The following is a 56,680-nucleotide window of genomic DNA, read 5'->3' as shown; positions in this document are numbered from 1 at the left end:
TTGCATAAGGTTTTCTGAACGTCCCAAGTGCCGGCCATCCTATCATGATTCGCCGGCAGGCCGGTGCCGCGGCGGCCGATCCTGGGGGGCTGTCCCCGGCCAGATGCCTTCCCCAATTGACCGGCTGAGGCCGGGGCAATATAGTACTTCGGGCCGGTGAGCGACGCGCCAACGGATCGGCTAAACTGACGAGAAAGAGAATCCACGAATGCCAGGCTCAGCCACCTCCCCGTTAGCTCGGCCCAGCCTCTCCACTCTGGAGGCGAAACTCGATCGCCTTGTGCAGCTCTGCGAGCAGCTGAACCGCGAGAATCGTCGCCTGCGCGAGCAGCAATCGGGGTGGTTGCGCGAGAAAACCCGCCTGATCGAAAAAAACGAGCTGGCGCGCACCCGGGTGGAAGCAATGATCAGCCGTCTGAAAAGCCTTGAAGCCGAAAGCTGAGCCGCACCCGGCGCGGGCTGAGGCCGGCGCCACAAAGGATCACTATGAGTGACAACCAGACCGTCACGGTCAATCTCCTCGACAAGGACTACCAGATCGCCTGTCCGCCGGAAGAACGGGACGCGCTGCTGCGCGCCGCCCGCTCTCTGGATGCCCGGCTGCGCGCTATTCGCGACGGCGGTCACGTGGTGGGGTTGGAACGGATCGCGATCATGGCGGCACTCAACCTGAGCTATGAGCTGCAGGCCGCCAACGACCGCTCGGCCAGTGCCGGGTTGGACGAGGATCTGTTGCAAAACCTTTCGGAAAAAGTCGACCGCGCTCTGGAACAACTCCAGGACTGATCGCCAGGCGTCCGGTTCACCCTCGACTCGGATTGCCACCCGCTCAAAGCACCGCTCATTTTGGCGCGCTGTATCTCGGAAAAAGCCCGGTGCGCCCTTCAATCAAAAAATGCCAGGCGTTATACTGGACGCATCCCTGAGGTGTTCGCCAGTCGAAAAGTCCTTGAGCCGATAATACCTAAACGGGGATCCCGGCAAATGTTGTGAGCATGTCCGCGCGACGGAAAGCCTAATGCATTTCAGGGGTCACCACCTTGAACCATTACGGTTCAAGGCCAACTTGACAGCGGCACCCTTCGGGGGACTTATTCTCTACTTCGCTCTCCGTTTGCTCTTCCCGGCGAACCCGACCTCGAAGATCGCACCCGTCCACCCCGCCACCTATAATGTCCGCTCTGGCTCCAGAGGCGATTCGGACGATGGCAGATTTTTCCAGCGGCTTGGCCCCCGATCAGCGACAGGCAATCCGCCGCGAGATGAGGCGACGGCGAAGTGCCCTGAGCCCACGGGCGCAGGAAGGCGCCGCGGCTGCAGTGGCTAAACTGTTCAGCCGCCAACCGCTGTTTCAGCGCAGTCGCCGCATTGCGTTCTACCTGAGCAATGACGGCGAGATCGACCCGAAACTGTTGCTCAAACGGGCACTGCTGCGTGGCAAACGCTGCTACCTCCCCGTGCTCCACCCCATGCGGCCCGGTCAGCTCTGGTTCGCCCGCTATACTCAAGCCACCATTCTGAACCTCAACCGCTACGGGATTCCGGAACCAGCAGCCGGTACCCGGGGCCGCCTCCTGCCAGCCACGGCTCTGGATCTGGTGCTCCTGCCACTGGTGGCATTCGACCGGAACGGAGGGCGGCTGGGCATGGGTGCCGGATTCTATGACCGTACCTTTGCCTTCAAGCGAGCGACTCGACCCACCGGCGTGCCGCGCCACACCCCGGCTCTTGTTGGCCTCGCCCACGCGTGTCAGGAAGCGGACGAATTGCCGCTTCAGAGCTGGGATGTACCACTGGAGGCTATCGCCACTGACCAGGGCATCGTTCCGGCGGATGGACGGGCGGCGGCCCGGCATTTTCTGTCGCGAGATCTGATCGGGAAGGTGTAAAGGGGCCCGAACGGGAACGGGCCTGGCGGGGGCGGAAACAAAAAACGGCGCCTCTGCGCCGTTTTTCGCCATCCGAAGATGCTGAATGTGGGGGATATTCCTGATCCCGGGGCCCGCTCCAGTCTATGCGGACAGTAGGCCTTTATCGAAGGGTGACCCCCTGATGCAAGGCAGTGGGTACTTCCTGCTCGTCGGCAGAGAACACGTCGCTCAGACCGACACTGCTGGCGAGAACGCCCACGACAAAGACAATGATAGCGATTGTCAGGATGTCGTTTTTCATTTCACTTACCTTCTATCGTTCTTAGCTTTTTTTAAGGAAGGGTCTGACGTTATACCCCAATCCTCAGTAGAAACCAAACAAAAGTATGACCAATGGCTGGTCCGCCGGATGAGTATAGACAGCAATTGCCGCGCCATACGGGGAAAAAGATGGAATTGTGGTATCAGTCACAAGGAAGATTCGGGCTGAACCACTTTGCGCGCCAGAATGAGGATTCCGAGGCCCCGAAGCGGCATTTACAGCCCGAAAAAATGATTTTCAACAACCAGTTAGCGGCTCTTTTTACCGCGAAAGCACCGGATCTGCTCAGAGGCTTTCAGCTCAGGAAGAGGCGGTAGGCGGGATTATCGCTCTCCTCCCAGTAGTTGTAGCCCAGCTCATCCATGTACTGGGAGATCTTTCGGCGATCGCCGGGGGGGACCTGAAGCCCGACCAGCACCCGGCCGTATGCCGCACCGTGATTGCGGTAATGGAACATGGAGATATTCCAGCCCGAAGCCAGGCGCGTCAGGAACTTCAGGAGCGCTCCCGGGCGCTCGGGGAATTCGAAGCGGTATACCACCTCGTTTTCCAGATCCGGGGCTCGGCCGCCCACCATGTAGCGAATGTGCAGCTTGGCCATCTCGTTGTCCGTGAGGTCCTCGACGGAGTAGCCCTTCTTCTGCAGGCTGCCAACCAGCTCCTCCCGGTCCAGATGATTGTGCGTGACCTGCACCCCCACGAACACCAGGGCGGCGCGCTTGTCCGCATAGCGATAGTTGAATTCAGTGATGTTGCGCTTGCCAAGGTCCCGGCAGAACTTCTTGTAGGCCCCCGGTCGTTCCGGCAGGGTCACAGCAAGAATGGCTTCGCGCTTTTCCCCCACTTCGGTGCGCTCGGAGATGTAGCGCAGGCGATCGAAGTTAGTGTTGGCCCCGCTCACGACGGCAACCAGGGTCTCGCCCGTACAGCCGCTCTCCTCCACGTATTTCTTCATGCCGGCGAGCGCCAGTGCACCGGCCGGCTCGGCAATGGAGCGGGTATCCTCGAAGATGTCCTTGATGGCCGCACACATTTCATCGGAATTGGCCGTAATCACCTGGTCCACGGTCTCCCGCAACACGGTGAAGGTCTCCTTGCCGATCTGGGCAACGGCCACACCGTCCGCAAACAGCCCCACCTCGGGCAGTACCGCGCGACGCTTCTTCTCCATGGCAAGCTTCAGACAGGCGGAGTCATCCGCCTCCACGGCGATCACCTTTGTCTCCGGGCGAATGTGTTTGATGTAAGCCGCCATTCCGGCGCACAAACCCCCACCACCAACGGGGATGAACACCGCGTGGATCGGCCCGGTGCACTGCTTCAGCACTTCCACGGCGACGGTTCCCTGCCCTGCGATTACATCCGGGTCGTCAAACGGGTGGATGTAAGTCAGGCCCTTCTGGGTTACCAGCTTCTGGGAGTGGGCGAAGGCTTCGTCGTAGGTGTCCCCCACCTGCACGACCTTTCCGCCGTGCCGGCGCACACCGTCCACCTTGATCTGGGGAGTGGTTCGCGGCATTACGATCACCGCCGCCACCCCGAGGTGCCGGGCCGCAAGCGCGAGCCCCTGCGCGTGATTGCCGGCGGAAGCAGCCACAACCCCTGCCCGACGCTCTTCTTCACTGAGCTGAAGCAGCTTGTTATAGGCGCCCCGAATCTTGAACGAGAACACCGGCTGCAGATCCTCTCGCTTGAGCAGCACGTCGTTGCTCAGACGATGAGATAACAGGGGGGCGGCATCGAGCGGCGTCTCAACCGCGAGATCGTAGATGCGCGCGTCGAGGATGCGCGTGAAGTAAGACTGGGGCGAATGGGACATAAAAGCGGCAGGCGTGGAGAATGGAAAGAACCGGCATGGTAAAGCATGGGACGGGCGCTTGTCAGCCGTTGCCACCGGGCAGATGACGCAGACGGGGCAATCGAAGGCCTCCAATTGTATAATCCCGCTGCCGATCGTTAATCGAGACCACCACCAACCAGGTATCCCTCATGAATCAGGACCAGCTCAAACAGGCCGTCGCCCAAGCCGCGGTCGAGTACATTCGCCCACGCCTGGAGCGCGACACCATCGTAGGCGTCGGTACCGGATCCACCGCCAACCTGTTTATCGATGAGCTGGCGCGTATCAAGCAAACGTTCGATGGAGCTGTGGCCAGTTCGGAAGCGAGCGCGGAGCGACTGAAGAAGCACGGCATACCCGTGTACGAGCTGAACGCGGTGGATCGGGTGGCCGTCTACGTGGACGGGGCGGACGAAAGCAATGGGCGTTTACAATTGATCAAGGGCGGCGGCGCAGCCCTGACCCGCGAGAAAATTGTCGCGGCCGTGGCCGAGGAGTTCGTCTGCATAGCGGATGAAAGCAAGTGGGTGGATGTGCTGGGCGCATTCCCGTTGCCCGTGGAAGTGATCCCGATGGCGCGCTCCCATGTGGGACGGGAGCTGCTGGCACTGGGCGCCGATCCGGTTTACCGACAGGGGGTAGTGACGGACAACGGCAACATCATCATCGACTGCCACAACATGAAGATACAGGACCCGTTGCAATTGGAAAGCGACATTAACCAGATTGTGGGCACGGTGACCAACGGGCTGTTTGCCCGCCGGCCCGCCGACATTCTGCTGCTGGGCACGGCCAGTGGTGTGCAGACCAAAACCCCGGCAAGCTCCTGATCCAATTTCGCGGCCCGCAGCGGCCGCTCAACGACATCGATACACGGCAAACTGCTGCCGCCCGGCAGTGGGCTCCGAGAGCGGCACGATAGAGTCTCCGCCCATGCTCGCCGCCTCATTGCGCGCCAGTGTTACCAGTTCTTCCGCCTTCTTTCTCTCACTGCGATCCAGAAAGCCAACCTTGTCCATGACCTGGGACGTGGTTTGTCCGATGCGCTGGCAGCCGGCCACCTGGTCCTGAGTCCTCAGATAGACCTGTTCCGCGCCCGGCGTGAGCTTGACCCAGCTACAGGCGTTCAGCGTCAGCAGGACGACGCTCGCTGTCAGCAGTTTCCACGATCGCATGACGTTTACCTTCCCCTTTTTCCAGATAGGATTTGACGGCCGCAAAGACCTGCGCCCGGTAAGGTGCACTTTCGGCCACCAGATGGTGCCGCCCCTGGGGCACGATCTTGATTCGGCTGTTGGGCAGCTTGGCTTTGATCTGCACCAAGTTGTACTGCCAGTCCACAGTCTCATCCCGGTCTCCCTGGACCACCAGCAATGGATGAGGCTGCGGCGCAAAATCATTGAAGCTGTCGATCCATTCTTTCATGGCGCCCACCCATTGCACAGGCAGGTGTCGGGACTGCAGGGGGTCGGACTTTCTGAGGAACTCCAGGAAAGCCTCGTCATGGCTGTTTTCCGAAAAGACCCGCGGCAGCTTGCGCAGGAAGGGTTTACCCAGGACGTAGAGCCAGCGGTCCCGGGTCCAGCCCTTGCTGCGCACCAGGGGAGCCAGAAGAACGACCTTCTGAAACGGGGCGAGGCCGCTGCTCAACACATGGCGCAGCAATGCAGTCGAACCAGCGCTCTGTCCCACGGCGTGCCAGCGCCCGGGCAGCAAGGTGCGAAAGGATTCGCAACAGCGGATCATCACCTGGTAGTAATGATCGAAGGTCTCGATGGTCGCGCGCTCGCCACTGCTGAGCCCCATGCCCGGCAGGTCATAGGCGACCACCGAATAGTCGTTCTGAAGTGAAAAACGGATCAGGTGATGATAGAGGCCCACGTGATCGAAGTAGCCATGGAATATGAAGATTGTGCCGCGCGGCATCTGCGGCTGCCAATAGTGCGCCGCCACTGAAAACTCACCGGCGTCGAAGGTTCCGAAACCGTGTCTGACTCCCTCGAGAGTTCGTGCGAAGTTGATCTTGTAGTGATCCAGATATTTTTGAAAAGCTGGAGCCCTGGTGTGCTGTTGGTCTTGTTCAGGGTCGAATGCGAGTGGTCGCAAGGCCGAGCGGATCTGCTCAATGTCAGCGGATTTCAACATATTGGTAGTGTGGGGCTCCTGGCAGTAAGGGTTGACTTGCGACAGTAGACTGCCGTCCATGGGAGGGGTTCGACTAGTGGCTGCGTCTATCCCTGACTGGCCTGCCACTTTTCCAGTTGACGTTGATAACGCACCTGGGGATCGCTATCCGTGGCGATCGCTGCGGCCCGCTTGACGTCGTTGATGGCCGAATCCCTGTCACCCAACTGCCAGCGGGAAAGCCCCCGCAAGTAGAAAAAGCGAGGTTCGCTGCGCCTTCTCTCCACTGCCTCGTCCAACTGATGCAGAGCTTCCGCGTAGTTGCCGCGATTGAACGCATGCTGGGCCAGGGCGTAACGGTAGTACGGGTTGCGCAGCTTGATTTCATCACCCACAGCCCGCAACTCGGTCGCTTTATCGTGCTCGCCGCGCTGCGCCAGCACATTGGCCAGATTGCCGAGGGCCGACCAGTCCCTGGGGTCAAGCGCCAGAGCCTGCCGATAGCTCGCCTCCGCAAGCTCCGGATTGCCCAACCGGCGTTGGATGGTGCCCATGTTGTTCCAGATGAAGGGCTGGCCATCGTCCGCCTGCAGAGCGCGCCGGGCGGCTGTGTACGCACCGTCGAGGCGCCCCGCGATCAGGCGCTCCATGCCGATGTTGCTGTAGTAATGGGCAAGAGCTCCCTCATCACTGAGCTGTCGCTGCGGATAGGTTTCACTGTAGCGATCCATCCTGAAGTCCACCACCACCGTGTCCCCGGGGCGCAGACGCACCTTCACGTTCACATGGCGGTACTGGACCAGGGTGTCGCCCGATGGGTTGTCCCAGGCGGGGGGAAGGTCTACCTCCTGGAATCGGGCGTCCAGCCCTGCGTGCCGCGCCATGGCAATGAACATGGCCGAGAACGCCAGGCAGTTGGCGCGCCGCTGGCGGAACGCCTCGGCGGCCGAAAACGTTGCATTATCATCGTATTCAATGAAATAAGCTGCGTTGTAGCGCAAAGTCTGGAACAGAGCGTCCAGTTTCGCTTCAGCTCCGGCGCCTGGGGGAATCGCTGTGGCCACGAAAGCTTCCATCTCCGGCGACAAGGCAAGAAAGGCCACCTCCGGCTCGGCCGCGACCAGGGAATCGAAGCCGGCAGGGGGCGTGAGCACCCGCCTCAGCAAGTCGCTGTCAGGCGCTTCGACACGATAAATGGGAGTGCACGCGGAGCCCAGAAGGACCGTCGAAAGGAGGACGAGCAGGATGCCCGTCTGGCGAGTGGCTGGTGATCTCATAGTGACCCGCACGCGCAGCATGTGCGCAGCCCGAACCGATCACTGGATTATAGCCGCGCGCGCAAACATAAGACACGCCCGGGGCGCGGGGGTTCGCTCCAACCGACGAGCGACGCCCCCTGGGGATTCAGCTTGAGCCGGGGTTTCGGCTCCACGCCATCCTTAGTTGATGTTGGGCTTCAACTCTCCGGTGGCATAGCGCTGATACATGGCCTCCAGGCTCAGCGGTCGGATTTTCTCCGCGTGGCCGGCGGTGCCAAATGCCTCATAGCGGGCCACGCAGATGTCCTTCATGGCCTGCACGCTTTCCTTCAGGTATTTGCGCGGATCGAACTCCGCTGTGTTCTGCGCGAGGAAGCGCCGGATCGAGCCGGTGGAGGCCAGACGCAGGTCCGTGTCGATGTTCACCTTGCGCACGCCGTGTTTGATGCCCTCGCAGATCTGCTCTACGGGCACGCCGTAGGTCTCCGGAATTTCGCCGCCATGCTGATTGATGATTTCAAGCCACTCCTGGGGCACGCTGGACGATCCGTGCATTACCAGGTGGGTATTGGGAATGCGCTGATGGATCTCCTTGATGCGGTCAATGGCCAGGATATCGCCAGTGGGCGGGCGGCTGAATTTGTAAGCCCCATGGGACGTGCCACAGGCGATGGCAAGGGCATCCACTTCGGTGGCCTGAACAAAGGCAGCGGCCTCTTCCGGGTCAGTGAGCATTTGCTCGTGACTGAGTGAACCCTCCGCCCCGATGCCGTCTTCCTCCCCCGCCTGGCCGGTTTCGAGGGAGCCGAGGCAGCCCAGCTCACCTTCCACCGAGACGCCGCAGGCATGTGCCATCTCGACCGCGCGGCGGGTTACGTCCACGTTGTAATCGTAGCTGGTGGGCGTCTTGCCATCCTCCCCCAGCGAGCCATCCATCATGACCGAACTGAAGCCCAGCTGGATCGAGCGCTGGCAGACGGCCGGAGAGGTGCCGTGGTCCTGGTGCATGCAGACAGGAATGTGGGGAAACTCCTCGATGGCGGCCAGAATCAGATGGCGCAGAAACGGCGCACCTGCATATTTTCGCGCGCCTGCGGAGGCCTGGACGATTACCGGACTTTTGGTCTGGTCGGCCGCTTCCATGATGGCCCGCATCTGCTCCAGATTGTTGACGTTGAAAGCGGGCACGCCGTAGCCGTATTCGGCGGCGTGATCGAGAAGCTGGCGAAGACTGATCAGAGCCATTGAGGGTTCCTCTGGTGCGCAGGTGGTGTGTAAAGAGGGCTTCCCCGGAAATCGGCGCGGAAGCTGCGGATTTTTCGAGGTTCGTAAAGGGTGGGGAATGGTAAGTCGCCCACCCTCACATCGCAAGTCAAGCTGAGCAAGGGACTCGGGGTTCGCTGAAAAGTTCGCTCAGAACCAGTCCGACAGAATCAGCCCAAACCCGATCCGGCGCACACGGTTGTCGTAATCCACCAGCGTTTCGCCGTATCCGTTGTAATACTGGACGAACCCGCTCAGTTTTTCGTTCAGCGGCCAACTGATGCTGAGGTCCGCGGTGGTGTGATTCTCGCTGCGCTGGAAGTTGTTGCGCACCATCGCGGTAAACCGGTAATGGCCCCACTTGTAGCCCAGGCGCAACTCGCCAAAGCCAAGATAATCGTCAATATCCCGGTTATCGTCTTCGTCCCGCGATTCAGGTATCCGGTGCCACAGGCGCAGATTAAACGCCCACTCCGGGTCTGCCCAGGTGGCGTCGAAGGTCAAACGGTTCCAGCTTCGGGACAGGCTGCCGCCACGGCCGTTGCTCTGATGGTTGATCCCCAGCCGCACGTCTGCCAGGCGGCCGCCGAAAAAGGGGCGCCGCAAGGGGAGGCTCCACAGCAGCTCCGGCTCGTAGACCGTTTCCCGAAAGGGGGAAGACAGGTCTCCGTTGAAGGCCTGCCAGAGCGACACCTGGGTAAAACCGAAGTAAAGCCGATCGTCGCTGAACAGAAAGTCGTCCCCCACGGGTACTTTGAAGCTGTACTGGAACTTCACTTCCGCATGCTGCAGCGACTCGCCCTCAGGGTCTCCGGGAAGAGTGCTCCGACCCGGGTCCGGCGTATAGGTCAGAGGAAGCAGATAGGAGCGGCGGTGGGGGAGAATACCGTAACGGTTGCCGAACAGGGCCTGCTCGCTCCGAACGCGCTCGTCGAGCACTGTGGCCACCTCCGGGGCGGCGCCGATAACGGCCGCCGCGTCATAGCAGGCCAGACGATCATCATCGTCCTCGATGGAGTCGCAACTCGCCTGCGCCACAGCCAGTGGTGGCAGGAGCAGCAGAGCAAGTGTTAAGCAGACCTGGCGGAGCAAACCCACCGTCAGTCTTCGTGGGCGATGGGCCCGTCGCTGAACAGATATTCCCGAAGCTCCTTGTCGAACACAGGGTCCCGGCGTCGAATCCACTCCAGCGTCATGGCCGCGTGTTCTTTCTCTTCGTCCCGATTGTGGACAAGGATGGCTTTCAGTTCCGGGTCCTTGCAGGCTTCCACCCGCTGGTTGTACCAGTCCGCGGCTTCCAGCTCCTCTTGCAGGGAAACCAGCGCCCGGTGCATGTCCCGCGTCTGGTCGGACAATTCGTTGATTGGCTCGTGATACCCTTCGCTCGCCATCTGGATACTCCTGTTGGTTGCACATCATGATGAAGGTTTACGGCCGACATAGAGGATCAAGGGCCAGTGCACGGCGCGCACCTGCGCGTCGCCCCAGGCCCGCTGCAGCTCAGCGCTGACCTGCTGAAGCGGATCGACACCCTGGATCTCCCGGTAGCGTTTAACCGCCGACCAGGTGCTTAGGTAGCCTGTAAGCTGCCGGAAGTTCCATTTTTGGCGCATGTAAAAATCGGGCGCCCGGAGGCGTGGATAGGGGAAGTCGATTGCCGTATAGCCCTCGTCCAGCAGTTCCCGGCCTGAAGGCCAGTACGGTCCCAGAACGTCGCGGTGAAACCGGGCGATACACTGATCCAGCCCGGTATCAGTATACAGAAGCTGGTAACCCCAGGCAGCCAGTATCCCGCCCGGCCTGAGAACCCGGTTCACCTCGGGGAAAAAACGCGAATGATCGAACCAGTGAATCGCCTGGGCCACCGTAACCAGATCCAGGGTAGCGTCCGGCGCATCGATGGGTTCAGCTGGGCTTACCGAGTAGTGCACATTGCTGCACGGCTCCGCCTGGGCAATCTGCGCAGCGCTGACATCGCTGGCGCTGACCTGCGCGAATCGCCTGGACAGAGCGATCGTCGCCTGTCCGTTTCCGCAGGCGCAGTCCCAGGCCCGATCACGACCGGGGCAGATGTCTGCGAGGTAGTCGAACAGTTCCCGCGGATAGCGCGGGCGGAATTGTCGATAATGGTCCGGGGCGGAGGAAAAATAGTTGCTCTGTTCGGTCATGGAGGTGCGAGGTCCTTCAAGAGCCCCCTCCGCAAAACGCCCGCAGGGGGGTGGTGCATTCGTTGAGGCTCTGCGCTATGGTATCGCGTCCAGAACCAGACAGAGGCCGGGCACTTGGTCCAGATAGTCCAGGCGGATTACAGCAATCCGCGGCACGCAACCGACATGGCTTACCTGCTCAATGAGTACGCGCGCGATCCAATGGGTGGCGGTGGCGCGCTCCCGGGCGAAGTGACGGGGACACTGGCCCAGGAACTTGGCAAACGCCCCCACGCCTTCACCGTTCTCTGCTATGTGAACGACAGGCCGGCAGGAATGGTGAACTTTTTCGAGCTTTTTTCAACCTTTGCCGGCAAGCCACTCATCAACATTCATGACGTGGTGGTCGTTAAAGAATTCCGCGGGCGAAATCTCGCCCGGCTCATGCTGAACGAGGTGGAGGCGATTGCGCGGAAGCGCGGTTGCTGCAAACTGACGCTGGAGGTGCTGGAGGGCAATGCGCCGGCAAAAGCGGTATACGAGCGCATGGGTTTCGCCGGCTACGAACTGGACCCGGCCATTGGCAAGGCTGTGTTCTGGCAAAAGCCGCTTGCCGAAAACTGAATTCATGGGAACGAAAAGGAGTCGGGTGATGAAGCGCATGACCGGACGCTGTTTGTGCGAAGCTGTTCACTATGAAGTCACCGGGGACCTTGGCCCGGTTTTCAACTGTCATTGCTCCAAATGCCGTCGCTGGCACGGTGCGGCGTTTCGCACCCGCGCCAGCGTCAACCGCAGCCAGTTCAGATGGCTGCAGGGAGAGGACAAACTGTCTGTATACATGTCCTCGGAGACGGTCACCAAGACTTTCTGCTCCAACTGCGGCTCCAACCTGGCGAGCTTTTACCAGGACCGGCCCGATATTGTAGGCCTTCCCTTGGGCGGGCTGGACCAGGATCCGCAGGCGCGCCCGGAAGGTCACATCTTCGTCGACTCCAAAGCTCTCTGGTACGACATCCAGGACGACCTCCCCCAGTTTGCCCAGTGGCCGGTGTCGGAAGACCGCGTCAGGGAAACCGCTCCGGACGCGGCGGAATAAGACTCGTCGGCGAGAGGGAAGCGTCGCAGGAAGGGGTCTCTTAGAGATAGAGGCGCAATCCGATGCTGAAGCTGTCCAGCTCCGCCTTGCTGCTGAAAACATCCGAGTCCAGATTGAAAGCCCCATATTCCAGCTTCACGCCGTAGTTCAGAGTGAACCGGTAGGAGATTCCGACCGCATACTGAAAACTCGAGCCGCTTTGGGACAGTTCGGCGTTCACGCCACGGGTACGCAGCACGTCGCCCGTCTCCGCCATGGTGCCATTGAAATCCGACTCGACCTGCCACGCCGCCAGGCCCAGCTTACCGTACACATCCAGCCGGCGGGCGAGGGGCCAACTGCCGATCACGTTGGCGTTGAATGTCTGCACTTCATACTCACCCTTGCTCGTCTCCAGGACCACATCCGAACGCAGTGGATTCTCCGGATCAGCGGGGTTGTGGTAGAACATCGTATCGGTGAGTCGGGCGGGACCGGAAAAGGTGCCGTAGTTGGTGAGCGCCACTTCAACGGCGAAGTTGTCGTTAAAGCGTGTGCCCACCGCCAAGCTGATTTGCTTGGAATCATCCTTCACTCGGGAGGCCACCGCGCCGGCGGATGGTGCGGGCAGATAGTCCACCTCTGATTGGCTCTGTCCCGAAGAAAGTTCAACGAAATAACCGCTGAACTGTGCAAAGGCGGATGACGAGGCTGCCAGCAGAAACAAAGACGTGAGTGGCAGACTGATGCGACGATGAATCACGGCGAATGGCTCCTCGCTCTCGTTATTGTTCGGGTTCACTGCCGGACGGCCGGGCTTTCGACCCGGCCCCAGGGGTAGCTCAGCGATCGAGAATCGCGACCGCCGGCAGCGTCTTCCCCTCGACGTATTCCAGAAAGGCGCCGCCACCGGTGGAAATGTAGGAGACCTTGTCGGTGATGCCAAACTGATCCACCGCCGCCAATGTATCACCGCCCCCGGCAATGGAAAAGCCGTCACTGTCGGCGATGGCCCGGGACAGGGCTTCGGTGCCTTTGCTGAAAGCGGCAAATTCGAAAACGCCCACGGGGCCGTTCCAGATGATGGTTCTGGCTTCCTTGATCGTTCTGGCCAGCGCGCTGGAGGAATCGGGCCCGATGTCGAAGATCATATCGTCGTCCGCCACGTCGTCCACGGATTTCAGTGTCGCCGGCGTGCTGTTGGAGAATTCCTTGCCCACCACCACGTCCGTCGGCAAAGGAATGTTCACCTTGTCCAGCAAGGCCTTCGCCTTGGGGATCAGATCGACTTCGCACAGGGACTTGCCCACCGGCTTGCCGGCGGCGGCCAGGAAAGTGTTGGCGATGCCGCCACCCACGATCAGGTGGTCCACCTTTTCCGACAGGGTTTCCAGCACCTCGAGCTTGGTGGACACCTTGGCGCCACCGACAATGGCCACCATGGGCCGCTCCGGCTTGGCCAGAGCCTTCTCCAGGGCATCCAGTTCTGCCGAAAGCAGCGGCCCGGCACAGGCCACCGGGGCAAATCTGGCCACACCGTGGGTGGAAGCCTGGGCTCGGTGCGCGGTGCCGAAGGCATCCATGACAAAAATGTCGCAAAGCGCCGCGTAGGCCTTTGCCAGCTCCTCATCATCCTTCTTTTCGCCCGGATTGAAGCGTACGTTTTCCAGAAGGGCAATTTTGCCGTCTTCCAATTCAACCCCGCTTCGCCAGTCCCGGATCAGGGGGACGTCACACTCGAGCAGGGTGCCCATATAGTCGGCCACCGGCTGCAGGGAGAACTCGTCCGCAAACTCTCCTTCGGTGGGGCGACCCAGGTGGGACATGACGATCACTTTCGCGCCCGCCTTCATGGCTTGCCGCAAGGTGGGCAGCGCCGCGCGCAGGCGCGCGTCGGAGGTCACCTTGCCATCCTTTACCGGAACATTAAGATCTTCGCGGATCAGCACACGCTTGCCACCCAGATCCAGTTCCTGCATGCGTTCGATGGTCATTAACTGCTCCTTTTCAGAATCCGATTGTTGCTGAAAGTCATCACGTACATCGGGCTGCGCTCCCGGGCATGGACGAAGCCATCGCCCGCTACGGGGTTGGGCCAAGGTGTTGTGCCAGCGTGGCGGTCACATCCACCATCCGGTTGGAGAAGCCCCATTCGTTGTCGAACCAGGTGAGAACCTTGACCAGGTGCCCGCCCGCCACACGGGTCTGACCCGCATCCACGATGCCCGAGCGAGTATCGTGATTGAAATCGCAGGAGGCCAGCAGCTCCTCGCTGAAGCCGAGTACATTTTCAAACTGATTCGCGGCCGCAGCGCTCAGTGCGCGATTGACTTCGGTGGCGGTCACCGGTTCGCGAACCACTACCGACAGATCAATGGCGGAAACGTTTACGGTAGGCACCCGCATGGCCTGGGCTTCGAAGCGGCCCCGCAGTTCCGGCATCAGGCGGTCAATGCCCTGCCCCAGTCCCGTGTCCACGGGGATGATGGACTGCAAGGCAGAGCGCGTCTTACGCAAGTCGGTGTGGTGATAGGCATCAATGACCGGCTGATCGTTCATGGCCGAATGAATCGTGGTCAGCACGCCACTGTCCACTCCAAAGGCTTCATGAAGGGTCTTGATGACGGGAATGATGCAATTGGTGGAGCAGGATGCGTTGGAAACCAGCCTTTCGTCGCCCGTGAGCAACTGGTGGTTGAACCCATAAACGATGGTCGCATCCACATCCTCCGCGCTGTCGGTAGGCTGGGAGAAGAGGACCTTTCGGGCGCCCGCCCGCAGATGCTTTTCGCCACTGGCCCGGTCCCGGAATTCGCCAGTGCATTCCAGCACGATGTCGATATTCAACTCGCGCCAGGGCAATGCGTCGGGGTTCGATTCGTGAAGCAGTCGAATTGACTGGTGATCAATCGTGAGCAAATCATTCGCCACCTCCACCCGGCCCGGGAAGCGGCCGTGGGTGGAGTCGTATTTCAGAAGGTGGGCGATTGTGCGACAGTCCGCCAGCTCGTTAATGGCAACGACCTGCAGTTCCTGGTGGCGCGGCGACTCGTAGAGGCTGCGCAATACGCAGCGCCCGATGCGGCCGAAACCATTGATCGCTATTCGTGTGGCCATACCTGTCGCAGAGTCCGGTGGGAGACAGAATCGCAGTCTCCCGTCGTTCGTTTTAAAGCAGGGCTTTGACCCGCTCGACCACGTTATCAACTGTGAACCCGAACTTCTCGAACAGCACGTTGCCGGGTGCCGAAGCACCGAAGCTGTTCATGCCGATCACGTCACCATCCAGGCCCACATACTTGCGCCAGTAGTCCACGTGGCCGGCTTCGATGGCGACGCGGGTGCGAACGCTGGCCGGCAGTACGGATTCACGGTAGCTGCGATCCTGCTGCTCGAAGATTTCCGCGCAGGGCATGGACACAACACGTACGCGGCGGTCCAGAGCCGCTGCCGCCTGCATGGCCAGATCCACTTCCGAGCCGGTGGCGATCAGGATCACCTCAGGTTCGCCCTCGCAGTCTTTCAGCACGTAACCGCCGCGCGCGATCTGGCTCACTTGCTCCTGAGTCCGGGGCTGGGTGGCCAGGCCCTGACGGGAGAAGATCAAGGCACTCGGAGCCGTTCGCGTTTCGATGGCGCTGCGCCAGCACACGGCCGTTTCCACTGCATCACAGGGGCGCCAGGTGTGGAGGTTGGGCGTGGTACGCAGGCTGGTGAGTTGCTCAATGGGCTGATGGGTGGGGCCGTCCTCGCCCAGGCCAATGGAGTCGTGGGTGTACACAAAGATATGCGGCTGTTTCATCAGCGCCGCCATGCGCACGGCGTTGCGCGCGTACTCCATGAACACCAGGAAGGTGGCGCTGTAGTGCAGGAAGCCCCCATGCAACACAATGCCGTTGCCGATCGCACTCATGCCGAATTCGCGCACACCGTAGTAGATGTAGTTGCCGGAGGCATCCTTGGGACTTACGCCCTTGGAGCCCGGCCACAGGGTCAGATTGGACGCCGCAAGGTCGGCGGAACCACCGATCATTTCCGGGAGCACCGGACCATATGCGCCCAGGGTGTTCTGGGAGGCCTTGCGCGTGGCCACGGAGCCACCCTCCGCCTGGCACTGCTCGATATAAGTCTGGGCGGTCTCGGCAAACTCTGCCGGCAGCTCGCCGCGTACAACCCGCCGCTCGAACTCCGCCGCCAGCTCCGGGTGGGCCTTGCGGTAGGCCTCGAATCGTTCCTGCCAGGCCGATTCCGCCTGTGCACCAGCGGCTTCTGCGTTCCAGTCTTCGTAAATGTCGGCGGGAATCTCAAAAGGTGTGTGTTCCCATGCCAATGTGGTTCGGCACAGGGCCACCTCGTCAGCGCCCAGTGCGGCGCCATGGCAGGACTCCTTGCCCTGCTTGTTTGGAGAGCCGAAGCCGATCACGGTCTTGCAGCAGATGAGAGTGGGTTTGTCGCTCTCGGCGCGGGCCGCTTCGATGGCCTGCTTGATGGCGTTGCTGTCGTGGCCATCCACGTTGCGCAGCACGTGCCAGCCGTAACTCTCGAAACGCGCCGGGGTATCGTCGGTGAACCAGCCCTGCACCTCACCGTCGATAGAAATGCCGTTGTCGTCGTAGAACGCGATGAGCTTGCCCAAAGCCTGAGTACCGGCCAGCGAGGCAACCTCGTGGGAGATGCCTTCCATCATGCAGCCATCACCCATGAAGACATAGGTGTAATGGTCCACCACCCGGTGATCGTCGCGGTTGAACTGGGCTGCCAGTACTTTTTCGGCCAGCGCCATCCCCACGGCGTTGGCAAAACCCTGGCCCAGGGGACCGGTGGTGGTCTCCACTCCGGGGGTATCGCCGTATTCCGGGTGGCCCGGGGTCTTGGAGTGCCACTGGCGGAAGTTCTTCAGGTCTTCGACGGAAACGTCGTACCCGGTCAAATGCAACAGCGAATAGATGAGCATGGACCCATGGCCGTTGGAGAGTACGAAGCGATCGCGATCCGGCCAGGCGGGGTTTTTGGGGTTGTGTTGCAGGTAGTCGTTCCAGAGGACTTCGGCGATGTCGGCCATCCCCATGGGCGCACCGGGGTGGCCGCTGTTGGCTTGCTGAACAGCATCCATACTGAGTACACGGATGGCATTAGCGAGTTCATTGCGTGCGGGCATGAGGGAAAGGCTCCTGGACTTGCATCTCTACTGAACGACGGGGAGAAAGGTGGTCGGCGCCCCGGGAATGTAAGGAGCGCCCTGTAAAAAGGGTGCGTATTGTCCCCTACCGCCGGGTCAGGGTAAAGCGCTGCTGTCTGATTATTGCCCGCATACTGACCACCATCATGTCTCCAGACAAACAGTTGGCGCGAACATCCGCACCCTATATCAAAATATTTTGATATAGGCCCGGGCCACTGCTAGACTGTGGGTCATTTTTGATCAGTTGGATGACTCCGTGGACGCTTCTGCAGGTCAGCAAACGCTCGAGCTCACGGCGGCCTGTCTGAAGGCCGCCGCTGATCCTCTGCGCCTGGCCATTCTCCGGGTACTGGCCCGGGGGTCGTACGGGGTTCTTGAGCTCAGCCGAATTTTTGAGACCCGACAATCGGGCATGAGCCACCACCTGAAGGTGCTGGCCAATGGCGGCCTGGTGGCAACCCGACGGGAAGGCAATTCCATTTACTATCGCCGGGCCCACCGTCCGGCGGACGACCCCCTTCAGGGTACCCAGAGCGCGCTTTACGCCACTCTCGATGCGGTGCCCCTGGACGCCGGAGTGCAGCGGCGACTCTCGGATATCCAGCGGGAACGTGCACAGGCTTCGCAGCAGTTTTTCGCGGACAACGCCGACAAGTTTCGCGAGCAGCAGGACCTGATCGCCAGCTACCCGATCTACGGCGAGCACGTGGCGGACATGCTGGCGAGAATCCCCCGCCGTCGCTTCGAGGCAGTGCTGGAAATAGGGCCTGGCGAAGGCGAGTTTCTCCGGGTCCTGAGCGAAAGCTACCGGCAGGTGTTTGCAGTGGACAACTCCCCGCGCATGCTAGAGCGGGCGCGACGGTTTGCCGCCGGTGAGGGTCTCGCCAACGTGGAGTTCCTGCTGGGCGATTCCCGGCTGGCGGTGGACCAGGGCCTGAATGTGGATTGCGTGGTGATCAACATGGTGCTGCACCACACGCCCTCCCCCGGAGACATCTTTTGCGACGCCAGCCAGGTCCTGCAACCCGGCGGCTCGCTGGTGGTGACCGACCTGTGCCGCCATGACCAGCATTGGGCCAGCGATTCCTGCGGTGATTTATGGCTGGGTTTCGAGCCCCAGGATTTTTCCGAGTGGGCCGCCGACGCCGGCCTCGAGGAAGGGCAAAGCAGTTACTTTGCCCTGCGCAACGGCTTCCAGATTCAGATTCGTCATTTTTATAAACAGGAGCATAACAACCATGGCTAATTATTCTGTGTTTACTTCCGAATCCGTTTCGGAAGGCCATCCGGACAAGATGGCCGATCAGGTGTCGGACGCCATCGTCGATGCGATTCTCAAGGACGACCCCAATGCCCGCGTTGCGGTTGAAACAATGGTGAAGACCGGGATGGCCATTGTCGCCGGAGAGGTGCGCACCTCCACCTACGTGGATCTGGAAGACCTGATTCGCAACGTGATCCTCGGGATCGGGTACGACTCCAGTGATGTGGGCTTCGACGGTGCCTCCTGCGCCGTGCTCAACGCCATCGGCAAACAAAGCAGCGATATCGCCATGGGTGTTGACGAAGGTGACAACAAAGCCCAGGGCGCGGGAGACCAGGGCCTGATGTTCGGCTATGCCAGCAACGAGACCGACGTGCTGATGCCTGCGCCCATTTACTACTCCCACCGGCTGGTGCAGCGGCAGGCCCATCTGCGCAAGCACAAAATCCTGCCGTGGCTGCGACCCGACGCCAAGAGCCAGGTTACCCTGCGCTACGAGGACGGCAAACCCGTCGCGGTGGACGCGGTGGTTCTGTCCACCCAGCATTCGCCCGAAGTGTCCCAGGCGGATATTCGCGAAGCCGTAATGGAAGAAATCATCAAACATGTCCTGCCCGCCGACTGGCTGCACAAGGACACCCTCTATCACATCAATCCCACCGGCCAGTTCATCATTGGCGGGCCCGTCGGCGATTGCGGCCTGACCGGACGCAAGATCATTGTGGACACCTACGGCGGCATGGCCCGTCACGGCGGCGGCGCCTTCTCGGGCAAGGACCCGTCCAAGGTGGACCGCTCGGCGGCCTATGCGACCCGCTACGTGGCCAAGAACATTGTCGCCGCCGGCCTTGCGGACCGCTGCGAGATTCAGGTTTCCTACGCCATCGGCGTTGCCGAGCCCACGTCCATATCCGTGGAAACTTTCGGCACGGGCAAAGTCAGCAACGACAAGATCGCTGAACTGGTGCGCGAACACTTCGACCTCCGCCCCGGCGGCCTGATCGAAATGCTGGATCTGAAACGCCCCATTTACCAGCCCACGGCGGCCTACGGCCATTTTGGACGGGACGAAGAAAATTTCACCTGGGAGAGAACCGATAAAGCGGAAGCTCTGAAATCAGCGCTTTAAGGCCCCTCTTCCACGGCGCTGAATAATCAGCGCCGATCTGACCAACATTACACCCGGAGTAAAACATGACAGCAGAAGTACACACCGAAGCAGGCTTCACCGATTACAAAGTGGCTGACATTGCGCTCGCCGATTGGGGCCGTCGCGAAATAGAGATCGCCGAAGGTGAAATGCCAGCACTGATGGCTTTGCGCGAGCGCTATCGCGCCGAGCAGCCATTGAAGGGAGCGAAAATTCTTGGCTGCATTCACATGACCATTCAAACCGCGGTGCTGATCGAAACACTGGTCGCGCTGGGTGCGGAAGTTCGCTGGTCCTCCTGTAATATCTTTTCCACCCAGGATCACGCTGCAGCCGCCATTGCGGCCGCGGGAATTCCGGTCTTTGCCTGGAAAGGGGAAACCGAAGAAGAATTCTGGTGGTGCATCGAGCAAACGATTCTGAAGGACGGCCAGCCCTGGGACGCCAACATGATCCTGGACGATGGCGGTGACCTGACCCTGCTGGCCCACGACAAGTACCCGCACATCCTCGACAACATTCACGGGATATCCGAGGAGACCACCACGGGCGTTCACCGCCTGGTGGAGATGATGGAAAACGGTACCCTGAAAGTCCCCGCCATCAACGTCAACGACGCGGTTACAAAATCCAAGAATGACAATAAGTACGGCTGCCGCCACAGCCTGAACGATGCCATCAAACGCGGCGTGGACCACCTGCTTGCGGGCAAGAAGGCCCTGGTCGTTGGCTACGGCGATGTAGGCAAGGGCTCGGCCGCATCATTGCGACAGGAAGGCATGATCGTGAAAGTGAGCGAGATTGATCCCATCTGCGCGATGCAGGCCTGTATGGACGGGTTCGAAGTGGTCTCCCCCTACAAAAACGGGAATAACACCGGCAAGTTCGAGGATTTGGACCACGACCTCCTCGGCAGGACCGATCTGGTCGTTACCACCACCGGCAACGTCAACGTCTGCGACGCGCCCATGCTTCGCGCTCTGAAGAGCGGCTGCGTGGTCTGCAACATCGGCCACTTCGACAGCGAAATCGACACCGGGTACATGCGTGAAAACTGGGACTGGGAAGAGGTGAAGCCCCAGGTCCACAAAATTTACCGGGACCGCAGCCAGAACGACCACTTGCTGCTTTTGTCCGAAGGTCGCCTGGTCAATCTGGGTAACGCCACCGGCCACCCGTCCCGAATCATGGACGGCTCCTTCGCGAACCAGGTACTCGCGCAGATTTATCTGTATGAAGGCAAGTTCGCCGAGTTGCCGATTGATCAGAAGGAAAAGAACATCTATGTGCGCGTGCTGCCCAAGTCCCTCGACGAAGAAGTAGCCCGCTACATGGTGGAAGGCTTCGGCGGCGTGATTACCAAGATGACCCAGGAGCAGAGCGACTACATCCACGTACCCGTGGATGGACCGTTCAAGCCCGATTCCTATAAATACTAGGTTGTAAAAACCAGGTAAAGTGAGGCCTGAGACGTTCCATTGTTTCGGGTCTCGCAACCTTCAGGCTCAAGCAGCATGCGGATTCCAAGACTCTACGTCGACCTGCCCCTGGAGACCGGCGGCCGGATCGATCTGCCCCCGGATCGTGCCCACTACATCGTGAACGTACTGCGTTTGGTGCCCGGGCGGCCATTGATCCTGTTCAATGGACAGGGTGGAGAGTACGGCGGGACGCTGGTGGGCGCCGGGAAGAAAACGGCCACTGTACAGCTTGACTCCTTCGAGGCGGTTAGCCGCGAATCACCGCTCGTGCTGGATCTGGCAATTGGAATCTCCCGCGGCGACCGTATGGACTGGGTTCTGCAAAAGGCAACTGAACTGGGGGTCTCGAGCATCTCCCCGCTCTACACGGAACGAACGGAAGTAAAGCTTAAAGGCGACCGGCTGCACAAGAAGATGGAACACTGGCGCCAGGTCATCATCAGCGCCTGTGAGCAAAGCCAGCGGGTTCGTGTGCCGGAGTTGAAGACGCCGGTGGACTTCCCGACTGCGGTTGCCGGCTGCGAGTCCGAACGTCGATTGCTGCTGCACCCCACCGGCGAACCGGCCGCGCTCGATGCGCAACAACGGCCGGTAAACGTGAGTGTGCTGGTCGGTCCGGAAGGCGGTTTCAGTGACGACGAGGTGAGCCTGGCCTTGCGCCATGGCTTTGAAGGCTGGCAACTGGGCCCGAGAGTTCTGCGCACCGAAACCGCACCGCTCGCGGCGATCAGTTTACTCCAGCATTTCTGGGGAGATATGGCGTGCCACTGAAATGATCAGCAGGTGGATGTGAGCATTCAAGGGTGTTGGGTTACGGCCTGCGGCCTAACCCAACCTACCACCGTCCCCGCCGCCTTGCTGTTCCGTAGGTTGGGTTAGCGCCAGCGTAACCCAACAGCGCAGCCAATGGACCTCACATCCTGTACCCTTCGCTCTACCGAACCTGCAAATAATCGATAAACGCTTGTTGCAGGGCCTGCACGTCGGGGATGACCAGAATTTCCCCCGCGTGGCTCGCATGCATCAGATCGAAGCGCTTTAGCTGGGCGTCGTCCGATTGGTGGATCTCTTCCGCCTTGACCCGCGCCAGGCGGGGAATACCCTGGGTCGCCAGACCGATAAACGAGAGGCTTGGGTCCACGCCCACGTTGTTCAGCACCGCGATACGCGAGCCGCGATCGTAGCCCGGCATGGCTTCTCCGCACATGACTTCGTAACTGACGACGGGAATGCGCTCCTGGCGCCAGATCACGTCGCCCAGGTACCAGTCCGGTGATTCGGGGTTACGCTCCGGAGCCTGAAAGGGCACCATCTCCGCTACAGTCACCGTCGGAACCAGCAGTTGCCGGCCCACAAGTGGGATCAACAGGCTGGCAATGTCCGCCTGACTCTGGTTTTCGATTTTCTTGGCTTCTGTCATAGGTCTATCCGTTAATCGATTCCAGCGGTAATTCACCCTTGGAATCAGGCCTTCTGGCCTCTCGCTCCACGATCAGGCGCAGTCGCTGTGCGAGCTCGCGGGGCTCGCCCTGGAACTGTACCGCACCCGCCTTGAGCGCGGCCTGGGGCATTGAATCGCTGGTGCAGGACGCCGGCGTTTGAATCCAGACGCGCCCACCCTTTTGCCGCATGAGGCGACTGCTCGCCGCACCATCATCCCCCATCCCCGAGAACACGATGACGCCGCTGCGTGCCCCATAGCTGTGGGCCACATTTGCGACGGTGTAATCAGCGGACGGTCGATAGGGTGCCGACCAGGGGCGCTGGTGCACCACAAAGGTTCCGTTCGGCAGCAGTTCCGTTGCAACATCCGGTGACACGATCGCAACTTCGTTGGGCCGTACTACGCTGCCATGTCGTACCAGTTCGGCAGGGTAATGGTTCCCGCGACTGATGGCCTGGGCCAGTGTGCTGTTGAACTCCCCATCGATGTGTTGCACGTAGACGAAACCGACGCCCAACCCGCCGGGGAGTTCGTCCAGAAACTGCTTCACCGCTCCTGGTCCGCCCGTGGAGGCGGCCAGCACCCAGACCTGCCGGGCGCTGCCGGCGCCGCGTGCGAGATTGATGGCACCTTCAAGCTGGTTGAGTTTCTCTTTCAGGCGCCGCGCCCAGGCCAGGTAGCGGGCGTCGTGGGGTGCGGGAACAACACCGTCACAGAAGATGACCGCCGCGCTACCGCCCTCCAGATTGTCCTGTTGGTCGAGCCAATGCTCCACATCGATGGAATCAGCTTCCTCCCCACCTGCGTCGTCGTCCGACTCCGTCTCGATGGCCACCACCCAGGCGTCCGCAATGAGGCCCGGGTCGTCGAGGGCGAACTCCGGGTGGTGCTCCAGTTCCTGCACCAGCAGACAGCTTCCAGCCTGGTGCCCGCATTCGGCCACCAGACCACGCAGTATCCGCTGTTCAGCCTGGGTGTGGGTAAGCAATCCGATGCGAAGCTGGCCAGCCACTAATTCCCCGTCGGAACCCCGATCAGCTCGTAGATGTTCTTCAGCAGCACCTCTTCCTGATAGGGCTTGCCCATGTAGTTGTTCACACCAAGACCCAGGGCGCGCTCCCGATGCTTTTCACCGGTACGCGAGGTGATCATGATGATAGGAATGTCCTTCAGGCGGCTGGAGGAGCGGACGTTCTTGGCCACTTCAAAACCATCCATGCGGGGCATTTCGATGTCCAGCAACATGAGGTCGGGAATGGTTTCCTGCAGGGTCAGCAGGGCGTCCGCGCCGTCCTTCGCCGTCATGACTTCGTAACCTTCCCGCTCGAGAAAGCGCGAGGTGACCTTGCGCACGGTGACGGAGTCGTCCACCACCAGAACCACCTGCTGGCGGCGCTCCTCGCGCTGCACCGGCAGCGGCGCAACCTCGATCGGTCGCGCGCCTGGCGAAAGCATTGCCACCTCTTTGCGGATGATCGCGTTGGGGTCCAGAATCACTACCACGCTTCCGTCGCCCATGACAGTCGCGCCCGACAGGCCCTCGACTGCGGCGAACTGGGGGCCCAGGCTCTTTACGACGATTTCCCGGCTGCCCATCAGCTTGTCCACTTGAATAGCCACTGCGTGCTCGGCGCTGCGCACCAGGACAACCGGCAGCGGCAGAGAGCCTGTATCGAGGCGCGGCAGCGTGTTCTGGTCGAGCATACTGCCCAGATAGCGCACCCGGTAGTGCTCCCCCGCGTATTCAAACCGGGCGTTCTCATCCTGATAATAATGTTCGAGCTCGAAGGGGCTCACCCGCACGATACCTTCAATGGTATTGAGGGGAATCGCGTAATTGTCGTCGCCCAGCTGAATCATCAGGGCCCGGTTGACGGACACGGTAAAGGGCAGGCGGATTGTAAACACCGTGCCTTCGCCCCAGCGTGAGTCGATGAACATGGTGCCGCCGAGCTGCTTGATTTCCGCGTGGACCACGTCCATGCCAACGCCACGCCCGGAAATCTGGGTCACCTGTTCGGCGGTGCTGAAGCCCGCGTGCAGAATGAACTGCATGATGTCATGGTCGCTGAGCTGGGCGTCCCGGTTCATCAGGCCGCGTTCGATGGCCTTCTCGCGAATGCGATCGAGGTTGAGCCCGCGACCGTCGTCCGCGAGGCGCATGACCACATCGCCTCCTTCCCGGCCCAGGCTCAGGACGATGCGCCCTACTTCCGGCTTGCCCGCACGCAGGCGGTCCTCGTGAGTTTCGATGCCGTGGTCCACTGCGTTGCGCAGCATGTGCTCTAACGGCGCTACCATGCGCTCCAGAACGGAACGGTCCATCTCTCCTTCGACGTTGTCCAGCTCGAAGGTCACCTGCTTGTCGAGCTCGGTGGAGATCTGCCGAACGATGCGCCGCAGGCGTGGCACCATGCGGGAAAACGGCACCATGCGCGAACGCATCAGACCTTCCTGCAAGTCCGTGTTGATTCGCGATTGCTGCAGAAGCAGAGTTTCCGTGCCCCGGGTTTTTTCGTTCAGAGTTGTGGTCAGGTCCATCAAATCCGAAGCGGACTCCATCAGGGAGCGGGACAGCTGCTGCAGGTGAGAATAGCGGTCCATTTCCAGCGGGTCGAAGTCCTCCGCTTCCTGCATTTGCTCCTGACGGAAAATCATCTGCGCCTCGGTCTCGATATCGAGGCGGCGGAGCTGTTCCTGGAGGCGATGAACTGTCGACTCCATCTCATCGATGGCGAAGTTCAGTTCGGAATTCTGTTCCTCGAGACGGCCCCGGCTGATGGAGGTTTCCCCCGCCAGGTTCACCAGCTCTTCCAGAAGTTCCGCCGATACCTTGATGACCTCCTGAGGCCCCTGACGGCGTGCCGCTGCGGCGCCACCGGTGGCCGCGGAACCGGCACCCCCTCCGCTGACCATCTCCCGACCGGGAAAGGACGGAGCTCCACCCGTTTCAGGCTGCGGCCTGGGTTTGGGCGCAAACGGCAGGATGTCCGCGCCGGTGCCGGATTTCTGCTCGGGCTCCGGGTCCGCTGCGGGGCCGACGGATTCGACGCCGACCGCCGGCGCACTTGCTTCCGCTGGTTCCTCCAGCGCTCCGGGATCGAATTCTTCGGAGGCGGACATGACCTCGTCGAGTCCGTCCGGCACGTGGCCGGCCAGGCGTGCTTTTACCTTGTCGGTAGCGCTGATCAGCTTGTCCTGGTAGGCGTGGACCAGATCGAAGAAGGGCTGATCCACTTCGGCATTTTCGCCACGGGATATCAGGAAGGATTCATACTCATGGGCCAGTTCGCCGAGGCCCATCAAGCCAGCCAGGCGCGCGCCCCCCTTCAGGGTGTGCAGGGCGCGTTTGAGTGCTTCCACATGGCTGCTGTCGGACCAGTGGGATTCCCATTCGTGAACGGATTCATCGATTTCCTCCAGCAGTTCCTCGGCTTCTTCGATGAAAATTTCGAAGACTTCCAGATCCACTTCTTCCGCGTCGCGGGAATTGTCTTCTTCCGGCACTGAATGCTCGGGTGCAGCGGCTTCGATGTCGGCGAGAGCCTCTGCTTCCCGCTCGGCGGCTTCGGTGGTTTCCTGAAAGGACTGCGGGTCAGCGGACCCGGTCGCCGCGTCTTCCGAACCGGTCTGCGCGGCCGACGTTTGCTGATCGGATGTAGCTCCCTCGCTGGGCTGCCCGTCGGTACCGGCTCCTTCGAGCATGGCTGTCAGGCGGTTCTGCACGTCCTCGCTGAGCACGTGCAGATTCTGTCCCACGGCTACCGCGTCGACCATGTCGAGCAGTTCTTCGTGGCCGTCCAGCAATGTGCTGAAGAAGGCTTCATCAGCAACCAGCTGATTTCGCAACGCGGCCTCATACACCTGACGCAACTCGCGGCTCAGGCGCGCCATCGGCGGCAGGTTCGCGTGATCGGAGCCGCGCTCCAGGGTGGCCAGCTCACTGATGATCGGTTCCGCTTCGATGCTCTGGAAACCGGTCTGGCGCCAAGCGCGGATGATTTCGTCCACGTCCAGCAAGAGTTTCATTTCTTCGGCCATGAAGATGGACAGCAGCTCCGGATCGACGGATTGCTTGGCGTTCTCTTCCTGGGCCTCGCGCTGGCGGATCAGCGGCGCAACGGAACGCTCCTTGAGCTCCGCCACTCTGGCAACGTATTGACTGAGGCGCGGGATCTCCAGGGTCTGCTGTCGGGCGATCTGTTCAAGCACCAGCTGAATGTACTCGACTCCGTCCTTGAGCAGCTGGAGGATGTCGTGGTCGATGTTGACCTGGTAGATCCGCAGTTCTTTGACGAAGCGCTCGAGTGGCGCCACCAGCTCGGCAATCGGGGTTACATCGGCCATGTGCGCGCTGCCTTTCAGAGTGTGCAGCGCGCGCTGCATTTGGTCACTGGGCGGCGTGAACAAGGGTGCCGACTGGTCCATCTCGTCGATGTACTCCTGCACCACTTCAAGATGCCCCACGGCTTCGGAACCGAAAATGTCCCAAAGCATGGAGTCGGAGCCGTCATCGTCCTCGTCATCGATCCGGTGGGCAACGAGGTTCTCTTCAGAATGCACCTCGTCCGGGGACTGCTGTGCGTCAGCCACTGAGGCCCCGCCGCCAATTTCATGCAGGGCGCTCGGCTGTTCACCACGGGACAACGCTTCGGCGCACTGGGCCAGCTCATTGACCAGTTCGGGCTCCGGTATGGGCTGCCGGTTCTTGAAGGCTTCGATCATGGGGCCGATCAGCGGCAGCACCTTGCGTATGAGCAAGGCGTGATCGTCGTGGGGCGCTACCGTGTTATCGATGACCCGGTTGAGCATGTTCTCAACCGCCCAGGCAAGCTCGCCGATATCGTTGGCCTGAACCATTCGGCCGCTGCCTTTGAGGGTATGAAATGCACGGCGAAACTCCGTCAGGGCTTCCTCATCGCTGAAATCCGCGGCCCAACGGGGGAAGAATTCATTGATGGTTTCGAGAACTTCCGATGCTTCTTCGATGAATATCTCGAGAATTTCATCGTCGATCAGGTCGTCGTCCTCTTCGACAGCGGTCGCTGGAGCCGAGGCGCCGCCTGGCACTCCCTCATCCGGATCAGCCGAAAGCGGTGAAGCTTTCGTCGCTTGCGGCTCCTCGGGGGAGGGCTGCAAATCGGGGGCACCGGAAATGACAGCAGTCGCAGCTGACTCTTCCGGGTCCGGGACACTGTCCGTCTCGGAAGGGATTGGCGCAAGCTCAACCTCCTCCACGCTGGCGAACTTGCCGAGAACGCTGCCGGCGTCCGCCTTCTCATGGGATGTGCGGCTGGTGCTGCTACGCAGTTGAACGCGGATTGGATAGCCGAGCGTCTCCACACTTTCTTCCGCTACGCTGAGCAGAAGCTCGTCTTCCTCTTCGCGGTCTCCGGTGAGGCGCTCCAGATAATATTCAACACTGGCGATAGCATCCGCCAACGTGTCGAGCACGGACCAGTCGGGCGTGATCGCTTTTTCCAGCAGCTCCTGTTCGACGTAGTTGGCGCAGGAGCGCAGGATGGCCGAGGGTTTTGGCAGCGGAATCATGTCCAGGCCGCCGCTGATTTCCCGCAGGTGCTGCGGCACACTGCTCAGGTGCTCGCGGTTCCACTGGGATGCGATGTATTCAATGATGGCATCCTTGGCCTGCTCGAGTCCGTTGCGGGATTCGCGCAGCACGGACTCCTGTGCCTGATCGAGCGCGTAGACGCCTGGACTCGTTACCGCATCGTCGGACGAACTCTGGCCCCGGGCCATGCCGTCCAGCGAACTCTCGATCTCGATCATCTTACCGGCGACCTGCATCAGGAGATCCGCCGGCAGGGGGTCCTGCTCAGCCGCGGCCGCGAGCAGTTCGCCCTGTGCCACAATTTGCTTGCGCAGGTCGGCGATGCCCAACACGGCCATGGTATCGGCGACCCGTTTGATGATGGGCAGGGCCTCGTTGAGATCGGCGGTTTCCCGGTCGCTCAGACTCACGTCCAAAGCACGCTTGATCGCGTCCAGCTCGTCTTTCAATGCATCGACGACCGAGCGCACCGCGTCCAGATCCGGGCCGGCCGGACGTTCGTCGCTACCGGCCGTTGGCTGATCCGGCAAGGCAGCCTGCAGGTTGTAGGTCTGCTTGATCCGATCGATAAACTTGCCTTCACCGGCGCCGGCCACGTAGTAGAGCAGGTTTTTGATCAAGTCGTCGTTGGTGAAACTGGTAAGCGACGACACACCTTCCTCCGCAAGGATTTTGATCTCCTTGTCGAGTTGGCGAAGCAGGTTTTTGACTGTGGCGCTGGACTCAATGGCGTCCTGTTCCAGCCCCTCCAGCAGGGCGAGGGAGATATCCCATAGCGGTTGCCGGGCGGTACCTTTGGTGAGCTTCCGCAGGCGGGCGAAAATTTTGTAGAGGTAGGCGATGTTCTCATCGCGCTTCACGTCGCGGATGACACCGGCAGCGGCATACTGATACATCTGCCGCAGCTTGTGGACGATCACCAGAAACTGCTGCGGATCAATGGACCCGGCCGCGCTCTCGTCCTCAACCCGGTGGGCCGGCCCCATGTCGGGCGCGAAAAGTTTGGTTTCGGTCAGCAGGGCTTCTCCCCGTACCGCGCGCAAGTCATTGAGAAGCGGGAGGACGGCCGAGGGGTTGTCCTGACGCGAGGACTTGACCTGGTCCAGATAGACGGGCAGTTGGAGAATGGCGCGCATGAGGACTTCCTGCGCTTCCTGCTCATTGCGCACGGTCCGGCTCATCAGGGCGTGCGCAAGCATCTCCATCTCTTCGGCGAGCAGTGCCGCACCGTGAAACTCCACCATCTGCAGGCTGCCGTGAACCTGGTGGATATGAGTGAGGCAAAATCGAATGCGCGCCGTATCTTCGGTGTTGTCGACGTAGGCTTCCAGGGCCTGTCGCGCCTGGTTCAGGGTCTCACCGATCTCGCCGATTACCCATTCCAGCGCTGCGTAGCTGCGCTTATCGCCCATAGCGTCGCATCTCTTGTTGTTGCATCAATATTTATTCGCTTCTTCAACGGTGCGTCGCGCTGATCCCGCGAGTCGGACGAGCCGTGCATGCGGCTATTGGCCCGATGTCCCGTATCGGTTGGTGCCATATCGATGGCGAGTTCAGATCCGGCAGTAAGCCTGGACTCTCTCGTCGTTCACCCGCCGTAACTGCGGGTGCTTCCAATCGGGCATCTCCCCAAGGCCAATGACCAGCAGGCCATTGGGCTTGAGACGGTCGGCAAGGCCCTGCAGGATCTGTCTGCGCCGCCAGCGCCGAAAGTAGATCAGCAGATTCTGGCAGAAGATCACGTCCATTCTTTCGACCGGCATGGATTTCAGGTCCAGCACGCTGCCCTGGCTGAAACAAAGACGATCCTGGAGCTTGTCGATAATCTTGTAACGACCGTCGCCAAGGTCCTTGAAGTAGCGACTCCGTTCGTTGTCGCTCAGTCTTTCCACCTTTCGTTCGGGGAAGATACCCGTTCGCGCGCGACTCAGAGCCGGCATGCTGATGTCCGTGGCAAAGACGCCGTAGTACGGTTTCAACTGCGCCAGTTCAAAGCAGTCGTTAACCAGCATGGCGAGCGAACAGGGCTCCTCGCCCGTGGAACAGCCCACGCTCCAGACATCGAAACTGCCGTTTGTCTCTCCCCGGTCGATGCGATTCTGCAGCAGCTGCCGAACGCATTCGAAAGAGTGGCGGTGTCGGAAAAAGCTCGTTTCCTTCACCATGAGCCGGTCGACCAGCACCGACCATTCGGCCCTTCCCCAGATCCCGTCAGTAACCCGCTGGTAGTACTCCAGGTAGTCCTCGAAGCCGAGTTCCCGCATGCGAATTGCAATCTGGGACTGAAGAAACGGCTGTTGCTGGGCCGTCAGCAGGATCCCGGTGCGCTCTTCGAGCAACTTGCGCCATTGTTCAAACGCATCGGCGCTGAGAGCCTGTGTTTTCTGCAGCGACCAGATCATCGACTACTTGCAATCACTTCACCCCACCGGCCAGGCCGATCAGGCGATGGCTTCCGAACGCTTGTCTTCCGTATCCACTTCGTCGTCCGAGAGAATGTCCACATCGCTGAGGTCCACTTCGTAGTCATTGTCCACAGCGCTTTCCATGGGCAGGTCAACTGCTTCATCCAACTCGTCAAATTGGTGTTCGGATTCCACTGGCCCGGATGCGCCAGGACCTGTGTCCATACCTGCGGGCAGTTTAAAGCCAGCAACGGAGTCACGCAGATCGGAGGCCATCTCCGCCAGATTTCCAATGGACCGGGCGGTAGCGCCGGTGCCTGCCGAAGTCTGCGAGGTAATTTCCTGAATCACGTTCATCGTGTTGGAAATGTGGCCCGCAGAGGACGCTTGCTGACGCGCCGCATTGGAGATGTTCTGAATCAATTCAGCCAGAGTCGACGATACGTTCTCGATCTCTTCAAGCGCCACACCCGCGTCCTGGGCCAGGCGGGCTCCGCGTACCACTTCCGCCGTGGTTTGCTCCATGGAAATAACGGCTTCGTTCGTATCGTTCTGAATCGTTTTAACGAGTGCTTCAATCTGCTTGGTCGCAGCGGCTGAACGTTCCGCCAGCCGCTGCACCTCATCCGCAACCACCGCAAAGCCGCGGCCAGCGTCGCCGGCCATGGAGGCCTGAATCGCCGCGTTCAATGCGAGGATGTTGGTTTGGTCCGCAATGTCGTTAATCAGACTTACGATATCCCCAATTTCCTGGGACGATTCACCGAGGCGCTTGATCCGCTTGGAGGTATCCTGAATCTGCTCGCGGATGGTATCCATGCCGTGGATGGTGTTCTGTACCACCTTCGCGCCGTTGTTCGCGATCGATACCGAGCGCTCCGCTACCGCCGCCGATTCGGCCGCGTTCGCAGATACCTGGTCAATGGTCACCGCCATTTCGTTAACCGCAGCGGATGCGCCGGCAATTTCCTGGGCCTGGTGTTCCGAAGCCTCGGCGAGGTGCAATGCGGTTTGCTGCGTTTCGTCCGATGCCCTGGATACGTTCACCGCGGTCTCGTTTATCCGCGACACAAGAATCCGCAGTTGGTCAATGGTGTAGTTGATGGAGTCCGCAATCGCCCCGGTGAAGTCCTCACTTACCGTCGCGGTGGTCGTCAGGTCACCATCTGCCAGATCGGCCAGCTCATCCAGCAGCCGGAGAATCGCGTTCTGGTTTCGCTCGTTGGTATTCGCTGTTTCCCGAAGGCGTGAACGGGTGCCGGCGTATGCGCGCAGACCGATCATGGCCAGGAAGAACAGTGCCGCACCACCCAGCGCCGCAACCGTCATGTCGTTGGGCTGACGCACTGAGGCCTGCGCGCCGATCTGGTCGGCCAGGTCACCCAGCGATTCGAGCAGCACGGGAGAGTCGTCAAGCAGGGCGTCGGTCGCCTGGCGAGCTCCAAACAGGGCCGGTGACGCCTCAAAGATGTCGCGAACCGAAGTGCTTACGAAGTCGAACAAGTCGGCAACTTCCTGCAGACTGGCAACAGCATCCCGGTCCGTGATTCGGGAAATCCCCATGGCTGCGTCGCCCTCCATCATGCCGAGGATGAAGCGACCGAAAAGGTTGGCGTCCACATTGAACTGGTCGGCTGCGACGTTGGAATCATCACCACCGGCCAGCATCTTGTCCACGTTTCGACCGATACGTTCCGCACGCCAGGTTTGCTCCTGAGCCGTGGCCACCTGGTCGGCGGGGGCGTCGTTCTCCAGCAGGATGTCCTTGATGTTCTCGTATTCAGCCTGCAGTTCCGGCAGCGACTGGTTCAGGGTTGCGGCCACGTCGTGCAGGAAGATGATGGTTTCCTGGTTGTCGACGATGTTGCCGGCGTTTTCGCGAACACGGTTCCAGACTGAATCGTAGCGGGACAGTTCAGTGGCCACTGCGCGACGAGTTGCGGGATCAGCAGCCCGGAGACGGTCCCAGGTCTGGCCCATGTCGGCCAGTACCTGCTGAAGGCTTGCGAACGCACTCGCACTGCCGTTGGTGGCGTCTCGCGAAAGAGTGGTTACCTGGTAGGACAACACTCGCAGCTCTGCAACCAACTGGAGATAGCGCTGGTCCCGCTCGCTGTCCCTCTGGACCAGGAACAAGCTTGCGGCAAGCCCCCCGAGGCTCAGTATCAGCAAGAGCACCAGCATGGTCATGAAGGCGTTGTCCTTCACGCTGGTGAAGATGTTTTTCGATTCGATTTTCATGCTACGCGCTCCTGAGCGTCTTTGCGTGCTGCCTTTACGTTATTCGTAAGCCACCCCAAAATTACTGCCACACCTGCCGCAGTTGTTTGCTCCGCATTTTGGGAGGGGAGCTCTCCGTGTTCGTCGTGTCGTACGGGCCGCTGAGCAATGGCTCCATTTCCGCGCTTCAGCCGGCCGCATTGAGGAACTGCGGATCGTCGCTGAGACGCGCCGGGCTGAAAACGTACCACGGCTGGTCACCGTCGGTCTTGGTGTAGCTGCCGGTCACATAGGGCTTGACCTGTTCATCCAGGGAGGCCAGCTCCACCGAGAAACTGTCGGTCGGAAAATGCTGCATGCCGAGGGCGGAGTCCACCACCAGCCCGGCATAAAGCTCGTCCATCTCGAGTACCAACACCCGATGGAGCTTTCGGGCCCCTCCCAGCTCTCCACCAAGAAAGGTGGCGAGATCCAGCAGGGGCAGGAGCCGGCCGCGCACGTTGGCCACGCCGAGCACCCAGGGCTGAACCCCCGGCAGGCGGGTGTAACTGGGAAATTCCAGCAGTTCCGAAACTTCGCCGAGTGGCGCTACAAAATGCTGTCCCAACAGGGTAAAGCCGATGCCGCTCCACTGGGGCTGGACCTTGGTCTGGGAAGGCAATCCCTTTGCCGAGCGGCGGCTGCGCTGCGCGAGGTCGACGAGAGCGTCGAATGCGGCTTGTGACTCTGCCATGATTTTATTGCTGCCCCGGCCGTGGGTTAGCCCATAACTTCGTTAATGGTGTCCATCAGGACCTTTTCTTCAATAGGCTTGGTCAGGTAAGCCTTGGCGCCTTGACGCATGCCCCACACGCGGTCGGTTTCCTGATCCTTGGTGGTGACAATGATGACGGGAATGTGGGCCGTTTCGTCACTCTTGCGCAACTGGCGGGTGGCCTGGAAGCCATTCAGACCGGGCATGACGATGTCCATCAGAACCACGTCCGGAAGCTCTTTCTTGGCGACAGCTACGCCATCCTCACCGGTTTCCGCCGCGATCACCACGTGACCATGTTTTTCCAGCATGCTGGTTAGCTTGTAGGTTTCCGTGGGGGAATCGTCGACGATGAGTACTCTTGCCATAAAAAAATAACTCCGCTAAGGGGTTTGTTGTTGTCTGATGTCACCAGTGTCGGACCCGGCTCAGGATGCCTGGGCCTGCTGGTTGACGTGAGCTTCAATTGCGCCCAATAGCTCACTTTTGCTGAATGGTTTGGTCAGGTATTGGTCTGAACCCACGATACGGCCCTTGGCCTTATCGAAGAGGCCGTCCTTACTGGACAGCATGATAACCGGAGTGGATTTGAATTCACTGTTATTCTTGATCAATGCGCAGGTCTGGTAGCCGTCCAGGCGGGGCATCATGATGTCTACGAAGATGATGTGCGGACGAGTATCGGCGATCTTGGCGAGCGCATCAAAACCGTCCGTGGCGGTAACGACGGTGCAGCCGGCCTTTTTCAGGAGGGTTTCAGCCGTCCGACGAATGGTTTTACTGTCATCAATCACCATGATCTTCAGACTTTCGAAGTTCATCTCCATATCTTTATGACCTTTTCATTGCATCGCATTGATTTTGATAACCATCAGCGCAGATCGGGCGCTGATCACCGGCTGGACGTGCAGTTTCTGGATCTTTTAACACAGATTCCAAGTATTATCTATAAACGCCTGAATAGTTGGCAAAAAGCCGCTTTTCGGCAATTTGGGAGGGTCGTTTCCCTCTCGGGGATCCGGGCGAATACCACTCGCAGCTGTCTAAGTCTAGAATAGGTCCGGCATTCGGTCAGCATTTTTTCAACACGGGTGTTCCGCCGAGCCAGGCCCGGTTTGCCGGCAACCACACACAAATTCAGGGAAACGATTATGAGTCTCAAGCTCGGGGTCGTGATGGACCCGATATCCTCCATCAAGTTTAGCAAAGACACCACTCTTGTCCTGCTGCTTGCGGCGGCGGAGCGCCACTGGGAGCTCGAGTATATGGAGCAAGGGGATCTGTTTCTGGATCAGGGAGAGGCGATGGCGGTGATGCGGCCTCTGCGGGTGTTCAACAATCCCGATGAGTGGTTTGAACTGGGTGAACCGCAGGTGCGCAAGCTGTCTGATCTGGACGTAATCCTGATGCGCAAGGACCCGCCCTTCGACGGTGAATACATTTATTCCACTTACATCCTGGAGGCCGCGGAGCGCGCCGGGGTGCTGGTTGTGAACAAGCCCCAGAGCCTGCGCGACTGCAACGAGAAGGTGTTTGCCACCCAGTTTCCCCAATGTTGCCCACCCGTGCTGGTGAGCCGCCACGAGCAACGCCTCCGCGACTTCCACCGGCAGCACCAGGACGTGATCTACAAGCCCCTGGACGGCATGGGTGGAAGCGGCATCTTCCATGTGGAACCGAGCGGGACGAACCTGGGAGCCATCATCGAAACCCTGACCGATAATGGCCGCAAATCCATTATGGCCCAACGCTACATCCCGGAAATCCGTGAGGGCGACAAGCGCATCCTGGTGATTGACGGAGAAGCCGTGCCCTACTCCCTGGCACGGATTCCCGCAGCCGGTGAAACGCGGGGCAATCTCGCGGCGGGCGGGGAAGGCCGGGCCCAGCCACTCAGCGAGCGCGACCGCTGGATTGTGGCTCAGGTCGCACCCAGTCTGCGGGAAAAAGGTCTACTCTTTGTCGGCCTGGATGTAATCGGCGATTACCTGACGGAAATCAACGTGACCAGTCCCACCTGCGCGAAGGAAATTGACACGGCCTATGACACCCGGATCGGATCACGACTGATGGATGCCATTGCCGCGCGCCGCCAGGCCCCCGGCTGACAGCCGCCACTTCCATCGATTTACGTAAAGCGATTTAGACGTCCCATGCAGTCCACCCCCAAAAACAACAACGACAACCCGGTCGGCACCGGAGATCGTCTCAGCTTCACCGTGTTTGTCGCGCTGGCTCTGCACGGTCTTATTATCTTCGGGCTGGGTTTCAGCTACATGAGCGAACCCGCCACGCCACCCACTTTCCAGGTGACGCTGGCCACTCACAAGAGCGCCCAGGCGCCGGACAAGGCCGATTTCCAGGCACAGTTCAATCAGGAGGCCAGTGGCACGGAGGACGAGGCCCGGGAACTGAGCACCAGGGACCCGGCACTGTTCGCGGACACTCAGATCAACGAGGTGCACCCCCTGCCCCAAACCGAGCAACGGGAAGCCAGCAAGGCCAACGACGAGAACCGTCTGCACACCACTGGCGAATCCAGCCTGAAGATCAGCCGACAGGAAGATCCGGAGGACCGTGAGACTGAGCAGGAGAAAAAGGGGCAGGAGCAGGATATTCCCCTCGTTAATGCGGAGATTGCGAGCCTGCGCGCCAAGCTCGACCGTTTGCAGCAGTCATACTCCAAGCGTCCGCGCATCCGGCGTTACACCTCGGTGGCAAGTGTCGCCTCCGCGGAAGCCGCCTACCTGAACGATTGGCGGCAGCGTGTGGAATCGTTCGGCAACGAGAACTTTCCCGCCCAGGCGCTGCAGCAAGGCATCTTTGGAGAGTTGCGCCTGGCCACGGTGCTGAAAGCGGACGGCACGATCGTGAAGGTGGAGCTGTTGCAATCATCGGGGCACAGCGTTCTCGACAATGCGGCGCTGCAGATCGTCCACCGGGCCGGCCCCTATGCACCTTTTCCGGGAGAGGTCCGCAAGGAGTGGGATCAGATGGAGATTATCCGCACCTGGCGCTTCGCAATCACCGGATTATCCACCAGTAACTGAGGCGAAGAGCTGGTGACAGCACCCTTCTGACGCCCCATTACTCCCCGACCCTCAAAAGCCCAACCCGCCACTTGTATTCCCCGGGGCGAACCCCAATACTAGCCGGCATGGGACAGAAACTGAGAGAAAACAGCGGCCTCACTGACGGCCTGGGAAGCCCGGAGGAATCCGGTTTTCGCGGGCAGTTCCTGATTGCCATGCCCAGCCTGAAGGATCCCATGTTTTCTCACACCATCACCTATGTCTGCGAGCACAACGCCAACGGCGCACTGGGGATCATTATCAACCAACCCCTGAACCTCCGCCTGGGCGAGGTGTTTCGCCAGCTGCAGCTCTCCGATGCCGGTCGTTTGAGCCAGGAAGTCGTAATGTCCGGCGGACCGGTGCAGATCGATCGCGGCTTTGTACTCCATCCCCGTGGCGAGAAGTGGGAATCCACCATCGACATCTCCCTGGAAGTGAGCCTCACTGCGTCGCGCGACATCATGGTCTCCATGGCCGAGGACCGCGGCCCCGACAAGGCCCTTGTGGCGCTCGGCTATGCAGGCTGGGATGCAGGCCAGCTCGAGGAAGAGATCGCTTCCAACTCCTGGCTCAACATGCCGGCAGAAAGCAACATTCTCTTCGACACCCCCTGCGAGCAGCGCTGGGCGGCCGCCTCGCGCTACCTGGGTATCGACCTGAACCTGATCAGCGCCACCGCCGGGCACGCGTGAGGCCTGCGGGATCGATGAGGATGGGTCAGACCCTGCCGTCAGACGCATGACGCCCCAAACCATTCTTGCCTTTGATTTTGGCACGCGCAATATCGGCGTAGCCGTCGGCCAGACCCTGACGCGCACCGCGGACGAGCTCCCGCCCCTCCCCGCCAGAGACGGCATCCCCGATTGGGATTCCATTGGTCGCTTGCTGTCCGAGTGGCAGCCTCAATTGCTTGTAGTGGGTTTGCCATTAAACATGGACGGGAGCCCGAGTGAGCTGAGTGCACGCGCCAAAAAGTTCGGCAATCGTCTCCACGGACGCTTCGGGTTACAGGTGGAGATGATGGACGAACGCCTTTCTACCTTCAGCGCCAAGGGCGAGGCGATGAATCGCGGGCACCGCGGAGATTATGCCAGCAACCCGGTGGACTCCATTGCCGCGCGTTTGATTCTGGAAAGCTGGTTTGAGCGGTAAGACGGCGACGGCGGACGCTTCGATACTGCAGCCCGGTTTTAACGGTCCTACATCAGCTTCCTCAGAATAATTTGCCCTTGTCTTTCTCGTCTTCCTGAATGGTCAACTCATTGGCGGCATTGGACAGGTATTCCGCGTCGGTTTCCGAGCCCAACTTAATCATCAGGCGCAGATCGTTCGGCGAGTCGGCATGGGCCAGGGCATCCTCGTAAGTGATTTCCCCGTGGTCGTAGAGTTCGTAGAGGGCCTGATCGAAGGTCTGCATGCCCACTTCGGTGGATTTCTTCATCAGCTCCTTGAGTTCGTGTACCTGCCCCTTGCGAATCAGATCCTGGGCGAGGGGCGTGTTGATCAACACCTCGAGACAGGCGCGGCGGCCATTACCGTCCGGTGTGGGGACCAGTTGCTGGGCCACCACTGCGCGCAGGTTCAGGGACAAATCCATCCATAACTGCTGATGCCGGTCCGCCGGAAAAAAGTGAATGATCCGGTCCATCGCCTGGTTGGCGTTGTTCGCGTGCAGGGTGCACAGGCAAAGGTGGCCGGTTTCGGCGAAGGCAATTGCGTGGTCCATGGTTTCGCGGCTGCGCACCTCCCCGATCATAATGACGTCGGGGGCCTGGCGGAGTGTGTTTTTCAGGGCCACCTCGAACGATTCCGTGTCGATTCCCACCTCCCGCTGGGTGACGATGCATCCCTGATGCTGGTGGATGAATTCGATGGGGTCCTCAATGGAGATGATGTGCCCTTTGCTGTTGCGGTTGCGGTGCCCGATCATCGCCGCCAGTGAGGTGGACTTACCGGTGCCCGTGGCGCCCACGAATATGATCAGCCCGCGCTTGGTCATGGACAGATCCTTCACGATTTCCGGAAGACCCAGTTCGTCAATCTGCGGAATCGTTGTCTCGATCCGTCGCAGCACCATACCCGCGAGATTTCGCTGGTAGAACGCGCTGCAGCGGAATCGCCCGATGCCCCGGGCGCTGATGGCGAAGTTCAGCTCCTTGGCCTCCACAAACTCCTTGCGCTGGCGCTCGTTCATGACGCTCAGCACCGCCTCGCGGGCCTGTTCCGGCGAGAGCGGTGAGGTGGTCACCGGCACCACCTTGCCGTTCATCTTCACCGACGGCGGGACACCGGCAGTGATGAAAAGGTCCGAAGCGCCCTTTTCCACCATGAAACTCAGGAGTCTTTCAAAATCCATCGATCTCTACCTCATACACCGCCAGAAGGCTCTGGCAGTGTTCAATGTGCTGTTCTTGCCGGCTCGGGCCAGCGGGACAGCTTCAGAAATTTTCGGGCATTTTCGCCTTTTCGCGAGCGACTTCACGAGTGATGACCCGCCGGGCCACAAGGTCCGCGAGACACTGGTCCATGGTCTGCATACCGATGGCACCGCCGGTCTGGATCGCGGAATACATCTGGGCCACCTTGTCTTCCCGGATCAGGTTGCGGATGGCGGGTGTTCCGCGCATGATTTCGTGGGCTGCCACCCGCCCGCCGCCATTTTTCTTCATGAGCGTCTGGGATATTACCGCCTGCAGGGATTCGGAGAGCATGGAGCGCACCATGGACTTCTCATTGGCCGGGAAGACGTCCACCACCCGGTCGATGGTTTTGGCGGCGGATGTGGTGTGCAGGGTGCCGAACACCAGGTGGCCTGTTTCGGCGGCGGTCAGGGCCAGGCGGATGGTTTCCAGGTCCCGCATCTCGCCCACCAGGATAATGTCCGGGTCCTCACGCAAAGCCGAGCGCAGCGCCTCCGCGAACCCGTGGGTATCCCGGTGGACTTCCCGCTGGTTCACCAGGCATTTTTTGCTTTCGTGAACGAATTCGATCGGGTCTTCGATGGTCAGAATGTGTTCGTATTTGTTCTCGTTGATGTAATCCATCATCGCTGCGAGGGTGGTGGATTTACCGGAGCCCGTGGGACCCGTCACGACCACCAGGCCGCGGGGAACGGCGGCGATGTCTCGAAACACGGCGCCCATGCCCAGCTCCTCCATGGTCAACACCTTGGAGGGAATGGTACGGAACACCGCGCCGGCGCCGCGATTATGATTGAAGGCATTGACCCGGAAGCGGGCGACCCCGGGAACTTCGAAGGAGAAGTCGGTCTCCAGGAACTCCTCGTAATCCTTGCGCTGCTTATCGTTCATGATCTCATAAATCAGGCTGTGGACCTGTTTATGTTCCATGGGCGGGAGATTGATGCGGCGCACGTCGCCATCGACCCGGATCATCGGGGGCAGGCCGGCCGACAGATGCAAGTCCGACGCGCCCTGCTTGGCGCTGAATGCGAGGAGTTCGGTAATGTCCATAGAAAGCCTTCTGTATTACTTATACGACATTGTGTGGCAGAAACCGGAATATTGACGGCGAGACCCGCCTTGTCAAATGGCCCGACCGGAGCGGGTACCTTGCTCAGGGGGACGGTTCGCGAAAGCCCGCTCCGAAAAGGTATGATGTACGGCGCGCTGTTGCCAGGGTCGCCCCAGGGTCTTCCCCGCTGCGTCGTGCGGCCCGGGAGTCTACGCCGGGGCCTGCCATGGGGAGTTTAGTCACTGCGAGTGGACAATGCATAGTTTGCGTCACAATTTGATCCGGGTTCGGGAGCGATTGCAAGCCGCAGCCACCCGGTCGGAGCGCGCGCCCGGGGAAATCACCCTGATCGCGGTGAGCAAAAAACATTCGCCCGAGGCGGTTCGGACTCTGTTCGACGCGGGCCAGAGGGTCTTCGGGGAAAGTTATTTGCAGGAGGCGCTCAACAAGCAGCAGGATCTGGCAGATCTGGCGATCGAGTGGCATTTCATCGGGCCCATACAGCGCAACAAGACCCGGGCCATCGCCACCCACTTCAGCTGGGTCCACAGCGTGGAACGGCAAGTGATCGCGGAGCGTTTGAATGAACAGCGGCCACCGGAGCTTCCGGCACTGGATGTGTGCCTGCAGGTGAACATCGACCAGGAACCCAGCAAAAGCGGTGTTGCGCCGCAAGATTTACCAGCTCTGGCGGAACAAGTGGAGTCGATGCCCCGTCTGCGACTGCGTGGGCTGATGGCGATTCCGGCTCCGCGGGAGAGTTACGCAGGGCAAGTGGAGGTGTTTCTGCGCGTGCGAGAGCTCCTCGAGCGGCTCAAGAGTTCCGGGCAATACGAGCATCTGGATACGCTTTCCATGGGGATGTCTGCCGACCTGGAGGCGGCTGTAGCGGCGGGCGCAACCATGGTGCGAGTCGGTACGGACTTGTTTGGAGCCCGCGAAATGTGAGACCGGAGCGGGTTCTAACGGTGACTTTTTAAGAGCGGCTTGGTGGATCAAGTCGCGCTGGTAAATTGAGAGGCGGGGAATGAGCGAGCGGATTACCTTTATTGGTGGCGGCAATATGGCCAACAGCATCATCGGTGGGCTCGTGGCGAGAGGCTTTGCACCGAATCAGATTACGGCCTGCGATCCCCTCCAGGAAAACCTGGAGAAATTGAAACAAAGCTACGGCATCGCCACATCCACGGACAACATCGCCGGCGTGGCAGAAGCGGACACAATCGTTCTCGCGGTGAAGCCCCAGATCATGCAGGCGGTATGCGGGCAACTGAGGGCGGGGCTGAGTCACAGGCCCTTAATAATTTCCATCGCGGCCGGCATTCCAGTGCGAAAACTCAGTGATTGGCTGGGGGACGAACTGGCCATCGTGCGCTGCATGCCCAATACTCCGGCCCTGGTCCAGGCCGGCGCCAGCGGTCTCTTCGCCAACGACGTGTGCACCGGGGAGCAGAAGGCCTCTGCGGAAAATATCCTTGCCGCCGTTGGCATCGTGGAGTGGCTGAAGGACGAATCCATGATCGATGCTGTGACCGCAGTGTCGGGCAGTGGTCCCGCGTACTTCTTTCTGTTCATGGAAGCAATGATCGATGCTGCCGTGGACCAGGGACTCTCCCGCGAAAGCGCCAGTCATCTCGCGATCCAGACCTGCCTCGGCGCCGGCATGCTGGCCCGGGACAGCGATGTGGACGTAGCGGAACTGCGCCGGCGCGTGTGCTCCCCGGGCGGCACCACGCTCAAGGCCATCGAATCGTTCGAACAGAACAACCTGCGCTCCATCGTGGCCGAGGCCATGCGCGCTTGTGCCGATCGTGCCCAGGAGATGGCCGACGAGCTCAACTAACCAACGAAACGCCGTCCCGGCCGGCTCGCTTTGAATTGAGAGGAGAAGAGTTTGATGAGTCCCTTGCAGGAAATTGCAATTCTGATCGTAGGTACCCTGGGGTCGTTGTATCTGACGATCATCATGCTGCGCTTCCTTTTTCAGGTGGTGCGGGCAAATTTCTACAATCCCGTATCCCAGTTCATCGTCAAGGCCACCAACCCGCTGTTGTTGCCCCTGCGCAAGATCATCCCGGGCGTCGGTGGGCTGGACCTGGCCTCCCTGATCCTTGCCTTGCTCTTTCACTGGCTGATTATTCAATTATTGGCTTTCGCCTACGGCGCCGGCGTAATCAATCCCCTCAATGCACTGATCTGGGCCTTCGTGGGCTTGATTTCCCTGACTCTGAACATCTTTTTCGTCGCCCTGCTGGTCATGATCATCGCCAGCTGGATCGCGCCCATGAGTCACCATCCCATTCTGATTCTCATTCACCAGCTGGTGGAACCGGCCATGGCGCCCTTCCGCAAGATCATTCCCCCGCTGGGCGGTCTGGACATTACTCCCATATTTGCCTTCCTGGCCATTCAGGTCTGCCGGGTTCTGCTCGGCCATTTTGCCCAATCGGTGGCTCTGCCCCCGGCGATCGTTCTGGGAATCTGAGGTTTTTTACCGTGGCTCACTATCAATGGCACGGTGAGACCCTGACGCTGCACTGCCACATCCAGCCCGGTGCAAAACGCAGTGAAGCGGCCGGTCTCCACGGTGACCGGATGAAGATAAAACTGAAGGCGCCGCCCGTGGATGGCAAAGCCAACGCTCAGCTCATCAGCTTTATGGCGGAGGCATTTGCCGTCCCGAAGAGTCACGTGGAGATCAGCCGGGGAACCGCCAGCCGCCAGAAGACTTTGCGGATCAAGGCGCCACAAAAGCTGCCCGACGTTTTCGGCATAACTGATTCCAATTGACCCGCCGGGACCGTTTGGAAATAATAAGCCGGCTCCAGCAATGGCCCGACATGACTCTACCGACCCAGAACAACGAAAAGCACCGGTGAACCGCCGGATCTGAACCTGCCGACGGACACCCGAATACCCGGTGCAAAACTGCCGAAGCGGCGCAAGCCGCCGCAGCTCCCCCTTCGAGATGCACAACAGGGCAAACAAAATGGACGTGAGATCGCTCTATCGCCAGATGGCGAGCTTCGATCAGTGGAAAACGGAACTCCAGACTCAGTTGCGGGCCTTCCAGTCCTGGTTTCGGAAGCACCGCATCAAGAGCACGGAAGCGGAAACTTTGCTGCGCCACGCCCTGTCCCTGCTCTCGGACAAGCGCTTTACCATCGCCTGCGTCGGCGAGTTTTCCCGCGGCAAGACCGAACTGATCAACGCGCTGCTTTATTCGGAGTACGGCCAGCGCCTGTTGCCGTCCAAACCCGGTCGGACCACCATGTGCCCCACGGAGATCTACTACGAGCCGGACAGCGAGCGTTGCTGCGTACGCCTGCTCCCCATCGAAACCCGGCGCGGCAGCTCCAGCGTGGACAGCTTTCGGCGGATTCCGGGCCGGTGGGTGCATTTTTATTTTGACCCCCGGAACCCGGCCCAGGTGGCCGAAGCGGTCTCCCAGATTTCCGCCACCAAGGCCGTCTCCGAGCGCGAAGCGCGGGAGATGGGCTTCGACAGCCGCCTGCTGACCCGCCATCCCGACAGCAGGGAACTGGTGGAGATCCCGGCCTGGCGGCACGCGCTCATCAACCTGGATCATGCACTGCTGCGCCAGGGGCTGCGAATCGTAGACACCCCGGGCCTCAATGCGCTGGGCAATGAACCGGAGCTGACCCTCAACACCTTGCCCGGAGCCGATGCAGTGATCTTCCTGCTGGCCGCAGATGCGGGTGTCAGCGCCAGCGACATGGCAATCTGGAACGATCACATCGAGGTGCTGCGGCAGAATCGGGGCACGGCTGTGCTGGTCCTGCTCAATAAGATCGATACCCTCTGGCATGACCTCAGCTCTCCCGAGGACGTGGCGCGCTCGATTCGCGAGGTGCGTGAAACCACCGCTCGCCAGCTCCAGCTTCCGATCGAACATGTGGTGCCCATTTCCGCCAAGGAAGGACTGCTGGCGAAAGCCGCCAAAGACAAGCCCCGGCTGCTGCGCAGCAGTCTGCTGAAGATGGAAATGCTGCTCGCCGAGCGCATTGTCGAAAATCAGCAGTCCATTGTGAGCCACCGCGCCATTCGGGACGCCCTGACCATTGCGGGCACCACCTATCGGCTACTCAGAGAGCGATCGCGGGAGTGCCGCCGGGAAGTGGCCGCCCTGACAGCCGGCACCAGCACCGAAGCGAAGCTGGAGGCCCTGGAAGACCTTCGCCGCAACATCAAGGACGCCCACACCAGCTACCATCGGCAGGCGCTCTCTCTCCGATCCAGCCAGCGGCTGCTGGACCGCCAGCGCATCGCCCTGATTGCGCCCATGAGCTCCTTGCTGCTGGACCAGGTGATCGCCAGCACCACTGAGCGGCTTAACCGCAGCTGGACCACAGTGGGTCTGGCACGCGGCATCAGCGAGTTTTTCGAGGTTCTTGAAAGCAATCTGAACAACATGGTTCGAGAGGCGGAGCGCGCCAACAAGGTGCTGGCGGCCATCTACGCGCGTCCCGAGCACGCGGAGGCGGGCAACGATTTGTTGGAGCGGCACCTGTTCAGTGTGGCCCCCTACCAGCGCCAGCTGTCCCAGCTCAAGCACCAATCCATTCAGTTCCGGCGGTCCCTGGATACGCTGTTGGCCAGCAAGAGCAGGATTATCGAACGCTTTGTACAATCCCTGGTGAGAGAGGTGCGGAACCTTTACTCAGAGGTGGAAAACGACATCGGACTCTGGGCCGAGGAGGCCCTCGCTCCTCTGGTGCACCACAACCTGTACCAGAAGCAGTTGCTGGAGCGGCACATGATGCGCCTGACAACGCTCAACACCGAAAACCGGGATCTGGATGCTCAGCTGCAGGACCTGCGATCCAACGCCGCCCTCCAGGAGCAGGCCCTCTCACAGCTGGGAGCCATCCTGGAGCGGATTCGCAAATGCGCCCCTGGGCGCCCGGACGCCCCTCACAACGTGGTAAGCCTGGACGCCCGGCGGGCGGCGGCCGCGATCGCCTAGCAGAATTCTTTCCGAGCGGCGCAAGCCCTTACACGCCATTCATCAGCGGGTTTTTGGACATGCGCACGGGGCTAAGCGGACGGACGCTCTTGTGTGGGGACGCGAAGGTCCTTATCCTGACGCGCCCTCCTCTTCGAACCGGGTTCAACGATGACGTGTTTTAGCCGCCTTTTCCGCTTTCGCCCCGGCCTGATCGGGATGCTGCTGGCCGCCGCGCTCCCGGCCAGCGCCCAGGACTACCCCGAGAGAGGCTACAGCCGCTTCCAGGATCACACGGTCTATTACAGTGTGTTCAGCAGCACCTCAGTCACTCCGGACGTCGCCCGTCTGCACGGGATCACCCGCGGCGCCGATCAGGTGCTGGTGAACGTGGCTCTGGTGTCCAACGATCGAGCAGCGGGCGGCGAACCTGCGCAAGTCAGCGGCAGCGCCACCAATCTGATGCAGCAGCGCCGCGAACTCCAGTTCAAGGCGATCAGCGAAGATCCGGTGGTCTACTATCTGGCTCCCCTTCGGGTCACCAATGAAGAGGTGATTCATTTCAACCTGCAGGTTCGGCCCCAGAACGCCAGCCGTACTTACAATGTGAAATTCTCGAAAAAACTCTATGTCAATGAATAGCCGCCCCAGAATCGTCATTGCCAGCAACAATTCCGGCAAGCTGAAGGAATTTCGGGAACTGTTCAGCGAGTTGCCGCTGGACCTGCTCGCCCAGTCGGACTTTCAGATTGGAGATGCGGAGGAGACCGGTCTCTCTTTTGTGGAGAACGCGATCATCAAGGCGCGTCATGCCTGCCACGAGACAGGGCTACCGGCCATCGCGGACGATTCCGGACTGGCGGTGGACGCCCTGCGTGGCGCACCGGGAATTTATTCAGCCCGATACTCCGGCGAAAAGGACGACGCGGCCAACAACAGTAAACTGCTGGAGCAGTTGAAGAACGTGCCGGAGACCCAGCGCAGCGCCCGCTTTCATTGTGCACTGGCTTACATGCGTTATCCCGAAGATCCCTGTCCGATCATCTGCCAGGCATCCTGGGAGGGGCAGATTCTTTTCGAACCCCGCGGCACCAATGGCTTCGGCTACGATCCGCTTTTCTATCTGCCACTCAGTGGCTGCACCTCCGCCGAACTTCCCCCCGAGCAGAAGAACCGCATGAGTCACCGGGGACAGGCGCTCCAGAAGCTGCTGCGGGAGATGACCGCTTAAGGAAGCGCTCCTCAACTAAACGCAGCGAAATACCGGCGAGCCGGGAATCTCTGATCAGCAGACTCCCGGAGCCGCATGCCTAAACGGCGGACGCATCCGCTTCGGTGGTTTTCTCCTCGTCCGCGCCACTGTCCCCGGCGCTGCGCGCGGCATCGATCAGGTCCCGGGCCTCCTGCAGATCGGTGCTGTCCTCGAACAGCTTGCCGTCGACGATAGACCGGGGATCGAGGTTTTCCAGGCCCACCTCCTTGAGAATGGAATCCAGCAACGGTACGTTGGCGCGGTGCTTGAGCATGGCGTTCACCAACTGATCCGACAGGTTGCCGGCGGACGCTGAACCGGTGCCGGTGCCGGTGCCCGTGTTGCTGAAACCCGGCGCGCCGTTGATATCGAAGATCTTGATGCTGTCGATCTTCTCTGCCGGCTTCATGGCCTGCTCCATGATTTGTGGCAACTGCTCGATGAGCTGCAACTTTTCCGCAAAGGAGATCTGTTCCGGGCTGAGCAGGTTTTTGGCTTCGTTCAGCTTGCGCGCACCTTCCGCCTCGGCTTCCGCCTTGACCTTGATGGCTCCGGCTTCCGCTTCGGAGGTCACTCGAATCGCCGCGGCCTCGTCCTGTGCGGCGGCCTTGCGTGCTTCCGCTTCTACCGTGACTCCGATAGCTTCCCGCTCGGCCGCTTCCTGGGCCTTGATGACGACGATGCGCTTCTCCCGTTCCGCTCGCGCTGTTTCCCGCACGGTGACAACGCCTTCCTCCTTCGCCACGGCCTGGGCGCGCGCCTCGTCGGCTTCTGCCGCGGCTCTGGACTCCTCCTTGGACTTCTCGGCCACCGCGATCTTCTGATCCTGCTCTGACAGGGACAACCGCTTCTTCTTCTCGATGTCGCGGTTCTGGGTTTCTTCCTCCATACCAATGCGCGCCAGTTCCACGGCGCGGTTGGTGGAGATGTCCGCTTCCTCGGCCTCCCGTCGCCGCTCAGCCGCAACACGGGCGATGTCGGCTTGCTGAACGGCACGGCGGTTTTCAATCTGTTGCGCCTGATCCAGCCGCGCGAATTCTTCGTCCTGCTGAATCGCCAACTGGCGTTTGGCAGCGTCGGTGGATTTCAACTGAATTTCCACCATGGTTTCCTGCTCGATGTCATTGCGAATCTTGCGGCGCGATTCCAGTTGTTCCGTCAGTTTGGTCAGACCCTCCGCATCGAAGGCGTTCTCCGCGTTGAAAAACTCCTTGGCGGTCTGGTCCAGGCCAGTGAGGGACACCGATTCCAGTTCCAGGCCGTTCTTGAACAGGTCCTCGGCGCAACTGCTTTGCACTTCCTGTACGAACGAGACCCGTTCCTCGTGGAGCTGCTCCATGGTCATCCCCGCGGCCACCGAACGCAAAACGTCCACGAACTTGCCCTCCACCAGGGCTTTCAGTTCTTCCGGTCGCTGGGTGCGGGCTCCAAGAGTTTGGGCGGCAGTTGCGATGGATTCGTTATTGGGCTTGACCCGTACGTAGAATTCTGCCGTCACGTCCACGCGCAGGCGATCCTTGGTGATGAGCGCCTGTTCGTTGGAGCGACGGACTTCCAGCCGCAGGGTATTCATGTTCACGTAGATGATTTCGTGCAGTACGGGAAGGACAATGGCTCCACCGTCCTTGATGATCTTTTCACCACCAAAGCCGGTACGCACAAAGGCGCGCTCCTTGTTGGCGCGGGTATAGAGTCGCGCCAGAATCATTCCGATGATCAGAAGCGCGGCGAAGAATGCGCCTGCGACCGTCAGCATGAAAGACAGGTTGTTAAGGTTCTGCATGATCTTCTTCCTTGTGGTGTTGTTTTTTATCCAGCCGTGGCAGCAGCTTTGATAACAATGAAGTCATTGCCCTGACGACGCACGAGCAGCAGGGGCTCTCCCGGCCCGAAGGGGCCAAGTCCCTCTTCCGCCCTCACCATCAGGTAGTGGGTCTTGCCGTGCTGGTCGCGAACCCGCGCTTCTGCCGCCTGACCGCTACTCGCCTGCCCCAAGGTAATGACAGCTTCCCGCCCCAGCAGCGAGTCGAGAGAAACCGAGAGGGTCTCGTCGCCGGGCAGAACGGCTTCCAGACCGGCAGCGCCAATGCGGACCACCGGCAAAACGAGAACAATGGAAGCTGGAACAGTGACCACGCCCGGCAGCAGGAAGCCGAAGCTGCTCAGGCTCAGGTAGTTCAACAGGTAGCCCGCACAGGCAAAGGCCAACAGCCAGATCACGAGCAGCATGAGAATGGGAACCTTGCCGACCCGCAGCCAGGCCAGAAAGCGGGACAGGGCACTGTGAGAGCCGACGTCGGCCACGTCCAGATGGCCTGGGGCTTCAAAATCGGGAATCAGCGAGTCCAGCATGTTGCCGATGCCGAAGCCCAGAACGGTTCCCAGGCCTTCAAAGATTCCGATGATCAGCATGAGCGCGAGGGCGGTACTGAAAGCGGTGTTTGCATCGGCGAGAAGAAAGTCGAGCACTTCAGCTCTCCTTCTTCAAGGCCGCCAGCCGCTCCGCCACCCGGTTCTTGCGGTGCAGCTCTTCCAGTTCGGCGCGGGCGGAGGCATCAACCGACTGCCCGCCGGGAATTCCCGTTGCAGCGCCCTTGACGCGGGCAATGGCGTCCCCTGCTTTTTCCACTCGTCGGTCCAGGGAAGCGGTTCCGGCGCCCCCGGGAGCTCCGGCCGGCACAAGCTCTTCAACATTGCGTTGCCGAATGGTCTGGAGATCCCGCTCCATTTCGTCGCGCTTGGAGCGCAGCCCGGACAAATAGCGGGTCAGTTCCTGCTCTTCGTCCTGGCTTTCGGCAATCAGGCTTTCAATAATGGGTATCCGGTCTTCAATGCCCACCAGTTCTTCGGCACCGGCTTGCGCGAGATCCTCGCGATCGCTTTGCAGTGCGGTCTGGATCTGTGATTTGAGGTCCTGGGCCCGTTTGTTCAGGGACTGAAGCTCGCGGTTGGCATTGTGTCGGGCGGCTTGCCTGCGGCCAATTTCCGCGCGCACCTCGTCGATGGCCCCGTCGATCTCGTCAATGGCCTGACGCGCCACAATATCAGGGGCAGCGTTCTCGGCTGCGTCCACCATGCTGTTGAAGGTGCCACTGACCAGACGGGCCACGCGGCCCAGAAGGGATTCGCTCATTCCTTTCTCCTTTTCCGTGGTTGTTATTGTTCACTTCCATTGCTCGGGGATTCACTTCCCCTGGTCAACGAACTCGAGTGTTGGATTCATTATAGAGGGGTTTGCCGGCATTCGCCGCAATTTGGCAGGCAGCCGCGCCCGTCGAACCGGCGCGCCTGCCTGCACGGCGTTGCTACTGATCGCGGTTGGCTTCGCGGACCACGAAGGCACGAATGGCTTCCGCATCCTCGGCAGTGATCTGCTCCTTGAAACTCACCATGCCCCCGCTGGTGAGCTCGCCGCCGATAACCACCGAATGCCACGCGTCCCTGGAACCGAGCCGCTGACTGAAACGCAAATCGGGGAAGGTGCCAGTGTCCGGGCTGGTGGCAGCCGGGCCGTGACAAACGCTGCAGAAGCGGCCGTAAACCTGTTCGCCCTGGGTGACGAATTCATAATCCCCAAAGACTGCGGGTACCTCGCGCGTCTCTTCCTCAGCCACGACGGTTTCAGTGTCGTTCAGGCTTTCGGGTAGCGCTGCGGTACCGCCGGGCTTGAACACCAGCAAACGCGAGTTGTTGGTGGAAGCCTGGGTGGTGGCCACGCTGGCACCGGGGCCGCTCTTGGGAAGACCACGGCCGCCTACCAGAATGGCAACCTGTTGCTCGCCGTCCACCAGAAACGTCGACGGGGAGGCGACAACCGTTGCCTGGGTCTTAAACGACCAGAGTTTTTCACCGGTAGTGGCGTCATAGGCGTTGAAGAAGCCTCCTGCATCGCCCTGGAACACCAGATTGCCGGCAGTGGTAAGAACGCCGGCCACACTGCGGGGAGTCGGCTGGGGCGCCCGCCAGACTTCCTTTTGCGCCACCGGGTCCCAGGCCAGCAGGTAGGCCTTGGCCTCGGGGACACTGGAACGGGAGGCGGCCAGCATGCGGGCGCCTGCCGCGAAATCGGTGCCCGTATTCCAGCCCCGGTCGGAAGGTGCGAATTCCTCGTCCGTGGCATAACCGGCCACCTGCTCCCAGACGGGGATGTAGACGAGCCCGGTATCCGGGTTGAAGGCCATGGGGTGCCAGTTGTGCGCTCCCAGGGGACCCGGTTGCACGATGAAGGGTTTGCCGGTCTTGTCGAAGCGCGCTTCCCGCACCTCCACAGGTCGGCCGGTTTCCATGTCCACGTGGGTCGCCCAGTTCACTGGCGCGAAGGGCTCGGCGGAAATCAGCTCGCCGGTCTTCGCATCGAGCACATAGAAAAAGCCGTTTTTGGGCGCCTGCATGATGACACGGCGCTCTCGGCCATCGATCTCCAGATCCGCAACGATGATGTGCTGGGTCGCGGTGTAATCCCAGGTTTCACCCGGGGTTGTCTGGTAGTGCCACTGGTAGCTGCCGTCGTCGGGATCGAGTGCCACGATGGAGGACAGAAACAGGTTGTCGCCACCACCCGGGCTGCGGTAACGCTGATTCCAGGGCGAGCCATTACCGACCCCGATGTACAGCAAATCCAGTTCCGGGTCGTAGGCCATGGAATCCCAGACCGTGCCGCCCCCGCCTTCTGTCCACCATTCGCCGTTCCAGGTTTCGGCCGCCTTTTCCAGCTCCGGCTGTTCGAAGCCGTCCGCCGGATTGCCGGGAATGGTGTAGAAGCGCCAAGCCATTTCACCGGTCTCGGCGTCATAAGCGGACACATAGCCCCGTACGCCGAGCTCGGCGCCGCCATTGCCGATGATCACCTTGTCCCGAATGATGCGCGGCGCGCCCGTAATGGTATAGGGCTTGGTGGTGTCGACGGTCATCTTCTCCCAGACCAGCTCACCGGTTTGTGAGTCCAGCGCAATCAGCCGGCCGTCGAGGGTGCCGAAATAGACCTTCCCCTTCCACACGGCGACTCCACGGTTGACCACATCGCAGCAGGCGTCGACTCCCTTGGCGGGATCGACTCCGGGATCAAATTCCCACAGCAGATTGCCCGTGGCCACATCGTAAGCTTTCACATGGCTCCAGGCGGTGGTGACATAGAGCGCGCCATCCACCACAACGGGCGTTGCTTCCTGCCCGCGGCTCGTGGTCATGTCCGCAGACCAGGCGAGCCCCAACTGACCCACGGTGCTGGCGTCGAGCTGATCGAGTGGGCTGTAGCGCTGTTCATCGTAGCTACGGCCATGGCTCATCCAGGAGCCGGGCTCCGCGTCCGCATTCAGCAGCCGCCGATCGTCGACCGCCGCACCGTAGGGCGTGGGGGGCGGTGTTGCCGTGTTCTGAGTGCATCCGGCAACGCTGAGTGCCATGGCGAGTGCCGCGAGGGGAAGTGCTGATTTCATGATTTCCACTTTATTGTTGATGGGTCCAAAAGCCTCAGTTTAACCATTTTGGCGCACAGGACCACCGGCGACGCCGTCCAATGCCCGCCGCCTTACACTTCACAACACTTTTTGTCGGTTTTCAGGCGTCCCGGTTACTGAATGGGTGCGTTATGGGGGTCGAAGGGAGCGTCGGGATTGAGTTCGGGTTCATAGCGTTCCTGAAAGGCTTCCAGTTGGCTGTAAACCTTTTCCGACTTGGCATCGTAGTGCGCCAGATGGAACAGCGCCTCTCCCTCGTGTACCAAAGGCATATAGGTACGGCCGATGACGATCCCTTCGTCGTGCGCTATGACGTGGTACTCGCTGGCCCCCAGCGGGTCGGCAATCACACCGAGCACATCGTCCTTCATCACTCGCGCTCCGAGCGGGACCAATGCGCGCAGAATGCCGCTGTGAGGAGCGCGAACCCAGGTGGTATTGCGCGAGATGATGGGTTTCTTGTTAAGGATGCGATGCTTCTTGTGGGGGAGCATCTTCAACTCCCGCATCACGTTGATGATGCCGCGCACCCCGGCGCGAATCGACAGTTCGTCGAAGCGGAGAGCTTCGCCGGCCTCATAGAGAAGCACCGGTACGTTCGCATCGTCACCCATTTGCCGCAGGGAACCGTCGCGAATTTTGGAGTCGATAATGACCGGCACATCGAACGCGCTGGCCATGCGTTTTACTTCGTCGTTGCTGAGGTCAGCTCGCAGCTGCGGGAGGTTGGCCCGGTGTCGCGCCCCGGTATGCAGATCGATGCCATGAGTGGACGTCTTAACGATCTCGTTGAAAAAGGTATTCGCGATGCGGGCAGCCAGCGATCCTTTGCTGCTGCCCGGGAAACTGCGGTTCAGATCCCGACCGTCGGGCAGGTATCGGGAGTTGTTGAGAAAACCGTAGACGTTGACGATCGGAATGGCGATCAGCGTTCCACTCAGGCGGTTGAGCTGGCGCTGTTTAAGCAGGCGTCGAATCACCTCCACACCGTTGAGTTCGTCACCGTGAATCGCCGCATTGACGAACAACACCGGGCCCGCCTTGCGCCCCGAGACCACGTGAACGGTCATCTCCACGTCGTTGTGCGTCACCATGGCCGCAAGCGGCAGCTCGATGGTGCGATGCTCGCCAGGTTTGATCTCGTAATCGCCGATCTGAAGCGTCTTGTTTTTTTCGTCCGGTTTCACCGCTAGTCCAACTTGCGAACCGAATAGCAAAAACGTGGAAAATGTACAGCCACCTCACCGGCCCGCTCGTCCCTGCGTTGCACGACGATCTCCTCGTGGTTCGCCAGAAGCAGAGTGCCGCCGGTGGGGTCCATGCCGTAATCCGCCGGTGCAACCTCCACAGCATCGCCAACCGCGATGTCCTCCAGGTCGGATCCTGTTTGCCGAACCACGGTGTTCGCTGCTTTTGCAATGGCGATTGCCTCGGTGCTCGAAAGCTCCTCGGATTTTCCATGGCCCAGTGCCGCCACGCGATCCATCCAGGCAATTACTTCCGGATAGGGGGCAAACTTCTGCGAAACGATGGCTGCGTTACGTACGAACCACAACGGGTGATAGACCGAAAAGTCCGCGATGGTGGGTTCCGGCCCCAGTAGAAACTGGCGGCCATCGGCCAGCTGCCGGCTGTAATCGCGCAAGCAGTTATCGAATACAGTGTTGGCTTCCGCCAGTGTGATGCGGCGCTGGTGGCCGTTCTTGCGCAGGGCGGCCCGATCCGCCACAAAGGTTTGCACTTCTTCCTCACTCGAGAACCGCTGCTGAATGACAGCCGGCTGGAAGACCAGCGCTACGGCAATGGGGAACAGGATGGAGTCTCCCCATGTTGCAATGGACTGCGCCGTTAACATGTGTTCCACCGGGAAGAGGGTCGCCTCGTCGGAAAGCGCGTCCAGTTTTCGGGCGATCAATGCGGTATCGCAGTAGACGTCGGCGCCCATCTGGAGGATCGGCGTTTTTCTGTAACCGCCGGTCAGGGCAACGACGTCCGGTTTGGGCATCACGGCCGGAATGTGCACCGAACGCCAGGCCAGGTTGCGGGACCCCAGGATCGCGCGGACTTTTTCCGCAAACGGTGATGCGGGATAGTGGTGCAATATGATTTGCGACATCAGCAACTCCAATCTTTGTTTTTTCGGTCAGCCCTTGCCCCGGGTGCGGGTCTTGTTCGGTGCAGCGTTCTCCTCCAGATGGCGAATGATGTGGTCGGCAATGTCCTTGTTGGTTGCCGCTTCGATACCTTCGAGACCGGGCGAGGAATTCACCTCCATGACAAGGGGGCCGCGTTCAGAGCGGAGGATGTCCACACCTGCGATGCGCAGCCCCATGGTCTGCGCCGCTTTGATCGCCGTGCGACGTTCGGTAGGAGTGAGCTTGGTCAGCTCGGCTTTGCCGCCGCGGTGCAGGTTGGAACGGAATTCCCCTTCCATGGCGCTGCGTTGCATCGCAGCCACCACCTTCTGGCCGATGACAAAGCAGCGCACATCGCGGCCGCCGGCCTCCTTGATAAACTCCTGCACCAGGAAGTCGGCCTTCAGTTCACGGAAGGCCTCGATCACACTCTCCGCTGCCTTGGTGGTTTCCGCGAGCACGACGCCGCGACCCTGAGTTCCAGCCAGCAGTTTCACAACCAGCGGCGTGCCACCCACCAGTTTGATCAGGTGTTTGGTGTTGCGCACTTCATGGGCAAAACTGGTGTGGGGCATGCCCAGGCCTTTGCGGGACAAGAGCTGGTGAGCCCGCAGTTTGTCCCTGGAGCGGCCAAGAGCGACGGACTCGGTGAGGCAGTACACCCCCATCATCTCGAACTGACGGATTACTGCCATCCCGTAGTTGGTGATGGATGCTCCAATGCGGGGAATTACAGCATCGAAGCGGGGCAACTTTTCGTCCTTGTACCAGACCGCCGGCTTGTCCGAGGTAATGTCCATGTAGCAGGACAGCGTATCGATGACACGAACCTCGTGGCCACGATTTTTCGCCGCTTCGACCAGCCGGCGCGTTGAATACAATTTGCGATTGCGCGAGAGAATGGCGATGTGCACAAAAAAGCCCTTAAACTTCGTTGAATACTGACAGGCCGATGAGCCCGCCCCCGCCGATATCGTCCGCTAACGGAGCCAATGCCAGCGTTTGAACATGATCAGCTGTAACACGGCGATCAAAACCATCAAACCGCAGACAGCCCAGAAGGCGAGCGGGCTTTCACTTGCGGGTATCCCGGCCACGTTCATCCCCAGCAGCCCGGTCACGAAGGTCAGGGGGAGGAAGAAGGTGGCAACGATCGAAAGGGCGTACATGATCCGGGTGATCCGCTCGTTGCTGGCCTGCTGTAGTGTATCACTGAGAATGGCCACCCGCTCACGCATTTCCGTCAAGGCTTCCAGGTCGCGGCGTACCCGGTTGGTGACCTCGCGCCAACCGTCCTGGTAGCGCTTCTTCAGCGCCTTGGGCATTTCGGTTTCCCCGAATACCTCCTCGGTCCTCTGGAGCGCTTCCAGTTGTGGAGCGAGATAGCGGCTGATGCGGGAGATCCGCTGGCGGGCCACGAGCAGTTCATCAATATCCACGCGATCGTTCTGCTCCCAACTGTCTTCGAGGCGTTCCACGTGTTCGTCCAGCAGGTGCACCTGTTGGGTAAATTCCCGGGTGACGAACTGACACAGCTCCAGAACCAGTTGCTCGGCGGACACCACCGACTTGCGTTGCACGTGGAGGTGGGTGACAAAATCGGCAATTATTTCCGTGGGCTTGAGCGAAACGGAGATCAGTTGCTTGTTGCGGGTCCAGACCCGCAGCGACATGAACTCCAGCGGAGCGTTGTCGGTTGTGCGCGCCGTGCGCAGAGTCAGCATAAAGTTACGCTCGCTGTCCACAAACAGACGGGGGCGGGTAAAAGCGCTGCACAGGGCCTCGATGTGGTTGCCGTCGAGCGGCGAATTGTGTTGCAACCATTCCCGGGTGCGCTCCACATCGCCCGAAAAATGGACCCAGCGAAGCCCCTCCGGGGGCTCCGAGAGATTGACCTCCCGGATCGGAAGGCGGCGGACCTTGTCCGCTTCGAACTGCAGCACCAGAGATGCGAACCGCTTTGGCGTATTCACGGGGGCGCCTCCTCGATTATCTGTTCGGGCCTGCGGATGCGTCAGACTCATAATGCCTTCCCTGCTCCATTGCGAAAGCTGCTAGTCGCGCTCGAAGGACCACATCACCCCCACATCGCTGCTCTCGCCGCTGATCGCCTCGAGATAGACACTGCGGGTGAGTTGGTACCGCAGGGTAAGAGTGTTGATCGCATCAAACACCCCCACTCCGTAGCGAACAAGAAGGTTGGGGGTGATGTAGCCGCTTAAACCGATTTGCGTGCCGGCGTCGGTAGCACCTGCGGTGACCTGAAGATCCTCGATTCCCAGCGCCGCTCCCGCCCGGCGGGTGATGCCCGTGCCCAGATCCGATTCCAGAGCGTAGCTCAGCGCCGCTTCAGCGGCGGCCACCGACGGGTCCGTTTCCACGTCCGCCCCGGGCGGGTTCCCGGTCAGCAGATAACTGAGCTGCGCTTGTTGCGGCATATCGGGATTTGAGAACAGGGCTACCTGTGGGTCGCGCGCGGGGCCCGATGCGCGGAGCCCTACGACCGTATCTTCCGGGGTGTCCGCCCGCACCGCTTCCACCCGTAACTGGGGGTTGTCGATGTCCCCTACGAAGACCAGGTCACCGCTGCGAATCTCCAGGTTCTGTCCATAAGCGTCGTAGCGGCCCTCCGCGAGCTGTATCTTCCCGGTGGCGCGCATCATGTCGCTCCCCTGCTGTTGCAGGCGGAGACTGCCGGTGATGCGCGTCTCCAGCCCGAAACCCTCGAAATAGACCTGATCCCCCAAAAGGACCGACAAGTCCACTGTTATCGCCAGAGGGGCGCCGTCCTCCTGCGCCTGCTGATCGCCGACGATCACCGCGTCGGAGGACACGGCCACCGCAGATTCCGGCAACTCGCTGATCTCGATTTGCGCCTCCGGTACCTTCAGCTCGCCGGCGATCGTCAGTTGGCCCGGGGCAAAACTGAAGCTGAGGTCCGGTGCTA

Annotated in this window: 54 protein-coding genes and 1 other RNA gene (2 of these 55 running past the window's edge); 22 read left to right on the top strand and 33 right to left on the bottom strand. The window is 60.5% G+C overall.

Going from position 1 to position 56,680, the window contains the following annotated elements:
• On the bottom strand, window positions 1-6 hold the beginning of the coding sequence (locus ACURWW_RS03285; RefSeq protein WP_445615595.1) for a UPF0149 family protein. The gene continues 576 nt to the left of window position 1, outside the view; only the first 6 of its 582 coding nucleotides appear in the window; the start codon lies at window positions 4-6; the stop codon falls past the left edge of the window.
• Window positions 7-208: 202 nt separating this feature from the next.
• Between ACURWW_RS03285 and ACURWW_RS03280 the strand changes: the two genes are divergently transcribed.
• From ACURWW_RS03280 to ACURWW_RS03265, 4 genes are all read left to right on the top strand, one after another.
• A complete protein-coding gene (locus ACURWW_RS03280) occupies window positions 209-442 on the top strand; it encodes a TIGR02449 family protein (protein ID WP_445615594.1) in 234 nt (77 codons plus the stop codon).
• A gap of 44 nt (window positions 443-486) precedes the next feature.
• A complete protein-coding gene (locus ACURWW_RS03275) occupies window positions 487-786 on the top strand; it encodes a cell division protein ZapA (protein WP_445615593.1) in 300 nt (99 codons plus the stop codon).
• A gap of 130 nt (window positions 787-916) precedes the next feature.
• Window positions 917-1,093, top strand: a non-coding RNA gene (ssrS, locus tag ACURWW_RS03270) — 6S RNA.
• A gap of 112 nt (window positions 1,094-1,205) precedes the next feature.
• Window positions 1,206-1,889: a 5-formyltetrahydrofolate cyclo-ligase gene (locus tag ACURWW_RS03265; protein ID WP_445615592.1), complete on the top strand. Its 684-nt coding sequence runs from the start codon at window positions 1,206-1,208 to the stop codon at window positions 1,887-1,889.
• A 142-nt stretch (window positions 1,890-2,031) separates the two neighbouring features.
• Here ACURWW_RS03265 and ACURWW_RS03260 read toward each other — a convergent pair whose 3' ends face one another.
• Window positions 2,032-2,172 (bottom strand): hypothetical protein, encoded by a 141-nt coding sequence (locus tag ACURWW_RS03260; protein ID WP_445615591.1) that lies wholly within the window; start codon window positions 2,170-2,172, stop codon window positions 2,032-2,034.
• Between the two features lie 316 nt (window positions 2,173-2,488).
• Window positions 2,489-4,012 (bottom strand): threonine ammonia-lyase, biosynthetic, encoded by a 1,524-nt coding sequence (ilvA, locus tag ACURWW_RS03255; RefSeq protein WP_445615590.1) that lies wholly within the window; start codon window positions 4,010-4,012, stop codon window positions 2,489-2,491.
• A gap of 170 nt (window positions 4,013-4,182) precedes the next feature.
• On the opposite strand from ilvA, the gene rpiA reads away from it, so the two are divergent.
• Window positions 4,183-4,863, top strand: coding sequence for a ribose-5-phosphate isomerase RpiA (rpiA, locus tag ACURWW_RS03250; protein WP_445615589.1), 681 nt, complete (start codon window positions 4,183-4,185; stop codon window positions 4,861-4,863).
• A gap of 27 nt (window positions 4,864-4,890) precedes the next feature.
• On the opposite strand, the gene ACURWW_RS03245 is transcribed toward rpiA, so the two are convergent.
• The 7 genes from ACURWW_RS03245 to ACURWW_RS03215 all read right to left on the bottom strand — a co-directional run bounded on the left by ACURWW_RS03245 (window position 4,891) and on the right by ACURWW_RS03215 (window position 10,847).
• Entirely contained in the window at window positions 4,891-5,208 is a 318-nt protein-coding gene (locus ACURWW_RS03245; protein ID WP_445615588.1) for a DUF4156 domain-containing protein, read from the bottom strand.
• Window positions 5,150-6,238: an alpha/beta hydrolase gene (locus ACURWW_RS03240; protein ID WP_445615587.1), complete on the bottom strand. Its 1,089-nt coding sequence runs from the start codon at window positions 6,236-6,238 to the stop codon at window positions 5,150-5,152. Before ACURWW_RS03240 ends, ACURWW_RS03245 begins: the two co-directional genes overlap by 59 nt.
• 26 nt (window positions 6,239-6,264) lie before the next feature.
• Window positions 6,265-7,434 carry a tetratricopeptide repeat protein gene (locus tag ACURWW_RS03235; RefSeq protein ID WP_445615586.1) on the bottom strand — a complete coding sequence of 390 codons (1,170 nt, stop codon included), beginning with the start codon at window positions 7,432-7,434 and terminating at the stop codon, window positions 6,265-6,267.
• Between the two features lie 162 nt (window positions 7,435-7,596).
• Window positions 7,597-8,661 (bottom strand): class II fructose-bisphosphate aldolase, encoded by a 1,065-nt coding sequence (gene fba / locus ACURWW_RS03230; protein WP_445615585.1) that lies wholly within the window; start codon window positions 8,659-8,661, stop codon window positions 7,597-7,599.
• Window positions 8,662-8,829: 168 nt separating this feature from the next.
• The gene (locus tag ACURWW_RS03225; protein WP_445615584.1) at window positions 8,830-9,777 is read right to left on the bottom strand and encodes a phospholipase A; all 948 of its coding nucleotides are present in this window, start codon (window positions 9,775-9,777) and stop codon (window positions 8,830-8,832) included.
• Between the two features lie 2 nt (window positions 9,778-9,779).
• A complete protein-coding gene (locus tag ACURWW_RS03220; protein ID WP_445615583.1) occupies window positions 9,780-10,070 on the bottom strand; it encodes an encapsulin-associated ferritin-like protein in 291 nt (96 codons plus the stop codon).
• Window positions 10,071-10,094: 24 nt separating this feature from the next.
• Entirely contained in the window at window positions 10,095-10,847 is a 753-nt protein-coding gene (locus ACURWW_RS03215; protein ID WP_445615582.1) for a class I SAM-dependent methyltransferase, read from the bottom strand.
• Window positions 10,848-10,961: 114 nt separating this feature from the next.
• Between ACURWW_RS03215 and ACURWW_RS03210 the strand changes: the two genes are divergently transcribed.
• Entirely contained in the window at window positions 10,962-11,450 is a 489-nt protein-coding gene (locus ACURWW_RS03210) for a GNAT family N-acetyltransferase (protein WP_445615581.1), read from the top strand.
• A gap of 28 nt (window positions 11,451-11,478) precedes the next feature.
• Window positions 11,479-11,925, top strand: a complete 447-nt coding sequence (locus tag ACURWW_RS03205) for a GFA family protein (RefSeq protein ID WP_445615580.1) — start codon at window positions 11,479-11,481, stop codon at window positions 11,923-11,925.
• Window positions 11,926-11,965: 40 nt separating this feature from the next.
• Here the strand turns inward: ACURWW_RS03205 and ACURWW_RS03200 are convergent, their stop codons facing one another.
• The 4 genes from ACURWW_RS03200 to tkt form a co-directional block, all read right to left on the bottom strand.
• Window positions 11,966-12,667, bottom strand: a complete 702-nt coding sequence (locus ACURWW_RS03200; protein WP_445615579.1) for an outer membrane beta-barrel protein — start codon at window positions 12,665-12,667, stop codon at window positions 11,966-11,968.
• Between the two features lie 79 nt (window positions 12,668-12,746).
• Complete coding sequence (locus ACURWW_RS03195) at window positions 12,747-13,898, bottom strand: phosphoglycerate kinase (RefSeq protein ID WP_445615578.1); 1,152 nt, start codon at window positions 13,896-13,898, stop codon at window positions 12,747-12,749.
• Window positions 13,899-13,986: 88 nt separating this feature from the next.
• A complete protein-coding gene (gene gap, locus ACURWW_RS03190) occupies window positions 13,987-15,021 on the bottom strand; it encodes a type I glyceraldehyde-3-phosphate dehydrogenase (RefSeq protein ID WP_445615577.1) in 1,035 nt (344 codons plus the stop codon).
• Between the two features lie 52 nt (window positions 15,022-15,073).
• Window positions 15,074-17,062 (bottom strand): transketolase, encoded by a 1,989-nt coding sequence (gene tkt, locus ACURWW_RS03185; RefSeq protein ID WP_445615576.1) that lies wholly within the window; start codon window positions 17,060-17,062, stop codon window positions 15,074-15,076.
• A 280-nt stretch (window positions 17,063-17,342) separates the two neighbouring features.
• On the opposite strand from tkt, the gene ACURWW_RS03180 reads away from it, so the two are divergent.
• From ACURWW_RS03180 to ACURWW_RS03165, 4 genes are all read left to right on the top strand, one after another.
• A complete protein-coding gene (locus tag ACURWW_RS03180) occupies window positions 17,343-18,332 on the top strand; it encodes an ArsR/SmtB family transcription factor (RefSeq protein ID WP_445615575.1) in 990 nt (329 codons plus the stop codon).
• Window positions 18,325-19,479: a methionine adenosyltransferase gene (gene metK, locus ACURWW_RS03175; protein ID WP_445615574.1), complete on the top strand. Its 1,155-nt coding sequence runs from the start codon at window positions 18,325-18,327 to the stop codon at window positions 19,477-19,479. Before ACURWW_RS03180 ends, metK begins: the two co-directional genes overlap by 8 nt.
• 65 nt (window positions 19,480-19,544) lie before the next feature.
• Window positions 19,545-20,939: an adenosylhomocysteinase gene (gene ahcY / locus ACURWW_RS03170; protein ID WP_445615573.1), complete on the top strand. Its 1,395-nt coding sequence runs from the start codon at window positions 19,545-19,547 to the stop codon at window positions 20,937-20,939.
• A gap of 75 nt (window positions 20,940-21,014) precedes the next feature.
• Complete coding sequence (locus ACURWW_RS03165; RefSeq protein WP_445615572.1) at window positions 21,015-21,752, top strand: 16S rRNA (uracil(1498)-N(3))-methyltransferase; 738 nt, start codon at window positions 21,015-21,017, stop codon at window positions 21,750-21,752.
• Window positions 21,753-21,915: 163 nt separating this feature from the next.
• Here the strand turns inward: ACURWW_RS03165 and ACURWW_RS03160 are convergent, their stop codons facing one another.
• The 8 genes from ACURWW_RS03160 to pilG form a co-directional block, all read right to left on the bottom strand.
• Complete coding sequence (locus tag ACURWW_RS03160; protein ID WP_445615571.1) at window positions 21,916-22,401, bottom strand: chemotaxis protein CheW; 486 nt, start codon at window positions 22,399-22,401, stop codon at window positions 21,916-21,918.
• Window positions 22,402-22,405: 4 nt separating this feature from the next.
• A complete protein-coding gene (locus ACURWW_RS03155) occupies window positions 22,406-23,437 on the bottom strand; it encodes a chemotaxis protein CheB (RefSeq protein ID WP_445615570.1) in 1,032 nt (343 codons plus the stop codon).
• Entirely contained in the window at window positions 23,437-29,409 is a 5,973-nt protein-coding gene (locus ACURWW_RS03150) for an Hpt domain-containing protein (protein ID WP_445615569.1), read from the bottom strand. Before ACURWW_RS03150 ends, ACURWW_RS03155 begins: the two co-directional genes overlap by 1 nt.
• Window positions 29,410-29,550: 141 nt before the next feature.
• Window positions 29,551-30,399, bottom strand: a complete 849-nt coding sequence (locus tag ACURWW_RS03145; protein ID WP_445615568.1) for a CheR family methyltransferase — start codon at window positions 30,397-30,399, stop codon at window positions 29,551-29,553.
• Window positions 30,400-30,438: 39 nt separating this feature from the next.
• The gene (locus tag ACURWW_RS03140) at window positions 30,439-32,643 is read right to left on the bottom strand and encodes a methyl-accepting chemotaxis protein (RefSeq protein ID WP_445615567.1); all 2,205 of its coding nucleotides are present in this window, start codon (window positions 32,641-32,643) and stop codon (window positions 30,439-30,441) included.
• Window positions 32,644-32,809: 166 nt separating this feature from the next.
• Window positions 32,810-33,355: a chemotaxis protein CheW gene (locus ACURWW_RS03135; protein WP_445615566.1), complete on the bottom strand. Its 546-nt coding sequence runs from the start codon at window positions 33,353-33,355 to the stop codon at window positions 32,810-32,812.
• Window positions 33,356-33,381: 26 nt separating this feature from the next.
• Window positions 33,382-33,744 carry a twitching motility response regulator PilH gene (gene pilH / locus ACURWW_RS03130; protein ID WP_445615565.1) on the bottom strand — a complete coding sequence of 121 codons (363 nt, stop codon included), beginning with the start codon at window positions 33,742-33,744 and terminating at the stop codon, window positions 33,382-33,384.
• A 60-nt stretch (window positions 33,745-33,804) separates the two neighbouring features.
• Entirely contained in the window at window positions 33,805-34,203 is a 399-nt protein-coding gene (gene pilG / locus ACURWW_RS03125) for a twitching motility response regulator PilG (protein ID WP_445615564.1), read from the bottom strand.
• Between the two features lie 324 nt (window positions 34,204-34,527).
• On the opposite strand from pilG, the gene gshB reads away from it, so the two are divergent.
• From gshB to ruvX, 4 genes are all read left to right on the top strand, one after another.
• Window positions 34,528-35,484 (top strand): glutathione synthase, encoded by a 957-nt coding sequence (gene gshB, locus ACURWW_RS03120; RefSeq protein WP_445615563.1) that lies wholly within the window; start codon window positions 34,528-34,530, stop codon window positions 35,482-35,484.
• A gap of 45 nt (window positions 35,485-35,529) precedes the next feature.
• Window positions 35,530-36,426 (top strand): energy transducer TonB, encoded by an 897-nt coding sequence (locus ACURWW_RS03115; RefSeq protein ID WP_445615562.1) that lies wholly within the window; start codon window positions 35,530-35,532, stop codon window positions 36,424-36,426.
• A gap of 107 nt (window positions 36,427-36,533) precedes the next feature.
• Window positions 36,534-37,142 (top strand): YqgE/AlgH family protein, encoded by a 609-nt coding sequence (locus ACURWW_RS03110; protein WP_445615561.1) that lies wholly within the window; start codon window positions 36,534-36,536, stop codon window positions 37,140-37,142.
• A 46-nt stretch (window positions 37,143-37,188) separates the two neighbouring features.
• A complete protein-coding gene (gene ruvX / locus ACURWW_RS03105) occupies window positions 37,189-37,602 on the top strand; it encodes a Holliday junction resolvase RuvX (protein ID WP_445615560.1) in 414 nt (137 codons plus the stop codon).
• A gap of 61 nt (window positions 37,603-37,663) precedes the next feature.
• On the opposite strand, the gene ACURWW_RS03100 is transcribed toward ruvX, so the two are convergent.
• Window positions 37,664-38,806 (bottom strand): PilT/PilU family type 4a pilus ATPase, encoded by a 1,143-nt coding sequence (locus tag ACURWW_RS03100; RefSeq protein WP_445615559.1) that lies wholly within the window; start codon window positions 38,804-38,806, stop codon window positions 37,664-37,666.
• Between the two features lie 82 nt (window positions 38,807-38,888).
• Window positions 38,889-39,923, bottom strand: coding sequence for a type IV pilus twitching motility protein PilT (locus ACURWW_RS03095; protein WP_445615558.1), 1,035 nt, complete (start codon window positions 39,921-39,923; stop codon window positions 38,889-38,891).
• 256 nt (window positions 39,924-40,179) lie between these two features.
• Here ACURWW_RS03095 and ACURWW_RS03090 point away from each other — a divergent pair, with 256 nt between their 5' ends.
• From ACURWW_RS03090 to rdgB, 7 genes are all read left to right on the top strand, one after another.
• Window positions 40,180-40,872, top strand: coding sequence for a YggS family pyridoxal phosphate-dependent enzyme (locus ACURWW_RS03090; protein ID WP_445615557.1), 693 nt, complete (start codon window positions 40,180-40,182; stop codon window positions 40,870-40,872).
• A gap of 79 nt (window positions 40,873-40,951) precedes the next feature.
• Window positions 40,952-41,767, top strand: a complete 816-nt coding sequence (proC, locus tag ACURWW_RS03085; RefSeq protein ID WP_445615556.1) for a pyrroline-5-carboxylate reductase — start codon at window positions 40,952-40,954, stop codon at window positions 41,765-41,767.
• A gap of 54 nt (window positions 41,768-41,821) precedes the next feature.
• A complete protein-coding gene (locus ACURWW_RS03080) occupies window positions 41,822-42,409 on the top strand; it encodes a YggT family protein (protein ID WP_445615555.1) in 588 nt (195 codons plus the stop codon).
• An 11-nt stretch (window positions 42,410-42,420) separates the two neighbouring features.
• Entirely contained in the window at window positions 42,421-42,714 is a 294-nt protein-coding gene (locus ACURWW_RS03075) for a DUF167 domain-containing protein (RefSeq protein WP_445615554.1), read from the top strand.
• A gap of 199 nt (window positions 42,715-42,913) precedes the next feature.
• Complete coding sequence (locus tag ACURWW_RS03070; RefSeq protein ID WP_445615553.1) at window positions 42,914-44,911, top strand: dynamin family protein; 1,998 nt, start codon at window positions 42,914-42,916, stop codon at window positions 44,909-44,911.
• A 150-nt stretch (window positions 44,912-45,061) separates the two neighbouring features.
• Window positions 45,062-45,532 carry a DUF4426 domain-containing protein gene (locus ACURWW_RS03065; protein WP_445615552.1) on the top strand — a complete coding sequence of 157 codons (471 nt, stop codon included), beginning with the start codon at window positions 45,062-45,064 and terminating at the stop codon, window positions 45,530-45,532.
• Window positions 45,525-46,121, top strand: a complete 597-nt coding sequence (gene rdgB / locus ACURWW_RS03060; RefSeq protein ID WP_445615734.1) for an RdgB/HAM1 family non-canonical purine NTP pyrophosphatase — start codon at window positions 45,525-45,527, stop codon at window positions 46,119-46,121. The genes ACURWW_RS03065 and rdgB overlap by 8 nt, the downstream gene beginning before the upstream one ends.
• A 79-nt stretch (window positions 46,122-46,200) precedes the next feature.
• Here rdgB and ACURWW_RS03055 read toward each other — a convergent pair whose 3' ends face one another.
• The 9 genes from ACURWW_RS03055 to ACURWW_RS03015 all read right to left on the bottom strand — a co-directional run.
• A complete protein-coding gene (locus ACURWW_RS03055) occupies window positions 46,201-47,925 on the bottom strand; it encodes a flotillin family protein (RefSeq protein WP_445615551.1) in 1,725 nt (574 codons plus the stop codon).
• A 26-nt stretch (window positions 47,926-47,951) separates the two neighbouring features.
• A complete protein-coding gene (locus ACURWW_RS03050) occupies window positions 47,952-48,611 on the bottom strand; it encodes a YqiJ family protein (RefSeq protein WP_445615550.1) in 660 nt (219 codons plus the stop codon).
• Window position 48,612: 1 nt separating this feature from the next.
• On the bottom strand, window positions 48,613-49,275 hold the full coding sequence (locus tag ACURWW_RS03045; RefSeq protein WP_445615549.1) for a PspA/IM30 family protein: 663 nt from the start codon (window positions 49,273-49,275) through the stop codon (window positions 48,613-48,615).
• Between the two features lie 172 nt (window positions 49,276-49,447).
• Window positions 49,448-51,577 (bottom strand): PQQ-dependent dehydrogenase, methanol/ethanol family, encoded by a 2,130-nt coding sequence (locus tag ACURWW_RS03040; protein WP_445615548.1) that lies wholly within the window; start codon window positions 51,575-51,577, stop codon window positions 49,448-49,450.
• Window positions 51,578-51,711: 134 nt separating this feature from the next.
• Window positions 51,712-52,785, bottom strand: coding sequence for a succinylglutamate desuccinylase/aspartoacylase family protein (locus ACURWW_RS03035; RefSeq protein WP_445615547.1), 1,074 nt, complete (start codon window positions 52,783-52,785; stop codon window positions 51,712-51,714).
• Window positions 52,786-52,787: 2 nt separating this feature from the next.
• Window positions 52,788-53,714 (bottom strand): glutathione S-transferase family protein, encoded by a 927-nt coding sequence (locus ACURWW_RS03030; RefSeq protein ID WP_445615546.1) that lies wholly within the window; start codon window positions 53,712-53,714, stop codon window positions 52,788-52,790.
• A 27-nt stretch (window positions 53,715-53,741) separates the two neighbouring features.
• Entirely contained in the window at window positions 53,742-54,647 is a 906-nt protein-coding gene (gene rimK, locus ACURWW_RS03025; RefSeq protein ID WP_445615545.1) for a 30S ribosomal protein S6--L-glutamate ligase, read from the bottom strand.
• 66 nt (window positions 54,648-54,713) lie between these two features.
• The gene (locus ACURWW_RS03020) at window positions 54,714-55,706 is read right to left on the bottom strand and encodes a CorA family divalent cation transporter (RefSeq protein WP_445615544.1); all 993 of its coding nucleotides are present in this window, start codon (window positions 55,704-55,706) and stop codon (window positions 54,714-54,716) included.
• A gap of 81 nt (window positions 55,707-55,787) precedes the next feature.
• Window positions 55,788-56,680, bottom strand: partial view of a translocation/assembly module TamB domain-containing protein gene (locus tag ACURWW_RS03015; RefSeq protein WP_445615543.1) — the final stretch only. It continues 2,650 nt past the right edge of the window; 893 of the gene's 3,543 nt are visible here — the last part of the coding sequence; its start codon lies beyond the right edge, outside the window; its stop codon occupies window positions 55,788-55,790.

Source organism: Gilvimarinus sp. F26214L, from assembly GCF_054401055.1.
The sequence above is the reverse complement of the archived record's forward strand: the minus strand, read 5'-3'. Positions and strand labels throughout refer to the sequence as shown.

What these genes read in the sequence shown, in the direction of transcription:
- pilG (WP_445615564.1), bottom strand. Translation starts at nt 34,203, where the DNA reads ATGGAGATGAACTTCGAAAGTCTGAAGATCATGGTGATTGATGACAGT.
- ACURWW_RS03090 (WP_445615557.1), top strand. Translation starts at nt 40,180, where the DNA reads ATGCATAGTTTGCGTCACAATTTGATCCGGGTTCGGGAGCGATTGCAA.
- ACURWW_RS03030 (WP_445615546.1), bottom strand. Translation starts at nt 53,714, where the DNA reads ATGTCGCAAATCATATTGCACCACTATCCCGCATCACCGTTTGCGGAA.
- ACURWW_RS03275 (WP_445615593.1), top strand. Translation starts at nt 487, where the DNA reads ATGAGTGACAACCAGACCGTCACGGTCAATCTCCTCGACAAGGACTAC.
- pilH (WP_445615565.1), bottom strand. Translation starts at nt 33,744, where the DNA reads ATGGCAAGAGTACTCATCGTCGACGATTCCCCCACGGAAACCTACAAG.
- tkt (WP_445615576.1), bottom strand. Translation starts at nt 17,062, where the DNA reads ATGCCCGCACGCAATGAACTCGCTAATGCCATCCGTGTACTCAGTATG.
- ahcY (WP_445615573.1), top strand. Translation starts at nt 19,545, where the DNA reads ATGACAGCAGAAGTACACACCGAAGCAGGCTTCACCGATTACAAAGTG.
- ACURWW_RS03220 (WP_445615583.1), bottom strand. Translation starts at nt 10,070, where the DNA reads ATGGCGAGCGAAGGGTATCACGAGCCAATCAACGAATTGTCCGACCAG.
- ACURWW_RS03145 (WP_445615568.1), bottom strand. Translation starts at nt 30,399, where the DNA reads ATGATCTGGTCGCTGCAGAAAACACAGGCTCTCAGCGCCGATGCGTTT.
- ACURWW_RS03100 (WP_445615559.1), bottom strand. Translation starts at nt 38,806, where the DNA reads ATGGATTTTGAAAGACTCCTGAGTTTCATGGTGGAAAAGGGCGCTTCG.
- ACURWW_RS03235 (WP_445615586.1), bottom strand. Translation starts at nt 7,434, where the DNA reads ATGAGATCACCAGCCACTCGCCAGACGGGCATCCTGCTCGTCCTCCTT.
- ilvA (WP_445615590.1), bottom strand. Translation starts at nt 4,012, where the DNA reads ATGTCCCATTCGCCCCAGTCTTACTTCACGCGCATCCTCGACGCGCGC.
- rpiA (WP_445615589.1), top strand. Translation starts at nt 4,183, where the DNA reads ATGAATCAGGACCAGCTCAAACAGGCCGTCGCCCAAGCCGCGGTCGAG.
- metK (WP_445615574.1), top strand. Translation starts at nt 18,325, where the DNA reads ATGGCTAATTATTCTGTGTTTACTTCCGAATCCGTTTCGGAAGGCCAT.
- fba (WP_445615585.1), bottom strand. Translation starts at nt 8,661, where the DNA reads ATGGCTCTGATCAGTCTTCGCCAGCTTCTCGATCACGCCGCCGAATAC.
- ACURWW_RS03260 (WP_445615591.1), bottom strand. Translation starts at nt 2,172, where the DNA reads ATGAAAAACGACATCCTGACAATCGCTATCATTGTCTTTGTCGTGGGC.
- ACURWW_RS03095 (WP_445615558.1), bottom strand. Translation starts at nt 39,923, where the DNA reads ATGGACATTACCGAACTCCTCGCATTCAGCGCCAAGCAGGGCGCGTCG.
- ACURWW_RS03065 (WP_445615552.1), top strand. Translation starts at nt 45,062, where the DNA reads ATGACGTGTTTTAGCCGCCTTTTCCGCTTTCGCCCCGGCCTGATCGGG.
- ACURWW_RS03110 (WP_445615561.1), top strand. Translation starts at nt 36,534, where the DNA reads ATGGGACAGAAACTGAGAGAAAACAGCGGCCTCACTGACGGCCTGGGA.
- ACURWW_RS03070 (WP_445615553.1), top strand. Translation starts at nt 42,914, where the DNA reads ATGGACGTGAGATCGCTCTATCGCCAGATGGCGAGCTTCGATCAGTGG.
- gap (WP_445615577.1), bottom strand. Translation starts at nt 15,021, where the DNA reads ATGGCCACACGAATAGCGATCAATGGTTTCGGCCGCATCGGGCGCTGC.
- ACURWW_RS03115 (WP_445615562.1), top strand. Translation starts at nt 35,530, where the DNA reads ATGCAGTCCACCCCCAAAAACAACAACGACAACCCGGTCGGCACCGGA.
- ACURWW_RS03080 (WP_445615555.1), top strand. Translation starts at nt 41,822, where the DNA reads ATGAGTCCCTTGCAGGAAATTGCAATTCTGATCGTAGGTACCCTGGGG.
- ACURWW_RS03150 (WP_445615569.1), bottom strand. Translation starts at nt 29,409, where the DNA reads ATGGGCGATAAGCGCAGCTACGCAGCGCTGGAATGGGTAATCGGCGAG.
- ACURWW_RS03045 (WP_445615549.1), bottom strand. Translation starts at nt 49,275, where the DNA reads ATGAGCGAATCCCTTCTGGGCCGCGTGGCCCGTCTGGTCAGTGGCACC.
- ACURWW_RS03040 (WP_445615548.1), bottom strand. Translation starts at nt 51,577, where the DNA reads ATGAAATCAGCACTTCCCCTCGCGGCACTCGCCATGGCACTCAGCGTT.
- rdgB (WP_445615734.1), top strand. Translation starts at nt 45,525, where the DNA reads ATGAATAGCCGCCCCAGAATCGTCATTGCCAGCAACAATTCCGGCAAG.
- ACURWW_RS03055 (WP_445615551.1), bottom strand. Translation starts at nt 47,925, where the DNA reads ATGCAGAACCTTAACAACCTGTCTTTCATGCTGACGGTCGCAGGCGCA.
- ACURWW_RS03265 (WP_445615592.1), top strand. Translation starts at nt 1,206, where the DNA reads ATGGCAGATTTTTCCAGCGGCTTGGCCCCCGATCAGCGACAGGCAATC.
- ACURWW_RS03160 (WP_445615571.1), bottom strand. Translation starts at nt 22,401, where the DNA reads ATGACAGAAGCCAAGAAAATCGAAAACCAGAGTCAGGCGGACATTGCC.
- ACURWW_RS03245 (WP_445615588.1), bottom strand. Translation starts at nt 5,208, where the DNA reads ATGCGATCGTGGAAACTGCTGACAGCGAGCGTCGTCCTGCTGACGCTG.
- ACURWW_RS03195 (WP_445615578.1), bottom strand. Translation starts at nt 13,898, where the DNA reads ATGACCATCGAACGCATGCAGGAACTGGATCTGGGTGGCAAGCGTGTG.
- ACURWW_RS03140 (WP_445615567.1), bottom strand. Translation starts at nt 32,643, where the DNA reads ATGAAAATCGAATCGAAAAACATCTTCACCAGCGTGAAGGACAACGCC.
- ACURWW_RS03135 (WP_445615566.1), bottom strand. Translation starts at nt 33,355, where the DNA reads ATGGCAGAGTCACAAGCCGCATTCGACGCTCTCGTCGACCTCGCGCAG.
- gshB (WP_445615563.1), top strand. Translation starts at nt 34,528, where the DNA reads ATGAGTCTCAAGCTCGGGGTCGTGATGGACCCGATATCCTCCATCAAG.
- ACURWW_RS03280 (WP_445615594.1), top strand. Translation starts at nt 209, where the DNA reads ATGCCAGGCTCAGCCACCTCCCCGTTAGCTCGGCCCAGCCTCTCCACT.
- proC (WP_445615556.1), top strand. Translation starts at nt 40,952, where the DNA reads ATGAGCGAGCGGATTACCTTTATTGGTGGCGGCAATATGGCCAACAGC.
- ruvX (WP_445615560.1), top strand. Translation starts at nt 37,189, where the DNA reads ATGACGCCCCAAACCATTCTTGCCTTTGATTTTGGCACGCGCAATATC.
- ACURWW_RS03240 (WP_445615587.1), bottom strand. Translation starts at nt 6,238, where the DNA reads ATGGACGGCAGTCTACTGTCGCAAGTCAACCCTTACTGCCAGGAGCCC.
- ACURWW_RS03165 (WP_445615572.1), top strand. Translation starts at nt 21,015, where the DNA reads ATGCGGATTCCAAGACTCTACGTCGACCTGCCCCTGGAGACCGGCGGC.
- ACURWW_RS03205 (WP_445615580.1), top strand. Translation starts at nt 11,479, where the DNA reads ATGAAGCGCATGACCGGACGCTGTTTGTGCGAAGCTGTTCACTATGAA.
- ACURWW_RS03215 (WP_445615582.1), bottom strand. Translation starts at nt 10,847, where the DNA reads ATGACCGAACAGAGCAACTATTTTTCCTCCGCCCCGGACCATTATCGA.